The sequence below is a fragment of the Agarivorans sp. Toyoura001 genome, from assembly GCF_005405585.1.
In the GTDB taxonomy this organism is placed as follows: domain Bacteria; phylum Pseudomonadota; class Gammaproteobacteria; order Enterobacterales; family Celerinatantimonadaceae; genus Agarivorans.
This window is the reverse complement of the sequence record NZ_BJEQ01000001.1, coordinates 115,344-173,014: the sequence shown is the minus strand read 5'-3', so window position 1 is coordinate 173,014 and position 57,671 is coordinate 115,344. Positions and strand designations below refer to the sequence as shown.

Here is a 57,671-nt window from a genome sequence, read left to right as displayed (position 1 = left end):
AGAGCTGTATGTCTACCATGGTACCCGGACGAAACTTAGTCAAGGTATTTACAATGGTCGCTCTGTCATTGGTGGTTTGTCGTTTACTCAAGGTGTGTTCCCCTCAAATGAAAGTGATGTGTATTGCTTTGAGTTGGCACCGCTTCTTTGTAGAGTATTTCTTCAGCCATAAGCTCAAAATCTAAGGCGAGCACACTGGCAAAAAAAGTAATGATAAGAGCAATGCGTTTACGGTTCATACGAGCAACAGGTGATTAAGATAGGGGATCATTTTACAAGGCTCTCAAATAAAAATTGATGTTTTGCGAATGACGGTGATTGAAATTAAGTACAGAGCTTGAATCAGACATGTTCTACTTAATTACTTGAATTAGTCGCGCTGGTGTTTCGCATTAGAGATAACTCTTACTGGCAAAAAGTGCATTGTTAACAGATAACGCCTGATAAATCGGTTACTGGATAAGGCAAAAAATAGGCGAAGAATATTCGCCTATTTGTGTACTTTGTTGGGATTAAAGATTTAGGTTGTCTTGAGTCTTTAGCAAAGGAGCATCGATAGAGTCACCTGCCACTGGAATATAAGTTAAGCCGGTAGCAAGCTCTACTAAGGCTTTGCCTTCTGTGGTGAGGTGTTGGATGTACTCAATCATTACTTCATTGTCTACAAATCCACTGTTTACCGTAGCACTTTGTGCGCGTTCGGAGAATATGCTGTAACCATCGCGTCCTGCCGCAATATAAGCATTGGTGGCAATGCGATAAACGGTTTCATCTTCTATGTTGGCGCAGTTGCCTGCCTCAACACCGCCGGGACACACTTGTAATGATTCTAAGCGGTTGCCTTCAGCAGCGGTACCGTTATACGTAAACTGCAGATTGGCGAAGGTAGGAAAGGCTCCCGATGAGGTAGTTCTGGCGTAATCAATAGCCGTTTCGAGTAAATCTTTTACATCAAGGCCTTTAAGTTCAACCACCGCGAGCTGGTTGCTAAAATACAGTAAGCTACCCATTATGTATCCTGCAGTCACGCCGCTGTTGCCTTGTTCCACAATGATATGGTCACGTACTCCACCGGTATTGGTAATTGCCATATCTACCTTATAACCTGCATTGTTAAGTTTCCAAACCATTGATGTAGCAACGTGAACGCCTGCTTCGGAGCCAGTTCCAGCCAAAGAGGCTCCACCACGGTTTTTACCCGGTATACGTACGTGGTCGAGTTGCTGAGTATCTACGGGGTCGTTAGCATCGTTAATTGTGCCAATCACCTGTCCTTGGAAGGCAGCAACTTGAGGCAAGTAATCAGTATCGATGATGGTTCGCACTGTTAAATCTTCAGTTGTCACTGCAATGTTGTTTTGTTTGCCAACGAAGTTTTCGGTTGCGGTCTGGTCTTCACTGCTTAAAGCAATTCGACCGGCGTCTTCAATATATTCATGTAAGAAATCACTGCCAATAAGCAGAGTATTGCGGCCTTCACAGTTTATCACTTCGCCATTGGCGCTAAACGATACTGTGACTTGTCCAACGGCTTGTGCATATTCACCAGCTTGAACCACACAGGTTTTGCTTTGTCCGTCAGGATTGGTGATGAGCTCGGCGTAATCAGTATTGGCATCACCATTACCTAAACCAAGGTTAGAAAAATCGCCCAGTAAAGTATGAGAGTGGCCGCCAACGATGAGATCTACGCCGTTAACGTTATTAGCGACACGCAAATCACGGTCTAAGCCGATGTGACTGACCATGATAATGTTATTAACTCCGTCTGCGTGCAGGGCGTCAACTGTGGCTTGAGCAGAGCTTACTTCAGACTCAAATGTAAGGAGCTCTCCCGGCGAAGATATGGTGGGCATGTCTTCTAACACTAAGCCAAATATACCTACACGCACGCCGTTAAATTCTTTAACTACATAAGGTTGCAGATTAGTTTGGTTGGCCAAACTTGGGTCAGCACTAACATCCATGTTGGCAGCAAGCACTGGAAAATTAACATCCTCTAAAAATGCGATTAATGCGTCGTTTCCTAAGTCAAACTCATGGTTACCCACCGCCATTGCATCAAGCCCCATTTGACTCAGCAAACGGGCATTACCTTCGCCTTTTAATAGGTTGAAATACAAAGAACCTTGAAAAGCATCGCCGCCATGTAGAGCCAAGAACGGCATCCCCGATTCAGCGGCCGCCGCTCGTGCTGCCTTTAACTGAGTGGCTAAACGTGGGTAACCCCCAACGCTGGTTCTAACATCAAAATTGCTACTCTCTGTCGATAAATCCGCATTGACAAAATCGAGGGAACGGGGATCAAAATTAGAGTGAGTATCGTTGATATGAGCAATGGTGAGTTGAAATGGCTCAGCCTGGATATTGTTGTCATTATCACATGCACTAAGTGTCAAAATAGCCGCAGTGGCTAAAGATAGTTTGGTTTTAATCAGCATAAAATTCCTTTTAGATTTCCGTCGAAATGTTAATAAACGTTTATTGGGAAACCTATTTAGGCTGGTATGACCTTAGGATAGTGTGAGTAGTATCATGCCAAGTAAACTCTATGTAATAAAAATGTCACATACTTACCAAGATTGTTGTTTTCTAAATTGAGTGAAGCAAGTGACAAGCGAAGATAAAGGGTGAGTAAAGCAGCTCGGTAGTGACCTACCGAGCGCATTAAGGAGAGTTAGCAGTTATCTGCCTCTACTGCTTCGTATAAACGTTCTAAAAAGTCCGGTGCGGCGCTTTGTACTCGGTTCCAGCTTGGAATAAACGGTGTCGCCGACGGATTCTCCAAGAAGGTTTCACCGGCTACAGTAATGGCTTTGGCAAACAGTTCAACAGCGTCTTCTTCGGCGTGGCGGTCTAAGGTTAAGCCGTTAATTAAGGCGTCGCTGTGGTAGTTATCGATAAAGTCCAAGGCCATTCTATAGTAGGTGGCTTTTAGTGAACGCAACTTACCGGGGCTAAAAGTATGGCCCTGGGTGGCCAGTTTACGAATCACAGCTTTACTGATATCGGTGGCCATTTTAGCCAAACCAGCATCAAGGTTATCTAAACTTAAGTCTTGATGTTTATGGTCGTAAACATCAGCAATATCTACCTGACAAATACGGTTAGTAGAATGGTTGCGGTAAATCTCGGATAAAACGCCAATTTCTAATCCCCAATCTGACGGGATCCGCAAGTCATTAAGTACGTCTGACTGCATCGAAAATTCGCCTGCTAAGGAGTAACGGAAGCTATCTAAATACTCTAGGTAATCGTCGTAGCCTTCAATTTTCTTCAAGGCTTTAAGCAGTGGAGTCACTAACAGGCGAGCTACTCGGCCGTTTAACTTGCCATCGGCATGGCGGGCATAAAAGCCTTTACAGAATTCGTAGTTAAACAAGGGATTAGCAACGGGGTACATTAAGCGCGCTAGCATGCTGCGGTCGTAGGTTGTAATGTCGCAATCATGTAGGCCAATGGCTTTACTTTTGCCTGAGGCAAGCGCATACCCAAAACAGTACCACACGTTACGGCCTTTGCCGGCTTCTTTGGGGGCAAGGTTGTGCTCGGCTAATTGGGCGTCTAGGGCGCGTAAGCGTGGGCCGTCATTCCATAAAATACGAACATGTTGTGGCAGCCCTGAGAAGTACTCTTTGGCGTAGGCAAATTGTTCTTCGGTGGCGCAATCCAAACCAATGATGATTTCATTGAGATAAGGTACTTTAGCCAACTCTTCCACAATAGTGGCTAGCGCTGGGCGCTCCAACTCTGAGAATAAGGAGGGAAGTACCAAACTCATCGGTCTAACTTTTGAGAACGCTATAAGCTCCTGCTCTAACTCTTCGAGTGGGCGATCGGTTAAGTTATGTAAGGTTGTCACAATACCGTTTTGATAGAAATCAGCCATGGTTATGCTCCGTTTATCATGGAATGTAAAATCTGTTGCATCGATTGATGCCAGCCATAAGGGCCCGGGTAGGGCGCTAGGCTTGAATTTGGGTGATTGATCATTAACGCAGATGAGTGCTTTTTAGGGATAACCACCGGCACATCGGCTTGCTCTAACATGCTGCGGTCGTTGTCGCTGTCGCCAAGCGCAATGCTGGTAAATTTGCGTTGGTAATGTTGCTGGTAGGTGCTGGTTAGCCATAACATGGCGTCGGCTTTATCAAACTTGGCTTTTACGTGGTAAAAGCGGCCACCTTTAATCACCGCTAAGTTGTGGGCTTCGAGCTTTTTAATAAATAAGTCGAGTTGTTCGTCGCTGTCGTTCCATAACAAAGGCTCAGAGGCCATCCTTTGTTTCGCTAATTGTGCATCATACTTAGGTAGGCCAGTGTTAAGTTGCACTTCTGCAACATTCATATCGTTAAAACCTTGAAAACGAAAATGGTACTTTTGGCGCAATACACTCAAGTACTGGCAAATGTCAGGGTAACTCGGGCCAAAGGTTTTTATTTTCCAGTGTTGCTTACCTACATTGAGTGGGCTTAGCTCATCATGATGGATTGGACTGTCTGCTGGAATGCAAACCGCTGAGCCATTCTCAATGGCAAATGGCTGCTGTAAGGACATTTTCTTTTGCAGTTCCAATACTTCCATAAAGGTTTTACTGGTATTGAAAATGACGGGTACTTTAAGCAGTTTTAATTGGTTTAAGCTAGGTAGGGCGGCCTCATAGCTATAACTATCATGATCTAACAAGGTGCCGTCTAAATCGGTAAATACCAAAATGCTGCTGGCGTTAGTGTATAGCTCTGTTGACGATAGTTGCTTAGCGAAATACTGCATGCTGCCCCTAAATGTTAGCCTAATTGCGTTTGTAGTTAACAAAGCACGAGCAATGCCATAATCGTAATTTATTTTCACTAACCTGTATAAAAAACCTTATTATTCATGTTGTTAACTATTGATTTGAGCTATGCTGTCGAACCAGTGATAAGACTTGCGTTGAACTTGATTGGTGCAGCGCTAACATTTAATAGTTTCCTTGCACCAAATTGGGTCTGGCTGTATTTACTTAAGTCTTTGATTTACACTTATTGCTGTCATAAATCTGTCATTAATACGTCGCATAATTGCCACAGTTTCTTAGATTGAGATGAATGTGATGCCCAGGAAGATACTTGTTGTAGAAGATGAAGCGCCAATCCGTGAAATGCTGTGTTTTGTATTAGAGCAGCATGGATACGAGCCGATTGAAGCTGCTGACTATGATCAAGCCATAGCAAAACTTACAGAACCCTACCCAGAGTTGGCATTATTAGATTGGATGTTGCCAGGTGGCAGTGGTATTTCAATTATTAAGCACATGCGTCGCCACGACCTAACGCGTCAAATCCCGGTGATTATGCTTACCGCTAAAGGCGAAGAAGAAGACAAAGTTCAAGGCCTTGAAGCGGGTGCAGACGACTATCTAACCAAACCGTTTTCACCTAAAGAATTAATGGCGCGCGTAAAAGCGGTTATTCGCCGTATTTCGCCAACCTCTTTAGAAGAAACCATTGAAGTTCAAGGCTTGCGCCTTGATCCGGTATCGCACCGAGTGAGTGTTGAAAATGAACCCTTGGATATGGGGCCAACAGAGTTTAAGCTACTGCACTTCTTTATGACGCATCCTGAGCGTGTATATAGCCGTGAGCAACTGCTAAACAATGTTTGGGGTACTAACGTGTATGTAGAAGATCGTACAGTAGACGTGCATATTCGCCGCTTGCGCAAAGCAATTGGCCTACAGGGATATGATCGTTTAATTCAAACTGTACGTGGTTCTGGTTACCGTTTTTCAACTAGGGTGAAGTAACGACGAATGTTTGTGCCTTTCTCATGGCAACGCGTAATATGGCGAGTAGCGTTAGTTTATTCGCCTTTATTCGTTTTAGGTATGTTTACCGGCTATACCTTAGAAATGTGTTTGTTGGCGGCGGTCATTCATATTGTTTGGATGTATAACCAACAACATAAGTTGCTAGATTGGCTATATAACCAGCGTAAGTTGTCTCCACCTCATGGTTCTGGCAGCTGGGAACCAGTATTTCATGGCATATATAATATGCTTAAGCGCCGGCTTGGCCGAGAGCGTGAACTTGCCCAGTTAATGAAGTACTTCCGCTTAGGTGCCGAGGCCTTGCCCGATGCCATTGTGGTGATTAATCAAGACGGCGCAATTTTGTGGTGTAACCAATTAGCGCAAGGTATGTTGGGTCTAAAGTGGCCAGCCGATGCCGGACAACACTTAACCAACCTCGTTCGAACCCCTAGTTTTGTTAACTACTTACGAAAAGGTCGTTTCGACCAACCCTTAGAAATTATTAGCCCAGTACAAAGCAACGTATGGTTAGAATTTCGTGCCATGCCTTACAGCCAACAACAATTGTTATTGGTCATTCGCGATGTTAGCCAGCTACGTAAATTAGAAAAAATGCGCAAACGTTTTGTATCAAACGTAAGCCACGAATTACGTACACCGCTCACGGTGATGCGTGGCTATTTGGAAATGCTAGATCAAGATGAAGTTGACCCAATGATTTGGGGCAAAGCGCGCAATACCATGCTCGATCAAAGTAGTCGCATGGAAAACTTGGTTAACCAACTACTCACCTTGGCTCGAATTGAATCGGCGTCGGTTGAAGACAATCAAGAGACTATCAATTTTTCAGCGATGGTTGGTAACCTCGAAGCCGAAGTGACAGGTCTTGCCAAAGACAAGCAGCATAGTTTTAGCTTTAACATTGAATCTGATATTCATATTAAAGGCGACCGCGAGCAGCTACGCAGTGCTTGTGGGAATTTGTTGGGGAATGCAATTAAGTACTGTGGTGAGCCTGGGAAGATTGAAGTTAGTCTTACGTTGATTCCACTTGGAGCTTTGTTTGCCGTAAAAGATTCAGGCCCCGGCATAGCCCCCAAACACCTGCAAAGATTAACCGAACGTTTCTATCGTGTAGATAAAGCGCGTTCGCGCGATACTGGCGGTGCAGGCTTGGGTTTATCGATTGTTAAACACGCGCTTCAGCATCATGACAGCGAACTAAAAATCAAAAGTAGTGTGACAAAAGGCAGCACGTTTAGCTTTATTATCCCGCGAAAATTGTTCATTTCAGAGGATTAAATACTCTTCTTTCTTGGACGCAATGCGTAGCTTCACAGCTTTAAGTGATGACCATTTTTTTTAGGCAATTGAGCTTATACTAAAATATAAGTTTGATTTTTATGGTTATTATCTTGACGTTATTCTCGCTTTTTCGACCTTACTTCATGTTGCTATTGAGCCTTTTCTGCCTTGGGTTGATGCCTTTTACCGCGAATGCCGCAGATGATGAAGTGGCGTTGACTGAAAGCAGTGACCTACTGCAATTTCCTTTCTATATCCAAGAGCCTTTTGTTGGCGACTTGCCCGAAATAAAAGAGCGCAAAATTGTTCGCGCACTGGTGACCTATGGTAAATCTGATTTTCATTTAGCAAACGGCCGCCCCTTAGGTATACAAATCGAACTGCTTAATCTTTACGAGAAATTTCTAAATAAAGGCATTCGCCGAGACGTAAACAAAACCAAAGTTAAAATAGTGCCCGTTCACTTTGATCAGTTAATCCCTGCCTTGGAAGCTGGTCGAGGCGATATTGTGGCGGCATTTTTAACTGCAACGCCAGAGCGGAAAAAACAGTTGAGCTTTGCCTTGGGCAATGCAGATAATATTAGCGAAGTACTGGTCAGCCATAAAGACGCGCCCGAGGTAAACAGTTGGCAAGATTTATCTGGCAAGAAAATCTATGTAATGCATGGCAGTAGTTATGCCGAACACCTTGAAGCGCTTAATTTCACCTTGAAGCTGCGGGGTGTTAAACCGATTAAAGTGATTGAAGCTGATGGCAACCTGCTGTCTGAAGATGTGCTGGAAATGGTTAACGCAGGGGTTATGCGGTATACGGTAATTGATGATTACAAAGCACGTTTGTGGGAAAAAGTATTTAAAGATATCCGCATAGACAACCATTTAAAAACCAGTCAAGGACAAAGCTTAGGTTGGGCGGTACGGAATTCTAACCCCAAGCTACAAGCAAACTTACAAGAGTTTGTGAATACTCAAGTGAAGCAGGGCAGTTTACTGGGAAATACTTTGCTTAATCGCTATTTTGACCACACCGCTTGGATTAGCCGGCTTGCCAATTCGGAAGACCGAAATCGCTTTAATCGTTATGTGCCTTTCTTTAAAAAATACGCTAATGAATACGAATTTGATTATTTGGCAGTGGTCGCACAGGGCTATCAAGAGTCGGGATTAGACAATAGTAAAGTGAGTCACCGTGGTGCGCGCGGGATTATGCAGCTGCTACCGTCAACCGCTAAAGAAATGGGCTACAACGATTTAGCCGATCCAGAACAAAATATAGCCGCCGGTATTAAATACCTAGCGTGGCTTAGAGAGCACTATATTAATGAAGACGATATAGAAGAGAGTGAGCGAATGGCACTGATTTGGGCTGCCTATAATGCCGGCCCAACCAAAATGAACCAAATGCGCCGCTTAGCTAAGGAAATGAATTTAGACCCCAATGCTTGGTTTGGAAATGTAGAAATTGCGGCTGGGCGTATTATTGGCAAGGAAACGGTGCGGTATGTCTCTAATGTATACAAATACTACATTGCGTATACCTTAGCCTTGGAGCTAGAGAACCAACGCGAAGATGAGTAGAGAGAATTCTCCAATCTGCTTTTATAAATAACCCAATCCCACAAAAGGCCCAAAGATAGGGCGATAATAAACGAGCTTAAAGGCTCGTTTTTTTTGCTTAGCTCACAACATAGATAATTCAATAAGTGTGCTAATTGCTAAACTAAATATCTAAAGTTAGTATTGTAATACAATAGTGAGTTTTTAGGATAACCCTCAAGCATGAAGCTTTACGTAACCCCCTTAGCGATAGCCATCTGTTTACCTCTTGTCGGCTGTGGAGGCTCTTCAGAAGTGGGAGGAGGCAACACCACACCAAGTGTTCCTGATGAACCGACGGTGCCAGAAGAGCCGGGCGAGCCGGTAGATCCTAGTTGCAGTGCACCTAAAGATTTGATCTTTAAGCTTGCCAGTGACGATGGCGCCCATAAAGTGGGCTTTGGACCTGAGAATGCGATAGACGGTAGTATCGACAGTGACTCACGTTGGTCTTCAGAAGGTATCGGTAAACAGATTACTTTTAGCCTTAGCAGCCCTTCTATTCTTAATAGCCTGAGTCTTTATTGGCTAAACAATACGGAGCGTTCAACGTATTACGATGTGGCTATCTCAACCGACAATGTCACCTGGCAAGATGTGGTTACTGGTGGCAACTCTGACAACGCTACAGGCACTCCAGAGTTTATAGACATCAGTGATACCTTGCATCAAGATATTCAATACTTGCGAGTTACTGGTAATGGAAACTCAGAAAGCAATTGGAACAGTTTGATTGAAATTACCGCTTTGGGCTGTAATGACGAAGAAGTGACAGAGCCAGTTGAAGACCTTAATCCTTCGTTGCCACCATCGGCTAACTTTGATCTCCAAGATTGGTACCTAAGCATTCCTACCGATACGGATAACTCGGGTACTGCTGATTCAATTAAAGAATCAGAACTCAATAACGGCTATGAAAACAACGAGTACTTTTATACTGGCGCAGATGGAGGCATGGTATTTAAAAGCCCGATTTACGGTTATAAAACCTCGGCCAATACTACCTATGTACGTACCGAATTGCGTGAAATGTTGCGACGTGGCAATACCAGCATTAAGACCCAAGGCGTAAATAAAAACAACTGGGTGTTTTCTAGTGCGCCGTCCAGTGCGCAAACTGCCGCAGGTGGAGTCAATGGTGAACTGTTTGCCACTTTGGCGGTGAACCACGTTACCACCACAGGTGATGCTTATCAGATAGGTCGAGTGATTATTGGACAGATCCACGCCAATGATGACGAACCCATTAGACTTTATTACCGAAAATTACCTAATAACCAAAATGGTGCGATTTACTTTGCACATGAATCACGTAATGCATCGAGTGACGATTGGGTAGAGATGATAGGAAGCCGCAGTGACAATGCCAGTAACCCTGCAGACGGTATCGCACTAGATGAGAAGTTCAGTTACCGAATTAAAGTAGTTGCAAATATGCTTTATGTAACAATTTATCGAGAGGGCAAAGATCAAGTAACGGCGAGCTACAACATGAGTAGCAGCAGCTATGATGATGCCGACCAATATATGTACTTTAAAGCTGGTGTATATAATCAGAATAAATCGGGTGATGATGATGATTATGTTCAAGCTACATTTTACGTATTGAACAATAGTCACGACGGTTACAACCCTTAATAATCAAGCCCGGTAGCCTCACTACCGGGCTTGATTCGCTAAATACCAAAAAATCGCCATTATTTGCCACTTAATAGTGATTAAAAATCAAAGAGTTAAATAGAAAGCCTTTAAAGAAAGACAGTTTTTTTACGAAAAAAAGAGGCTGACATATAACTGTCACACAGTAGAAATATAATTGTCATCGAATTCACCAATACTACATGACGAAAATAACTCAACGCGTCATTTATGGAGATAAAGATGACATTTAAAAAATTGCTTAGTGCAGTAGCTATTTCTGCTTCATTGGTAACAACTACCGTACTTGCAGCTGGCCTGGATGCCACTCTACCGGAATACAAAAAGACCACCGGTATTTCTGGTAACCTTTCTTCTGTAGGTTCTGATACTTTAGCTAACATGATGACTTTGTGGGCTGAAGAATTCAAACGTGAATACCCTAACGTAAACGTTCAAATTCAAGCTGCTGGTTCTTCTACTGCTCCTCCAGCACTCACTGAAGGTACTTCTCAGTTCGGCCCAATGAGCCGTCAGATGAAGAGCAAAGAAGTTGAAGCCTTTGAAAAACGTTTTGGCTACAAGCCTACTCCAGTTCGCGTAGCAATTGACGCATTGGCAGTATTTGTACATAAAGATAACCCAATTGAAGGTTTAAACCTGGCTCAAGTTGACGCCATCTTCTCTTCTACACTTAAGTGTGGCGAGAATGGCGTTGCCGACCGCTGGGGTCAAATTGGCCTAGACGGTTCGTGGGCAGATAAAGACATTCAATTGTTCGGTCGTAACTCAGTATCTGGTACTTACGGTTACTTCAAGAAGAAAGCATTGTGTAAAGGTGACTTTAAGAACACTGTAAACGAGCAACCTGGTTCTGCTTCAGTGGTTCAATCAGTGTCTTCTTCGTTGAACGCAATCGGTTACTCAGGTATCGGTTACAAAACCTCTGGTGTTAAAGCCGTTGCTCTTGCTAAGAAAGGTAACGACTACATTGAAGCTAGCCTAGATAACGCTGCTACGGGTAAATACCCACTTTCTCGCTTCTTATACGTTTACGTTAACAAGCACCCTAACAAGCCTCTAGCACCTATGGATCGTGAGTTCCTAAAAATGATTCTGTCTAAAACAGGTCAAACTATTGTTGCTAAAGACGGCTACGTACCACTACCTTCAAAAGTGGTTATGGCTGACTTAGAAAAATTAGGCATCTCTCTATAATTTGAGACTCGCTTAATTTACAAACCCTCGCCTTGGCGGGGTTTTTTGCGTTTTAGGGAACAACAAACCAATCCATTTGCTAGTGCGTATCGTACTTAATCTTAATAACAGAGGGAGAGCGGTATGATTAGGCAATTAGTGTTCGTGAGTTTATTGATCAGCACCCAAGTGCTAGCAGCGGGTAGTGGGCGCTATGAATCCAGCAGTGATAAATCACCGTTGGCAAAAGTAGAGAAGCTTGTTACGCAGGAAGACTATCGTGCGGCAAGTACTTGGCTACAAAGTTATCTTCAAAGCTCAAAGGGCAGACGCTCAGCAGATGCCTGGAATTTACTGGGGTTTAGTCAGCGTAAGTTAGGCCAATATTCACAAGCCTTGTATGCCTACCAACAGGCCTTGTCGATCAAACCTTCACATCTAGGGGCACTGGAATACTCGGGTGAACTGTATTTGAGTATGCAGCAGCCGCAGCGCGCTCAGCAAAATCTACAACGTTTAGAGCAATATTGTGGGAATTGCGCAGAAAAGTTACAGCTAGAGTTAGTTGTCCGTAAGTTCAGAATGCAGGATTAGGCTGAGGGTTAAAAAGGTTGTGTACTGGTATAATTTGTAGTTGTTTGCCGTATCAAAGCGCTAGCAAACAACTACTTTATACAAAAATCAAAATATGTAGGTGCTTTATTTCTCTATTTTTCGCAATACTATTGTAGATTTTCTAGCATGCTCATATAGGTGGATGTCTAATTTGCTTGGATCTTCATTGAAGGAGATAGATAAAGGGCGTCTGTACTTGTGATATTTTTCTTTGAATAGCTTAGGGTCAGTTGCGTATGAATATGCTGACATTCGTAGCTCGTCGTTGTGCCACTTAAAATTGTTAAACAAGTATGTGAAGTGTGTTGACTCCGTGTTTTCTAGAATATAGTTTCCGTCAATATCTTTGAGGATTTCGATTACCCACTTGTCGTCGTTGAACCATGAATGAGACGACCATTTGCCTAAAAGATGGTCCAATTTTGAATGTGCAGGCAGGATTAGCTGAGGTGTAAATTCCGAAGCATTGAAAGGAGTAAACTTTTTGTATAAATCGCATAATGGTTTGACGTTATTAACTCGGTAGTACGCAAAGTTGTAAGATTTATTACCTAAAGGCATTTCAAGCTCCATCATCCTTTCATTCAAGCTCAATATCTCAAGTTTAAACTCGTTTTTGTCTGACTGGTGATGAATAGTTTTATCGTTATTACTTAATGAATATGTTGATACTTCAGGTTGTTCTTTGTTGTCATTAGCACAGTTAAATGGGTATAGAGTTGATGAACCATCTTTTGAGTATTCTACAACATTAGCAATTCCTCCTTTTAGCGGTAACATAGCCCAGATGCCAATCAGCGATTCCGATACGTTTTTAGGGGTATCTTGCTGTACAGATGCACAGCTAGTTAATGTCAGTCCTAATAGTGCAGCCGTTAAGGTCGATCTCACCATCTATTAAAATCCTTTTTATTTTAGTGGCTTAAAAGCCACGAACACGAATATTAGTTAATATGACTATTGTCAATTTATCATGTTATCGAGACGTCAGTCGACGTATTAGACTAAATTGTTAGGTTATACACTTGTTTAGGCCTAAGTAGCTTATGTACTTTTTCATTAACGTAAGTCAGCTAAAATCCCTCATTGAAACATATCAAAACTTGTTTGCTTAAGTCTTTGTCCCATATGAAAAGTAACCAATGAGCTTTCTAAAACTATTCAATAATTACAATCTAAAAACCTCCAAGTTGGGAGCTATACTTGATTTTACAGTCATTACCCAAAGCATAACCTAGCGCCTTTAGAGCAATATTGCGGTGACTGTGAAGAAAAATTGCAGCTTACATTAGCAATAAATCGCTATATTGCTGAAAATTAAGGTTTTTGTCGTTAGCTTGAGACAGTCGATGAATAGTTATTTATATGGCCTAGTAAAAATAACTAGCAATAAATCGCTTACCGTTTGCCATGAAACTGCTTTCAACAGCAGATCTAAGTGAGTTTTGTATTTAACTAAATTGTCACTTGAAATGTGATTCCCGTCACATTAAATTAGAGGTGTGACTTGGTTCACACTTAGTTCAAGTCATTAACAATATTAAATACTTAGGAGAACGATTATGTTTGATTACTTTGGTGCACTTTACTCGTCGTATTATTTTACGAAAGCTGATGATTACAACTTTTATTGCGAAACTCGCAAAGATATTCACCGTTAAGCCACTAACTTATAGGTGAGTATATGGTTCTTCATCCGATCATTGGTTCAGCATTGTTAGCTTATGTTCGTTTTGGATGCTTAGAGCAAGGTAAACGACAACAGAGATAAATGTAATGAATCACGATAAACCCAGTGCCTGAATGAGTTCGCTCTTTCAGGCATTTTTTATGTGGGTTCCCAGCTCTCGATGTTCTTCTCCTTTCTGTTAGGTATTTCAGTAAAAACTCTAAAATAAACTTGCAATGTGATGTGTGTCACATTATTATTCGTTTCGTGACTTGGTTCACACTTTTATTTTTATTGGGAGAAACACTATGTTTGATTACTTCGGTTCTTTATATACCACTTACTATTTTACTAAAGCTGCGGGTTACAACAAAGCTACTGATTCTAACAACCTACACCGTTAATCCTCACATTTGAACATGTGGGCTTAGCACTTAGCCTTTCGCTGTAGCGAAAGAGTGATAGTAACCTGAGCGAGAAACACTATGAGTCAAATGCATTAGAATGCCTGATAGCGAAAAGCATCAGGCATTTTTCATTTCATCGTTTTATTTACTTCTTATCAAATTACTTCGGCCAAAAATTACTTATACTGCTTAGCAATGAAAGCTAAATGAGAGTTATTTATGTCGTTGATCCAACCGCTTATTCTTAAGGCTGAACAAAGCCATGCAAGCTTCTTACGTTTCAGCTTAGTTGAGCAGCAATCATTAGCTGCGTGCTTGGCATCTTTAGTTGATACTTATAATGCTGACGACAGTGTTATTGGTTTTGGCGCACCTTTACTTGCCTTAAACAGCAGCAAAATCCCTGGTTTAAAAAGTGCGATTAGCATTGAAGGCGTAAAACGCACCAGCCCAGCCAATCAAGATGATTTATGGCTTAGGGTTAGTGGCAGTGATCCCGGTGAAGTGATGCTAAGAGTACAAGAGTGGCTAGCAGTGTTATGCCCAACATTTAGTGTGAACGAGCAAGTAGAGGGCTTTTGTCACCGTGGCGGTAAAGACTTAACTGGTTATGAAGATGGCACTGAAAACCCTGAAGATAATGCCGCAGCGGTTGTTGCGTTAACGGGTGAGCCTGGTGTTGAGGGATCGTCGATGTTAGCGGTTCAAAAGTGGCAACATCAAATGAAACACTTCAATAGCTTACCGAGTAAGCAACAAGATGACTTAATAGGCCGCAGAAAAAGCGATAACGTAGAGTTTGCAGAGTCTCCGCCGTCTGCACATACTCGTCGTACCGCGCAAGAAAGCTTTAGCCCTGAGGCCTTTATGTTACGCCGAAGCTTGCCATGGGTTAAGCAGCAAGACTGCGGATTAAACTTTGTCTGTTTTGCTAACAGCTTTTACCCTTTTGAAGCGCAGTTAAAACGCATGTTAGGCTGTGAAGATGGCATTGAAGACGGCTTGTTTGAGTTTAGCCGCCCATTAAGCACAGCCTATTACTGGTGCCCACCAGTAGCCGGAGCAAAACTCGATCTTAGTTACTTGCAGTTTTAGTCTTCCTGCTCTGTTTTATATAAGCTCATCCCTCGCGCTTTATAATTAGCCAGCGCGCTGGGGTGGTCTAAATCACAAGTATGTACCCATACTCTGTGGGTTGGCCATTGCCAGGCTGTTTCTATACAGCGGGTTAATAAGCCCCCGCCTAAGCCTTTGCCTAAAAATGCTTTACTTAAACCAAAGTAAGCAATTTCTACGCTGTTATCAGCGTGTTTTTCTAGTTCAAAGTATCCTACAAACTCAGATCCTAGATAGGCGGCATAGGTTTTTAGCTGCTCACCCGAAGTGTAATTTTGCCATTGTTGTTGGCTCCAACTCAGCTTATCTGTCCATTGCCAATGTTTACCTACTTCGGTGTAAAAGGCCAAGCTACTCTCAGCTTGATGCTTCGTCACTTCGCTCACCGTGATTTCTGAGGGAAGGGTCTTGCCCTTTATTTGCGTCGGATCAGTTTGCTCTAAGTAATAAATGGTGGTGCTCATGGTTTACTCGTATTACGTATTTTTCCTGAGTTTAACAACTTGAAAGCGTCTCCTCTAGATGATTGTTAGCCTTAATAAGCTATTGATTTGTAATTGCTTTTGTCAATGTAAAAAGATGTGTACAAACGTCAGTATATTTTACAAGTTGTTAACTTTGACTTTTGAGCAATAAGTCAACTTGTTGATAAGGAATGTGAATAAATTTTTGGCGTGGTTTATGCGTTTAGTTTTTGTTGGATATTTCTCGGTTAGTGCAGTGCTATCACTAGAGCCAGTAAATACTAATGAGGGTTTTATGAGTAAACGATTATTGCCGATTTTGGGTTTTAGCTTGGCCTCATTATTTACCACCATCACTTGGGCAGTACCTGTTTCATCTTTTGTCCCCGGAGGCGTGTGCGATCCATCTCGAGTAACCCTGACTTCCATTATGGAGTCCGGTCAGGCGAATGAGCTGCTTGGTGGCGCAAATCCATCTTATTCAGCAGGTTCTTGTTTGGTGTTTGATGGCAACGATGATAATGCTGAGAATAAACCCAATGTGAATATTGGCCAAAAGAATGATGGACTGCTAAATACTACTTACGGGCTTGGTAACTCCTTATTTTTTATTGAGCCTGATGAGTTACAGAACCTCGATAATAATCCTGTCGATGTGGCTGATGATCCTGGTTGGATCCACTTAGCCAGTGTAAATGAAAACCTAGATGTTGATTACAACCAAGTTGGTCCGGTGGTTAATAGTGGGCTTTCCTTAGACATTGGTGCTTTGCTCAGTATGAGTTTTACTTGTGTGGAAGGGGTTACCGGTGAATGTAAATCGCTAACGTGGCAGATAGAGACAGATCCAAGCATTATTGACCAAGTCTCCCAGATTCTGGGAGGCGCTACCTTTGATCATTTAGCGTTCTCGGTAAAAGCCTCTAATGGCTTCATTCTGTACGATTTCGATTTTATCGATATCTTTGCCCAAGAGTTGAGTGATTTCCCTAATTCAACGCTTAATTTTACTACCCCTTACAAACTGTCTGGTACTCTAAATACAAATGATTTTCTTAACCCTCAAGGGAATAACGCTCAAGGCATTTCGCATTTGAACGTTTGGGCTCGAGATCCTTCAGACCCTGAACCACGTGTATTGGTAACAGAACCGAGCACCTTTGGCATTATCATCTTAGCGATATTTGGTGTTGTTATTACACAATACTCACGTAAGTATTAGTCGCTGCCTTTCCACTATAAACACCTCTCACTGGGGTGTTTTGTTATTTAAAGCCGCCAATTGTTGAGGTTAAAAGCGTAACTGTTGCATATTGATTATCCTCATGTAAACGTTTTCCTTCTTTCGTGATGGTCTTCGCATTATTGCCTCGTTAGGCCTACTAGAATCATCTGTAAATTAGGGACTGCTATTTTTATAAAGCGGCTAAGCTTCAGCTTGATACTGAAATCAAGCCAGCGTTTTTAAAATAGCATTGATTATTTGGCCCTCTGGCCTGAATTGGAGAATAGAATGACGCCTGTAAGCGCCAATTTGCTAGCCCAGCGAGACTGGGAAAACCCCGCAGTAACAGAGCGAAATCGCTTACTGTCTCACGTTCCCCTTCAGTCTTTTTCAAGCGTTCAAGATGCTTTAGCCAACACTTGCCCAAAGCATAGCCTTAGCTTAAACGGTGAGTGGCGTTTTTGTTTGTTGGCACAGCCAGAGCAGCTTAGCGATGAGTTGTTATTGGGGAAGGCCGGGCAATGGCACTCAATAGATGTACCTAGCAACTGGCAATTAAAGGGCTTTGATAAGGCCATTTATACCAATGTCATTTATCCTTTTGCGGTAAACCCGCCGCAGGTACCCAGTGATAACCCAACCGGGGTTTATCGGCGTACTTTTAGTTATCAAGATGATTGGCAACATCAACAAGTACGTTTGCGCTTTGACGGCGTAAATTCGGCCTTTCATGTCTTAGTTAATGGCCAGTTAGTCGGGTATGGCCAAGATAGCCGTTTAGCCAGCGAGTTTGATATTAGCCACTACCTGCATCAAGGAGATAATGAGCTGTGTGTGGTGGTTTACCGTTGGAGCGATGGTAGCTATTTAGAAGATCAAGATATGTGGTGGCTGAGCGGTATTTTCCGCGACGTAAGCATTTACGCCAAGCCTAAATTACATATCGCCGACTTTAGCATTAACACCGATTTAGATGCATGTTACCGCGATGCCCAATTGACGCTAGAAATACACTTGGCGGGTGTGGGTTTAGCCGACATGGAGAAGTGCTATGTCGAGCTGCAGGTATTTGATGGACAGAGTGCTTTATTCGATTCACCGATTAAAGCTGAAACCCATAACAAGGCCATTGACGAAAAAGGCGGTTTTGCCGACCGCATTTTTATAGATCAAACAGTGCATTCCCCCAAACTGTGGAGTGACGAGCAGCCACATTTGTATCAAGCGGTGATTAGCTTGTTTAACGCCAAAGGCGAATTGCTAGACGTTGAACAAAGTGCTCTAGGGTTCCGTTGTATTGAAGTATCTGATGGCTTGCTTAAACTCAATGGCAAAGCCCTGCTGATTCGCGGCGTTAATCGCCATGAGCATGACCCTGAGTTGGGGCATGTAATGACAGAGCAACGGATGTTGCAAGACATTAAGCTACTCAAGCAAAACAACTTTAATGCAGTGCGTACCGCGCATTATCCTAACCACCCTCGCTGGTATGAGTTATGTGATGAATACGGCCTATTGCTGGTGGATGAAAGCAACTTAGAAACCCACGGTATGTTTCCTATGTGTCGCTTGTCAGACGATCCTGAGTGGATGCATGCATATATGCAGCGAGTAACACGCATGGTTGCTCGAGATAAAAATCACCCTTCAATTATTATTTGGTCTCTCGGTAATGAGTCGGGTTATGGCAGCAATCACGACGCTATGTATGGCTGGTTAAGACACGCGGATGCAAGTCGACCTATTCAATATGAAGGCGGCGGCGCAGATACTCCAGCTACCGATATTCTTTGCCCAATGTATGCGCGAGTTGATTGGGATACCGGTGGGGAGGGCATTCCTAAGCGCGCTATTACTGCGCATATCGGTGACCCTAACGAGCGGCGGCCACTAATTCTTTGTGAATATGCCCATGCCATGGGGAATAGCTTAGGCAGTATCGATGAGTATTGGCGAGCCTTTCGTTTACACCCTCGTTTACAAGGCGGGTTTATTTGGGATTGGGTTGATCAAGGAATAACAAAGTATACAGATGCTGGCGACGCATACTGGGCTTACGGTGGGGATTTTGGAGACAAACCCAACGACCGACAGTTTTGCATTAATGGATTAATTTTCCCCGATAGAACGGTGCACCCAAGTTTGGCTGAAATTAAGTATTTGCAGCAGTATTGGCAAATCCATGCGGAAGACTTAGGTTGTGGAGCCTTTCGGATAACCAACGAGTACTTGTTTAGCGATAGCCAAAACGTTTCTTTAGTTTGGCGCATAGAGCAGCAAGGCGAGCTGTTTGACCAAGGCACCCTAGAAATTGATATAGCGGCAGGTGAAAGCCAGCTCTTTCATCTTCCTGCTAAGGCAATGAGTGCACTGGCTAAACAGCGCCACGGAGAGTTCTGGCTGACGTTAGAAGTAAACCTAAGCAGCAAAACTCCATGGGCAGAAGTAGGGCATGTAATGGCTCAGCAACAATTTAAACTGCCAGCCGGTGGTTTATTGGCTAAACCAGCCTTAAGTAAAGCAGCGGTGACGTGCCAGCAAAAAGATCGCCTAATTAGCTTTGTTTGCCCAGAGCAAACAGTGGTTTTTGATTGTGTTTCTGCACAGTGGGTGTCGTGGGTTAAACACGGCAAAGAGCTGTTTACTGCTCCTTTGGCTAATAACTTCTATCGTGCCCCATTAGACAACGATATTGGTGTTAGTGAAGCTAGCCAAATGGATCCTCATTCTTGGATAGCGCGTTGGCAAAACGCGGGTCTGAATCATTTAGAACGTGCGGTTAGTAAGTTTGAGTTCTCACAGTTAAGTAATGGTTGTTGGCAACTTGAGTGCGATAGCGATTTTAGCTTTGAGCATCGTTTGGCTTTTTCTGTGGAACAACGCTTTTTGATTAGCGCTGATAAAGTGGAGTTGAGTACTGCGGTAGATGCAGCGCCTTATCTTCCTCCTTTACCGCGTGTGGGCTTGGAGTTGAGCTTAGACAAACAGTTTAGCCAAGTAAGTTGGTTTGGTTTAGGCCCACATGAGAACTACCGTGATCGTTTGGCCAGCGCGATAGTGAGCCGTTACCAATCGAGCATTGACGACTTACATACGCCGTATATTTTCCCTAGCGAAAATGGCGGGCGCGGCGCGATTCGCCAGCTAGAAATTGAACGTGATGATGGTTTGGCGCTAGCGATTAATTGCCAACCACATTTACAGTTTTCCGCTAGGCGTTACAGCCAGCAGCAACTTAGCCAGGCGACTCATAACTACCAGCTAACAGATAGCGGATCGGTATTTGTGCAACTCGATGTTGCCCATCAAGGCGTTGGGGGGGACGATTCTTGGAGCCCGTCTGTGCACCCTAAGTATCAAGTGAGCGATAGCCATTATCGTTATCAAATAGAGTTTTCGCTGCAAGGATTAAAATGATGAATATTTATCATTTGTACGGTCAAACTAGCAGTGTGTTGCTAAAAGAAACTGACTCTTTGCCAGAAATCGTTTATTGGGGGCGTAAGTTAAGTTTACCTATAGATAGCAACTTACTTGGCGCAATATCAAGACCTTTAGGTGAAGCCAGTTTAGATGAAGATGTAGCACTTACTGTATGCCCAGAAGCGAGTGACGGGTGGTTCTCTAGCCCTGGTTTAGAAGGCAACAGGGCTGGCAAAGACTGGTGTCCTCGCTTTAGTGCTAAGTGTGTGTTGTCGGGACATTCTTCGTTATTGATAACTGCGCAAGATAAACAGGCTCAGCTGGCCTTGGAAATTACGCTGCACTTAGATGAGAGTAGCGACGTACTCAGTATGCAATCAAGCGTGACAAATTTAGGTGAACTTGATTACAGCCTGCAGCGCTTAGCCTTAACCTTGCCGTTAACGGCGCAAAGTAATGAGTTGTTGTCTTTACATGGGCGTTGGACCAAAGAGTTTCAGCAGCATCGCCAGCCGTTAGAGCGCGGCATTATTGCACAAGAGAATCGTCGCGGCCGTACGTCACATCAGTATTTCCCTGGCGCGGTGATTGGCGAGAAAGGCTTTAATCAGCAGCAAGGCGAAGTGTACGGATTTCATTTAGCTTGGAGCGGTAATCACAAAATTCAAAGCGGGGTTAAAACCGATGGTCGGCGCTGGCTACAAGCAGAAGAGCTTCTGCTAAGTGGTGAAATATCGTTAGCGAAAGGGCAGCGCTATCAAACGCCCAGTTTGTATGCGTGTTATTCGGCCAATGGCCTTAATCAAATGAGTGCTAATTTTCACAAGTTTGTGCGTGCGCATATCTTACGCTTCCCACAAGCCAATAAACCGCGTCCGGTGCACCTTAATACTTGGGAAGGGATCTATTTTGACCACGATCCAAGCTACATCAAAAAGATGGCCAGCTTAGCCGCCGATATCGGCGTAGAACGGTTTATTATCGATGATGGCTGGTTTCCGGGGCGAGACCACGACAAAGCCGGTTTGGGCGATTGGTACTTAGATACTAAAAAATACCCCAATGGCCTAGAAGAAGTCATCGATCATGTTCAGCAACTGGGTATGGAGTTTGGATTATGGTTTGAGCCGGAAATGGTCAACCCAGACTCAGAGTTACATCGCAATCATCCTGAATGGGTGCTGGGTCAAACAGGCTACGAACAGAAAACTGGGCGCTACCAATACGTATTAGATTTACAGAATACCGAGGTATTCGACTACTTGCTGGAGCGACTCGATAGCTTACTTAGCCAGTATGCTATTTCATACATCAAATGGGACATGAACCGAGAACTGGTGCAGCCTAGCCATTTAGGAGAAGCGGCGGTACACCGCCAAACTAAGGCTTTTTACGCCTTGGTGGATGAGTTAGCTAAACGCCATCCTCAGCTAGAAATTGAAAGCTGTTCTTCGGGAGGAGGGCGCATCGACTATGAAGTGCTTAAACGCAGTCACCGTTTTTGGTTATCGGACAGTAACGATGCTTTAGAGCGACAGATTATGCAGCCGGCGATGTTGTACTTTTTCCCTCCTGAAGTGATGGGTTCCCATATTGGTCCAGCGCATAGCCATACTACATACCGACAGCACAGCATTGGTTTTAGAGGATTGACTGCGCTAGTTGGCCACATGGGAGTGGAGCTTGACCCTGTAGCTGTAGATGCTGAGCAACGTGAGCAGTTCGCTCACTATATCGCTTTACATAAGTCGCTACGGCCTTTGTTACACAGCGGGACTTTTTTACAGCTGGCTGCAAGCGATAGCTCTTGGCAAGCCTATGGGGTGCAAGATCAGCAGCAAGGAGAGGGCGTTTATTGGGTTGTGCAACTCACTATGCCGGATTACACTTTGCCGGGAGCGTTGAGGTTTACTGGGTTGGATCCGCAAGCGATGTATTCACTTGAGGTTCTAGATAAACCTGATTTTAAACACATTATGAAACAGTTTCCCACTTGGATGGAGAGCAATGCCGCTTACCGTGGCGATACCTTGATGAAGCTAGGCATTCAACTGCCGATTATGGATCCTGAAAGCGCCATGCTGCTTAAACTCAGCCAGCAAGCTTGAGTTAGTGCTTGGCTTAATGGTTCTGCAGTTGAGTGTATTCTTGCTGGCTAAGTGCAAAATTGTTTAATAAAGTGTATTGCGCTTCGCCGCTTAGTGGATGTTGTTGATTAAATGCAATATCGAGTAGCAGGGTTTTTAAAGGCTCTGCTGCAGGAATACTGCCACTGTTAATGCTGTCAAATACGGCTTCTTTCAGCATGTTTGAGTCACCCTCTAGCATGTTACTGGCAATTTCACTTCGTTGTTCACTAGCACTAAAGCGCATCAGCTGTGAGAGTAGCATCTCGGCCTCATCCCCTTCAGTGTCAAACACCTTATTTTCAAGCTCGCGGGTAAGTATGTCCCGGTCAGCCTGGCTGAGTTGATAAGGTTGAATTAAGTTAAGTGCTTCAACACTACTGTAGTTATCAGAGTGATTTATCACCGCCATATCTATCAAGCTATTAATTAACTGCTCCGATTGAATATTCGTTGAGGTGCTGGCCAGTATCGCAATGAATTTTTGTTGAGATTGCGGATCAGTTTGCATCGCATAGTGTTCAGCCAATTCAAATAAGGCGGCATCACTTTGCGGGTTCGATGCGCCTTTAATGGCTGATATCAGCAAGTTGAATTCAGGGTCTTCAATACTTAGGTTCTCAAGTTGACTAATCGTGTCATCTAAACTGTTGGGGTCGTTGCGTAGCGAGTGTTTAAGTGCATCAAAGCGCTGGGCTGACTTATTCTCTGTTTGCTCTTGATGACTCTTTTCAAGCGCTTGTTTATTGGTAGGTGTAGCAACAATAGGATTGTTGGTATGGCCTGTTTGCATATTTGAGGAGATGCCATTATCCGATGGATAAAGAGTGCTGCTTGTATCGCGTCTGGAATTTGTCGTTTCTTGTGCTAAGACACTTTGCATGGCGCTAGTTTGATGGCGACTATCGACAGCTGTTGGATGATAAACAGCTGCAACCAGGTAGCCAGCAATAAAGCATGCACCAAAAGACAGTGCCAAACGTAGGTTTTTCATTGTGCTCTCCAAGCAGGCCAAGTTGCAGTGCTTACTTAATTGCCAGCATCTTACAGTCATTCAAATGGAAGAGACTAAGCTGGAATAAGCTACTTAGTCTCTGCGCAATTAAGCTTTAGCGTAACCAAAGCGATAAATCTACCGCGCCTTTGTGATTAAGGTTAGCATCGCCAAAAACCTCAATGGCTAGGATTTGGTAGCCATTGGTGATTCCGTTGGTTTTAAAGCCTAAATCTGAGTTGTCCCAGCGGTTTGCATGTGGGCCAAAATCCAGTTCTTGGTTGCTTCCTGTGGAAGTAGGGGAGCGACGAACACTCCAATATTGTTTGAATTGTCGGCTATCACCGTTGCCACAATATTGAGCGCCGTTACGGTCAACCAAATATACGTCGTAGGTGGCTCCGTTGGCATTTACGGTGCCTTTACTTATCGCAGGTGCTCCTGCATTTTCGTCCCAAGGCACAAACTTACCAGGGCCCTTCCAGCTGTCTACTACATAGTACTCTTGGGAGTTACTGCCGCTGCAAGACCAACCATAAAGTGCGACTAAGGCTTTTTGAATATTTGAGTTGCTGGTGAGCTCGCCAACGTTGTAACCAATTTTTCTGTAACGTGCACCATTTTCCCAACCTAGGCCGCCAATGGCGTCTTCGCCCCAAGATTTGGCCATGTTCCATTCAGCTCGATAATGACGTCCCGCATCATTATAAAAACCGATTTTCACATCACAGCTTTTAATGTTGTTTTGGCTAAGTTCAAACCACGAATAAAAGTGGCCTCGATAGGTGCCTGAGCCGTAACCATTGTCTGAGTCGGCTGCGGGGTCACAAATCGTTTTACCAATACTGGCTGCTAAGGTTGTATTCGGGGTGAGTGAAAGTAATGAGCCAAATGCTAATGATAAGGCTAGAAGTGGAGTTTTCATTTGGGTGTTCCTATTCCGTTTAGGTTACCAACGAACTAGTCAGAGAATGCGTTTCATAAGACCATACAACTCGTTAAATGCTATGTTTAATTATTTGAATTTGTGTACGTTTTTTGTACGGACATAGTATTGGCTTGGTAAGATTTCTAGGTCAAACCCAAAAATTAAAAGACAAGGGCGCATCATACTAAGCGATGAAATTTTGCCGTTTACAAAAAAACGAAATTGACTAGTGATAAAAAATGAACGAAATGATCTATTGTTTTATCGTACTATTTAATCGCAGAGGGGGGGAGCCCAGCCTGTAAGCCAGCTAGCTACAGCAAGGTAGCAACAAAGCATGCCTTACCATGAGCTTTACCGACTAAGACTAAAGCAACAAGCTTGATAGGCTGGGGCAAGTTCGCCCCATTTATTCCCTTTATAGTTAGCTGCTGCTTTCATGAACATTTGAAGCGCCGCATCTTTCTATTGTTAGCGGGTTTATTGTGGTAACAGTTGCAATAAGAAATTTTGCTTCCCTATTGCCTTAGGCCTCAACTTCTTTTGTCAGAGAAAAACTCATAACGCTGCTACTCATTGTTAAGACTGAAAATGATATTCGTGAATTAGAGACTGCTGTAACCAGCATAAGAGGTTTAGAAGCTAAACCTTAAAGCGAAGGAGTGTTACACAAAACATTAAGTATTTAGTGAGTAAAAAAAGGGTGCGCCATAGCGCACCAAAAAAGAAAGTGGTATTCGGAATAAAATTAGTTAATTGAGGCTAAAATAGCATCAAGTTTGGCGTACTTCTCAAAGATTTTTTGTTCCTCCGCTTCATTATAAGTATTACTCAATAAGGCTATTTCACTATGCTGAATGTCTCGCCATAGCTTCAAGGCTTGTAACTGTTCTTCGCTGGTTAAACTTTCCAGTACATTCACTTTAACAAGGTCGGTTTTAGTCTCGTAGAACAGTTGGTCTAGGCGCTGATAAAGAACGCTGAAGCTGATTTCAGCTTTCACATTATCGTCCAGTTCGCTGCCATCTAGTTGGTACTCTAACGCTAGCATTTGCTCACGCCATTCTAGCGCTTGAGATTGTTGGTCTAGCGGTAAACGTGAGATAGAAGCGTCGTAATCAACCACTATAAAGGGGTCATTAAATGGCTCGAAGTCTTTGATGGCCTCGGCTTGCGCGCCACTGAGGTATAGCGCTAAAGCGAGCAATGGCGCGAGTAACCTCAAGTTTTGTTTAAGTCGGTATTTCATGCTAAATTCCTTAATGACTTAGTATTTCATGCTTATGTCAAACCAGCCGGTTTAGGGTGCATCCTGATCCGGTTGGTACTCTAGCAAATCACCAGGTTGGCATTCTAAAACCTGACAAATCGCATTTAGGGTTGAAAAGCGGATCGCTTTAGCGCGGCCAGTTTTCAAAATAGATAAATTCTGTATTGATATTCCTACTGCTTCAGACAATTCATTTAAGCGCATTTTTCGTTTAGCTAGCATCACATCTAAGTTGATTACTATTGTCATGAACCGCTCCCACTAAATAGTTGCATCTACATCAGCTTGAATTTGCACGCCCAAGTGCATTACGTGAGCAATTACAATCATAAACAAGCCTGCTAATAACAGTGGAAAGTCGAGAGAGATATACTCCATGTTTGTCCATTCATGTGGAGGAGGGATTAAGCCAAACATATCTCCCATAGGTGGACCATTAAACGGGCGGTTCATCTCCATTTCAAAGGGGATCATGATGTGTTCAATAATGTAATTAGCTACACCATTCACCACAAATAGCGCTACTAAGGTCCAGCCTATACAACGAAAATGGCTAGTGGTTTCTAGAGTAAATACCTCACAAAGACTATATGCCTTAAATAATCGGTCGATTTCCCAGACTAAAGATGCCATGAGTAAAGACGTAGTGAAGAAGATGGCCACCGAGCTAATTCTCATAGAAATAGGCAAGGGCTCGGGGTGTAAAAATGGTGCATCTGGCGGTAGGAGTAACAGGTCGTCAAAGGGCAATTCTGGTGGGCCAAACACCATTTCAACCAAGTTGTAAAAGCTATATACCCAAGGGCTGTGGCGCATTGGCTCAATATCTAAGCCTAACTCGCTAGGAAAGCCGATTAAACACACCAAGATTAGTGCTACTAAGCCCCATAAGAAGATCCGCATTCTTTTACCTACGGCACTAATAGCCTCAATGGACTGCATTGTCTATGTTCTCCCTACTAGACGAATCTCTACGATAAACAATGTTTATTTATCGTTTATCATTAAATAATGAATGATAAAATTCTCAAAGTAAATACTTATAAGAGAGGTTTTTTTAGGTAAACTTAAGCTTTGCTGATAGCGATTTTGCTTTTGACAGGCTGGTCTCATTTAGTTAGCGTTAGCACTTATTACATCCATCGGTAGCCCCATCTAAATGAACTCAATTGTGACTAATCAATTAGAAGCGAAATGCCTTGCCTTTTTACAGCTGCAAGCCTGTGCTGATGCTGCCCATAAACTTGATCATATTATGCGAGTTGTTGGCTTAGCGACGTTGTTTTGTCAGCAAGAAGACGCAAAGTTGGCGGTGGTTTTACCCGCGGCCTACTTGCATGACTGCGTGACGCTAGCTAAAAACCACCTGCAGCGTGCTAATGCCTCAATGCTTGCTGCAGATAAAGCAGTAGCGTTCTTGACTGATATAGATTATCCCGCCGATTATTTGGCCGACATTCATCATGCTATTGTGGCGCATAGTTATAGTGGGCAAGTTAAGCCGCAAACCTTGGAAGCGAAAATTGTTCAAGATGCCGATCGCTTAGATGCTTTAGGCGCTATTGGCATTAGTCGCTGTATTCAGGTTGGCAGTGGATTAGGAAGAGATTTGTATCACGCCAATGATCCCTTGTGTGAGCAACGCACTCCCAATGACACGCTGTATACCATCGACCATTTCTTTACTAAATTATTGTTAATTCAGGATACGGTGCACACCGACGCCGCTAAGAAAGAGGCCAAAATACGCACTCAGTTTATGCAGCGCTTCTTAACTCAGCTAAAAAGTGAGTTATCGTTTTAGTTCAGCCATTCACTTTGATGTTGGGGGGCTTAGACTGCTGTTTAAAAGCGTTGAGTACTAACCATCCTTGGTCAGCTTATTACTGTATATTTAGAAACGGAAATCGAAACCTATCGTTCCAATTGTTTCCTCAGACTTTACACTGCCTTTGTTACTAATCGGGTTGTAGTAAGCACTGTCTACTTCAAGCACGTCGTACTTCACTTCTAAGTAGATGTTTAAGATGTTATCACCTAGATGAGTACGGATACCTTGTAACCACATTAGGTTTACCACATTCATTTCTACGCCATCAAAAGACTTACCCATATTGGCATTAAGCACTGTGTAGTGGGTATTGTTCCAAGGCTGTAATACGTAGAGATTAAGTGAGCTCATATGAGAGTTGTCTGAGCCTAAAAATTTTGCAACGTTGGTTCCGTTTGCGCCGCCAAAGTCTGCAATGCCTTTGCATAAACCATTTTCTAGGTCACCATAATTGCGGCAATTAGAATCAATGCTGTTACCAATACCATCTACATCCCAGTCAACATAAGTGTAGTTGATAGATGGGAAGAACATTGTACCTTCGGCAGTTTTTAGCGGCAGCATGTAACCAGCGGTATACATGTTAGTAAGATCGGTCACGCGATATAAATCGGTATACACGCCACCAAAGCGCGCATCAAAGTGAGCAAGACGAAAGCGGAAGTTGTCACTTTCGGTGTAGTACTCACCTAATAAAGTGGTTTGGGTTGTTTCTGTTCCGCTACCACCGCCAGCAGCGAGTTTAATTTGGCCGTTGTGGTCGGCAGCGATGCCTCCACGCCAATTGCTGTTACGAGGGTCGGCATCGTGAAACTCTTCATCAGCAGTTGGTGCTGCTACTTCTTCAGCGAAGCTTAACGGAGAGAACAGTGCGGTTAAAATCGCCGATGCGATTAGCGTGTTGTTTAGGTTTGTCATAGTAACTACTGGGTTAGCTGTTTGAGTGGCGGCATCTTACAAACAAGCTGTTTTTTGTAAAATACCCAGTAGTGACTTTAACTAATTCGATTTCTGACTTGAGCTAGATATGGAGTTTATTATCGATATAATCCATTCGTTTAGTGGATTATCTTTATTTTGCTGGCGAAGGCAGACTACGATATCTGAGACTCCTTCGGCAAAATCATCCAGGCTTTGCGGCAACGACACGCTGACTAAGCTGGTTTTTTCTGGCAGCATTGAGCGACTTGCCGCTAATATCCCTTCGCTTTGCTCACACGCATTCATCGCTAATAGAAAGTTATCGGTTTTTAGGCTGATTTGCGGCTCCACTTTTAGGTTATTAACTAGCATGTCGAAGTGAGCACGTAAGTCGTTCCAGTTACTGGCATTCCAAATAATTAAAGGCCAATGGAAAATACTGTCTAAAGTCTCTGGAGGAGACGTGGCTAAAGGGTGCTGCGGATTGACGAGCAAGATAAACTCATCTTTAGCGATGACTTTTTGACTGATTGATTTAGGTAAAAAGCGGTTAAAAAAGTTCACACCTAAGCAAGCTCTACCTTGCAGCAACTTCTCTGTACTTGACTCACCCCATTCCTCTAAGCACCAAGTAACATTGGGAGCGGCGTCTGACAGCGCCTTGTATAAACGAGAACCATAAACAGACATGAGAGGACGATTTAAAATAATCACTCGCTCACCTTCTAGTTGTGAAGGGTCAATTTGTTTATCGTTCTGTAAGGCCTGCTGCGCAGCATGTAATAGCCCAGGGATATGCTCTACAATTTTTTCTAAATAGTTGGTGGGCGCTAAACGATTGCCAGAACGTATGAGCAGGCGATCATTTAAAATCTCTCGCGCTTTGGCTAAATGGCGAACCACTTTTGATTGAGAGAGTTGTAAACGTTCAGCCGTTTTATAGGTGTTTTGGGTTTGATGTAAATCAAGCAGTACTTTTAGTGTGCCTAACTCTATTTCATCGAGCCGCATTCTTAATATCTTTTATTATTTGGTGTTTATGTCTGTATTGTAATTCAATGTTGAGATTTAATATTGATTTGGTCGATATTTATGCGGGATTATAGCTAAATCTGAACACTGCTTGGAGGGCTAAGAAAGAGTATTAACATGGATGTGTCGGTAACAAAAAAGCCGACGTTAAGATGGGTCGGCTTAATGTTAGCGCTTTGCTTATTCTACATTACTCATCACTTGTTATTACTCGGCGTGGCTTAGATTCAATGGCTTTTAGGTAATCATGGGTCCAAATTTGCGAGCGAATTTTACGGCGATTACCGCGGCTCACATACAAGTTTTGTTGTTTGCCATCTAATACTCGCGCCTTGGTGGTATCAGCAAACTGCAGCTCTAGTAAGTCGATAACCCGCTGTTTTAATTCTTCATCATAAATAGGTACACCCACTTCAACTCGTTCTTCAATGTTTCGAGTCATCCAGTCGAACGAGGCAATGTAGACCTGATCTTCTCCACTGTGGTGGAAATGAAATACTCGAGGGTGTTCTAAGAAGCGGTCAACAATACTAATAATACGGATATTGTCGCTTACCCCCTCTAAACCTGGCACTAACGAACACATGCCGCGGATCACCATGCGAATTTTTACCCCAGCTTTGCTTGCTGCATACAAACGGGTCACTAAGCCTTTATCAACTAAGTTGTTTACCTTAATGGTAATGGCTGCAGGGTGGCCTAAGTTGGCTTGGTTTATCTCGTAATCAATTAAGCTGAACAAGCGGCGACGAGTATCGTTAGGCGAAACAATTAAGTGCTGGAACTTAAAGCGTCGATAAGGCTGCTGAATAAAACGAAATACGTTTTCTACTTCTTGGCCAATCTCTTGGTTTTTAGTAAATAGCGCAAAATCTGTGTAAATTTTGGCGGTTTTTTCATGGAAGTTACCAGTACCAATATGGCTATAAAATACCCTTTGGTCGCCTTCTTTACGTGTAACAAGCAACAACTTAGAGTGCACTTTTAGCGAGGGCACGCCAAATACTACTTTTACGCCGGCATCGGTGAGCATTTGTGCCCAACCAATGTTTGCGCCTTCATCGAAACGAGCGCGTAATTCAATCACTACGGTGACGCGTTTGCCATTATTGGCGGCGTCAATTAACGAGTTCATTAGGTGAGATTTTTTGGCCACCCGATAAATGTTGATTTTGATGCTGCTGACTTTAGGGTCAAACGAGGCTTGGCGAACAAACTCCGAAATATAACGGAATTTATGGTAAGGGTAATACAGCAAAATATCACGCGCGCTGATAGCGTCAAATACGGTATCAAAGCTATCAAAATCTCGGCAATTTAATGCCGGAATCTTGTTGTTTTCTAGGTACTTCCTGCCCACGTTTGGAAAGCCAATGAAGTCTTTAAAGTTATGATAACGACTGCCGCTTACACTGTGGTCTAGTTTTGAGATGTGCAGCATTTTACTCAAGCGTTTGATCATACTGTTGGGCATTTCTCTGTCGTAAACAAAACGCACCGGTTCTGCTGTTAAACGCTGTTTAATGCCTCCAGACATTTTTTCTAATAAACCTTGGTCTACCTCATCGGTGAGATCGTAGTCTGCATCGCGGGTCATTTTAATTGAGTATGCCGATATGGTGTCGTATTCGTAAAATCCACGCAGTAAATCATCCAAACAAAAACGGATAATATTATCTAAGATGATCATTGTTTTGCGGGTTTTAGAACCATCTGGCGGCAATACTACAAAGCGCGGTAGGGTATCGGTGGGGATCTCAATCAACAAGTGACTTTCTTTGTCCCCTTTTTTAACTTCAACCGCTAAGTAGGTGTACTCATCTTTTAAGAAGCGAACCAAGTCTGTACGTTTAGTAATAACAATGGGTGTGATGTGACGAAGTACTTTGTCTTTAAAGTATTTACGCACCCAGTTTTGATGATTATCACTTAGCTGGTCTTCATTAATCAGGAAGATATTACGGCGCGCTAATGTGAGAATAATTTCTCGGTAGGTCTCATCAAAGTCTTGCTGTAGCTCGGCAAGTTTTGCTTGTACGTCACTAAGTAACTTGATCGAGCCGTCGTCTTTCTGTTTTAACTCATTTAAGATGATTCTGCGTTTTAGTGCTGCCACGCGTACTTTATAAAACTCATCTTGGTTATTAGAAAAAATCCCTAAAAAGCGCACTCGCTCGATGATAGGCACGGAGTGATCTTGGGCTTCTTGCAAAACACGTTGGTTAAACGAAAGCCAACTTAACTCTTTCTCAATATAAAGACTGTCGCTCATTGGTCACCTATATAAAATACTGCTTAAGTTACTCATCTAGTCTTGGTCAAAATCTACCATCAAATCATCAGCTAGTGATTCCAAAGAATCTTGAATATTACCTAGCTGCTCTTCATTAGCGCAAGGTACTAATAGATGCGCGGTAAAGATAAGGCCGCCCCAGTTAGGCGCGCTGGCAACAAGGGTGTTTATTTCAGTGATGCTAACACCTAGTGCATTTAGCGCTTGAGTGACTTCTTTAACAATGCCTACACGATCGTTGGCTGTAACGGTAATAGCCACTTGAGCTTGCTCTGCATCGCCACTTTTATCGCCTTCTGCGATGTTAACCAATAAGCCATCTTGATCTTGTAAGGCATGGCTTAGGATAGCTAAGTGCTGTTCGTCTACCTCTATATGCAGAATGCCGGCAAACTGCCCGGCAAGCTCGGTTAAACTGCTGGCTAGCCAGTTGCCTTTATGTTGCACTACTAAAGAAGATAATTGGTCTACAATACCGGGGCGGTCTTTACCAATTACGCTGACTACGAGTTGTTTCATCTTGTTGCTCCTTAGTAGGGTAGGTTATCGCGCTAAGTGCAGAAAACTAAGCGTAATTCCCGAGGGATTAAAGTATGCATAGCTTTTATTGATTTAGGAAGATGTAAGCCCGCGCACTTGAAGAAAAATCACCCACCTACGCAATATAATTTCACTGTAATATTAGCTACATACAAATGTAGCACTGGCTTGCTAATGATAGAACAGTAAGCCCCTTAAAGCCCTCAAAATTGTGACATTTTTTTTAGTATTTCGCTCTGTAACAATACTGTCATAAAACTGCCATATACTTTCGCCAGATCTATTAAATTGTGAGGGATATATGACGCAGTCAGTGTCATTTAATAGTAGTGCTCAGCGGCAAATTAAGGACCGACTAACCCGCTACAGCGTAAGTGCTGGCGGAATTGTGGTTCTTTTGGCGTTGATCTTAATTTTCTTCTATTTATTGTACGTGGTAGCACCTATTTTTTATGGTGCTAGCTTAGAAAAGTCAAAAACCATTCCGCTAAACGATAGTCATACTACCGTGGCCATTGGTGTTGAAGAACAAAATGAAATTGCCTATCGCTTTAACAGTGATGGCCGCTTACGTTTCTTCAACCTAACCGATACGCCGCGTGAGTTTACAGACTATCAAGTTGACGCAGAAATAACTGCGGCAGACCGCACAGTGCCAAACCAAGGTTTAGTGGCCTACGGTACTCGTGAAGGTACAGCTTACGTGGTTGCGCCGAAGTTTGGCGTTAGTTACCCCAACGACAAACGCTTAATTACGCCGAGCTTAGACTACCCAATGGGTGAGCAAGCATTGAGCATTGATGCCCAAGGGCAGCCTATTGTTCAGTTGGCGTTTGAGCGCGAAGAAGAGTCTGCGGTAGTAGCCGCCATTACCGAAGATGGCCGAGGTATGTTGGTACGTTTAGAAGCCGAAGAAGACATGTTTAGCGAGTCTTTAGAATGGTTGCCTGAACTCGCTGAAATTCCGAGTCTGCCAAAAAGTGTTGATCAAATGTTGGTCACACCTGACTTGCGTCGTTTGTATATTCGCAGCGGTAACCAACTAGCAAACTACAACATTTCAAACATTGACGATGTGCGTTTAAACTCGGTTGATTTCATCAACAGTAAAGACGCTAATGTTACAGACCTTGCCTTACTCACTGGCGCTAGCTCGCTGATTGTTGCAAACGACAATGGCAGTATTACTCAGTGGTTTGATGTGGCTAAAGATGGCGTACGCAAACTCACTCAAATTCGCGAGTTTAACGCTGGCACTAAAATTAATGAGATTGGTGTTGAGTATTTCCGCAAAGGGTTTGCAGTAAGTGGCGAAGATGGGTCTATTACCCTATTTCACACTACTGGCGGTGGGCGTTTAGTGCGCGAGATGACCGACTCTAAAGCCTTTGGTTTAGCCTTCTCACCACGTGCCAGCGGCTTATTAACAGAATCTGAGAAGGGCCTAGAATTTTACCACGTAGATAATGAGCACCCAGAAGTAACTTGGCGCGCATTGTGGAGCAAAATTTGGTACGAAGGTTACCCAGAACCGCAATATGTTTGGCAATCAACCTCGGCCAGTGATGACTTTGAGCCTAAATTGAGTTTAGTGCCGATTTCCTTCGGTACCATTAAAGCTGCATTTTATGCGATGTTATTTGCTGCACCCATTGCCTTAGCTGGTGCTATTTACACCGCTTACTTTATGTCTGCGCCGCTACGTAAAGTGGTTAAGCCTACCGTTGAAATTATGGAAGCTTTACCTACGGTAATTTTGGGCTTCTTAGCCGGCTTATGGTTAGCCCCTCTTATTGAAGACAACTTACCCGGTGTTATCGCCATTATGGTGTTACTGCCGGTCGGCTTCCTAGCCACTGCTTTTGCTTGGTCAAAAATGCCGAAGAAAGTGCGTCAACTATTACCAGACGGTTGGGACGCCATCGTGCTTATCCCAGTAGTACTGTTTATTGGTTGGGGCTGTATTCAAATTAGTCCTGCGCTTGAGCAATGGATGTTTGACGGCGATGCACGTTTGTACCTGACCAACGAGTTAGGGATTAGTTTTGACCAACGTAACTCAATGGTGGTGGGTTTAGCCATGGGTTTTGCGGTTATTCCGACTATTTTCTCAATTGCCGAAGATGCGATTTTCTCGGTGCCTAAGCACTTGAGCAATGGCTCGTTAGCGTTAGGCGCTACGCCTTGGCAAACCTTGACTAAGGTAGTCATTCTTACCGCCAGCCCAGGAATTTTCTCGGCCGTAATGATGGGCCTAGGTCGCGCAGTTGGCGAGACCATGATTGTACTGATGGCCACGGGTAATACTCCGGTAATGGATTGGAGTATCTTCCAGGGTATGCGTACTTTGTCGGCTAACATCGCGGTAGAAATGCCAGAGTCTGAAGTGGGAAGCTCACATTACCGAGTGCTGTTCTTAGCGGCCTTTGTTTTGTTTGTATTTACCTTCGCATTTAACACCATTGCTGAATTTGTGCGCCAACGTCTGCGCGACAAATACAGCTCGCTGTAATAGGGATATGGGAACTAACCGATGAATAAGTGGTTTAAATCAGGTAACCCGTGGATTTGGATGACAGCCGGTGCGGTAAGCATAAGCTTAGTAGCAGTAATTGGATTACTGCTACTGATTGCCGCACGAGGCTTAGTTTACTTCTGGCCAAGCCCAGTGCTTGAAATGGAAGTTCATCAGTTTGGCAAAAACCAAACGGTTATTGGTGAACTGTACGAAACAGAGTTAGTGCCAATTGAGCGCTTACAAGCCTCTGGTGCTAACTTAGAAGGCTTAGACGGTGATTTTGTAGAACGTTTTCTAATAAAAACCGGTAACCGCGAATATGTTGATCTAGATTTTCGCTGGCTAACTGAAAACGAAATCTTGTCGAAGACACGCCCAGAAAATATTGCGGTGGTAGAGCGCAGAACCAACGGTAACTTTTATGGTTACGTTGAAGGTATTGTTAAAGGCGGCGAAACCATTGACGCTTCTTTAGATACTGACCACGCAACACTGTATGAGCTGTTAGAGCGTTCAAACGACATTATTGAACAAGCTGACTCGTTGCAACGCAGCGATATTGGTAGCATTAACTACAGCCTAGAGCGTTTACGCCTTAAACAGCGTAAATATGAAATGGCTGAAGAGTTAACCGCTGAGCGCCTAGCGGGTATTGAGGCCGAAGAAGAACAGCTTCATCAAGATTACTTGGTATTAGAGAAGCAGTTGTTCGCTTACCGAGACGATGCGCGTCGTGACCAACTTATTATTCGCGATATGCGTGGCGAGTTGGTGACCATTCCAATGGACAATGTATTGGATGTGTTCTTCCCTAACGAGATGAACTGGTTCGATAAAGTAGGCCATTGGGTACATCAAGCAACCAAGTTTATTGTATCTGAACCGCGTGAAGCGAATACCGAGGGCGGGGTATTCCCGGCCATCTTTGGTACGGTATTCATGGTAATGCTGATGGCGGTTATTGTTACGCCTTTAGGTGTGGTTGCCGCTATTTACTTGCACGAATATGCGGGTAATAACAGCTTAACTCGCTTGATTCGTATCGCGGTGATTAACTTAGCGGGTGTGCCGTCTATTGTATACGGCGTATTTGGCTTAGGTTTCTTTGTGTACATGCTAGGAGGCAGTATTGATTCCTTGTTCTATCAAGAGTCTTTACCCACACCTACCTTTGGTTCGCCAGGGGTAATTTGGGCAGCCTTAACCTTAGCTATTCTTACCTTACCGGTGGTTATTGTTTCCACTGAAGAAGGCTTGTCGCGTATTCCAAGTGCGGTTCGTCAAGGTTCGTTAGCGTTAGGTGCGACCAAAGCAGAAACCTTGTGGCGTATTGTTATTCCTATGGCTAGTCCAGCCATTATGACGGGATTGATTTTAGCGGTAGCTCGTGCAGCAGGAGAAGTAGCACCATTAATGTTAGTGGGTGTGGTGAAGCTAGCGCCAACCTTACCTTTAGATGGTAACTTCCCGTTTATTCACCTTGAGCGTAAGTTCATGCACTTAGGTTTCCACATTTATGATGTAGGTTTCCAAAGCCCGAATGTAGAAGCGGCACGCCCTCTGGTATATGCCACTGCATTTTTATTGGTAACGGTTATTATTGGCTTGAACTTGGCAGCCATTCAAATCCGTAACCGTTTACGTGAAAAGTTTAAAACGTTAGACCAATAAGCTAACGGCAAATTTGTAGGAAAAAAAATGATTTCTTTGAATACAGAAAATAGTCGAGATACTAAATTAGATTTGGCTAACTTAACGGCAGAACAAACCGCTTTGGAAGTAAAGAATCTCGATCTTTACTACGGTAGTAAACAAGCCTTGTTCGACGTATCGATGAAGATCCCTAAAGGGCAGGTTACCGCATTTATTGGCCCGTCGGGTTGTGGTAAATCTACCTTGTTGCGTTGTATTAACCGCATGAACGACTTGGTTGATATTTGTAAAATTAGCGGCGAAATTATGCTGCATGGCCAAAACATCTATGACAAAAGCGTAGATGTTGCCGCGCTGCGACGTAATGTGGGCATGGTATTCCAGCGCCCAAACCCATTCCCTAAATCAATTTACGAGAATGTAGTTTACGGTTTACGCCTGCAAGGTATAAAAGACCGCCGAGTATTAGATGAAGCAGTAGAGCGCTCATTACGTGGCGCAGCACTTTGGGAAGAAGTAAAAGATCGTTTGCACGAGAATGCCTTTGGTTTATCAGGTGGTCAGCAACAACGTTTAGTTATTGCCCGCGCCATTGCTATTGAGCCAGAAGTGCTATTATTGGATGAACCTACATCAGCTCTCGACCCAATTTCAACATTGACGATTGAAGAACTGATTAACGACCTCAAGAGTCGTTACACCGTGGTGATTGTGACTCACAATATGCAACAAGCGGCGCGTGTATCCGACCAAACAGCCTTTATGTATATGGGCGACATGGTGGAATACGCTGATACCAATACCTTGTTTACCACACCGGCGAAGAAACAAACCGAAGATTACATTACAGGCCGCTACGGTTAACCATACCGTGGCTGAGGAAGAGATATGGATAAGTTAAATATGAATAAACACATATCTGGTCAGTTTAATGCTGAACTGGATCATGTGCGTAATCAGATTATGGCGATGGGTGGATTAGTTGAACAGCAACTAAAAGACGCACTTAGCTTGTTAAGCCGGCCCGATGCTGAATTGGTGAATAAAGTTATCACCACCGATAGCAAAGTTAACTCTTTTGAAGTGGCGATAGACGAAGAGTGTACGCGCATTATTGCGAAGCGCCAGCCTGCCGCAAGTGACTTACGTATAGTCATGGCCATTATTAAAACCATTGCAGATTTAGAACGTATTGGTGATGCTGCAGAAAGCATTGCACGTATGGTTGAGCGCAATATGGACAAACCTTTTAAAGCATCGTTAACCAGTTTGGAGCATTTAGGCCAACATACGGCAAAAATGCTGCACGACGTGTTAGATGGGTTTGCACGTATGGATGTAGAAACTGCGTGGCAAGTACACCAAGAAGATAAGAAAGTAGATAAAGAATACGAACGTTTGATTCGTGAGTTAATGACTTACATGATGGAAGATCCACGTTCTATTCCCCAGGTACTAGATGCTTTAGCTGCTGCGAGAGCGATCGAGCGTGTTGGCGACCGCTGCCAAAACATTGCTGAGTACATTATCTACTTCGTAAGAGGTAAGGATATTCGCCATTTAGCTGGTGATGAAGTAGAAAAACTGCTGTAGTTAATCGGTATTACCCAGTTAAAAGCCGGCATATTGTCGGCTTTTTTATTTTTCCGAATATTTTTTTAAAAAAAATTTTGTTTTTCTGGTCTGAACAGTCAGAGATTAGAGTTTTGTTTTATAACGACTCACTTTTAGCTTCGGTCGAGTCAACGATCAACCTCTCAGTGAAAACTGCAAAATAAGATTTAAACTACTGTTTTAATTTTTCCTTAAGTTACTATTTTTAATCGATAATATCGCCTTCTCTTGTTTCTTTTCATTCACTTCTAATAATCTTTACGTTTACGTAAGGGTAAATTGGTTCTCCCGCTAGTCGTTACGATAACGTCATTAGGTTATTTAGTTACGTAATTAACTTCCTTTTTTAGACTTTTGTAGTAACAGGGATGTTGCTGAAATGTTGCCTGTTTAGAGTTATTACTTTAAATAAAGCTTTGCTTTTGTTTTTTACGATGATATAAAAAACAGGGTCTTGAGGTGGTTTTGAAACGGTTGTTTTAAATTTATCTGCTGGTGAGACTTTAGTTTTAGTGTTTAACATTGAGGCTGTTGCTTATCGTAACCTGAGTTACAACTACGTGATTATTACATTTTGGGTCGTAATTTACGGGTGATTCATTTGACATATAAGCAGTAGGTAAACACTGAACGCATTAGCCGACCATGTTAAACAGGCTGAGGCCTATTTAACCCAGCTACAGTGAGGCAGTAACCACAGCCAATAGCAATAATAATGCTGACCATGGCGTCTCACACATTGGCTCAGTACTTTTAGATAAAACCAAAAAAAAGGTAAAAGTACTGAGTTAAATTTTCCAAGCCCTGTTGGCTTGGTGTGTACTAAAACAATCCGCAGTTATAGCGGGTATAGAAAGAACTACGTGAATATGCGGTACAAATAAATTGTATCTAGGAATAGGGTCTAAGAGGGATTGAACATGACATTAACAAGAGAACAGCAAATTCAAGCATTAGAAAAAGACTGGGCAGAGAATCCTCGTTGGAAAGGGGTTAAGCGCCCTTATAGCGCGGAAGAAGTTGTTAAATTGCGCGGTTCATTCATTCCAGAAAATACAGTCGCGCGTCGCGGCGCAGAAAAATTATGGTCTCTCGTCAATGGCCAAGCCAAAAAAGGCTATGTTAACTGTTTAGGTGCGCTAACCGGTGGCCAAGCCGTTCAGCAAGCTAAAGCGGGCATTGAAGCCATTTACCTATCTGGTTGGCAGGTTGCTGCCGATAACAATTCTGCATCAAGCATGTACCCAGACCAATCCTTGTACCCAGTTGATTCTGTGCCAAAAGTGGTTGAGCGCATTAATAACTCTTTCCAGCGCGCTGACCAAATTCAGTGGGCGAACGGCCTATCGCCAGCAAACGGTGGCTTAGATTACTTCTTGCCGATTGTGGCAGACGCTGAAGCAGGTTTTGGCGGCGTACTAAACGCCTTTGAACTGATGAAAAACATGATCAAAGCAGGTGCGGCAGGTGTTCACTTTGAAGATCAATTAGCGTCAGTGAAAAAATGTGGTCACATGGGCGGTAAAGTATTGGTTCCAACCCAAGAAGCGGTTCAGAAGCTAGTCGCTGCACGATTTGCAGCTGATGTAGCAGGTGTACCAACACTGGTTATTGCCCGTACCGACGCAAATGCGGCCGACTTGTTGACTTCAGATGTTGACCCTTATGACGCTGAATTTGTGCAAGGTGAACGCACAGCAGAAGGTTTCTACAAAGTAAACGCGGGTATCGATCAAGCGATTAGTCGTGGCCTAGCTTATGCTGAATACGCAGATTTGATTTGGTGTGAAACAGCGACGCCGTGTTTAGAAGAAGCTCGCAAATTTGCCGAAGCTATTCATGCTAAACACCCTGAGCAACTGTTGGCTTACAACTGTTCACCATCGTTTAACTGGCGTAAGAATCTAGATGATGAAACCATTGCTAAGTTCCAGCAAGAGCTTAGCGACATGGGCTATAAATACCAGTTCATTACTTTAGCTGGTATTCATAACATGTGGTACAACATGTTCGACTTAGCGCATAACTACGCGCAGGGCGAGGGCATGAAGCACTACGTGAACATGGTTCAAGAGAAAGAGTTCCAAGCTGCTGACCGAGGTTACACCTTCGTAGCGCACCAACAAGAAGTGGGTACGGGCTACTTTGACCAAGTAACCAACGTGATTCAAGGTGGTCAATCTTCAGTAACCGCGTTAACGGGTTCTACCGAAGAAGAGCAATTTAGCTAAGGTTTACTACTTAGACACTAATAATAAAAACGCTATGTAACACCTATTTGAGCAGCCTAAGGGCTGCTCTTTTTCTTTTATTAATTTATCTGTCATAACTATTAATATTTATGCTTTTATTTTAGATGTTTGATATTTATTGTTTCATTCTAATATGGCTTAGGTTATAACCCGACCGTGAATTTATTTTAACGAAATTTATAGAGGGATCTATTTTGAAGTACAAGTTATTGGTATCGGGAATTTCATGTATCGCCTTATTATTGAGTGGTTGTGGTGGAGGTAGTGACGGTGGTAGTGCTGGCGGTGATTCGCCTTCTACGCCATTAATTACTCCTGAACCTTTGAAAGATATCAATATTTTACTTGAGGGAAGCGAGGTTTACCCAGGTTTACGTTTATTGGTTGGAAGCGCTGATGGGTTTTCCGATCATGAGTATACAATGAACCAACGTTACAGTGATTCTGGTATCACAGTTGAAACGGGCAGCACTGTAGAGGTTGAAGGGGATCTGATTGAGTCGTTAGCTATTTCTACAACTGCATCTGAATCAGAAGCTTACCTAAAGCTAGTTGCAAACAAATCTATGGATTTGAGTGAGTTTGAATCATCAGGTGCCTTTGTGTTACTGATGAAAGTTGGATTAGCAACTTACGTGGATAACACGGTAGATTGGAACGACATTGTTGGCCAGTTCAACCTATTTTCAATGCAAACTAATTTGGGAACAAGTGATGGCGAAGGTAATGTGATTGACTATGTTAATCGCGCCAATATGTTTTTTCACCAAACTAAAATGCAAGAGATACAAACTAACGGTGAATGGAATGCGGTACTAATTCCTGTATCTTGTTTGGTTAATAATACTGATACTCGAGGTGATTTTGATATTGCCCAGGTAGATGAGATTCTTCGATTAGATATGCGTAATGGCGCAACTGATTACGAGTTAGCTTCGGTTGCGTTAATTAAAGAAGCCGAATTGGGCTCTGACCCACAGAGTTTATGCCATTTTTCATACGCTCCCATCGACTCTTTGCTTTAATTATTTCGATTTGATTAAAGAGAGGGCTTACCCTCTTTTTAATGACTTGAACTTTCTAGATTAAATTCGTTTACAAATTTAATCACCCTCTTTAACACCAGTGGGTAAAGCTCAGAAAAGGCCTGATCTATAGTTTGGCTATGTTTATCTATGTCATCTAACATCAATTCAAGCTTAGTTGGGCGACGGAGTCGACGACTTATTGCTTTTAAAGTTCCAGTTATTTGCTGATGGTCATTGTAGTGGGTAAGCCAATCGTATTCGCGCATATGCGTGGCAGTAACCAGCGCGCGTTCTTTGAGCGGGTAATTGTGCAGCTGTTGGTAGCAATGCGTAATAAAATCATCTCTCGAGCCAGAGTGATAGTGAGGCCAATGTTGGCTCAACAAATAATCAAAATATACATCTAAGGCGATGCCTGCATAGCGGCGCATTGTTGGATGAAAGCAGAGATTAAGCTTTAGTTGAGCAACCTGTTGATCGGTAAAACTGTCTATATGCCGATGCAATAATATCCCTAGCTGTTCAGGCTCAGGATAATGTTGCCACTGATTACCTTTCACAAAGTCGCCAAGTAATGCCCCGGGTATAGAGGTATTGGTGTATTGGGCGATATGGAAATGCGCAAGGTAATTCATTCAATAAGCATATATCAGAGTAACGACCTAAGGCGGTAAAACTGCAGGTGAATTACTCTAGCATGCCCGTTTGCTTTAAGAACTGATTGTATCCATAGAGCCATAAATCACCATAGTTATAAAACACTTCATGGCCATTGATGCCGTCACCCAATTGATAGAACTGAAATTCTACTTGAGAGGAATGTTCAGCAAATGCGTTTACGTAACTTTGTATGGTGCTGTCAGAGTAATAGGCGTCGTTACGTCCGTAGATAAACAAATGTGGCAGCGGGTTATTTTGTGCTGCTTGTGCGAACAAACCAAGGTTGCTGGCACTCTCGGCGTTTATTTGGCATTGCTCACCCATCCAGCCACCTGAAAAATTAACCACACCTTTAAACAATGAGGGGTGTTTGGCGGCGTACATCACCGACAGTAATCCACCACGAGAATTACCACTGATTAAGATTTTGTCTTGGTCGACCCAAGTTTGCTGTTTTATAAAAGCGAAAATAGCGTCTAAACTTTGTTGCGCATAATGCAGGCCTGCTTCCACGCTGTTTACACTGCAATTGTAAGATTCTTTATACTCGCCTTCAGAGTTACCGCGGCCACGGCGCATAGGCACTAACAACGCGATATTGTGCTTAGTAAGGTAAGCGCCTAAACCCCAAGGTTTAATGCTCAAGTCTTTATCAATAATGCCAGGACCGGTAGACCCATGATTAAACACGACTAAGGGAAATGGGCCTTCGCCAATAGGTTTGTAAAGAGTTGCCTCAAGCCTTATCTCGCTGTCCCACAATAGCCCTGGATCGATCATTGGGATCCATAGGGTTTCGCCGTTATCCTCGGCGATGCAGCAACTGCTTAAAAGAACTAACCCCAACGTGAGTATTCGAGCGTGCATGTTTATTATCCGTAACAGTGGCTATTAACCGGGCTTAAGTGATCAGAACATATTGCTGTCGATAAGCATTGTCATACCGAGCAACGCAAACTAAGGAACGGAAAATTCTAGCATTTCTGAGGGGTATTGTTTATCTGTTAACGATTAATTGGCGTACGGGGTAGGAGAAGCAGATAAAAAAAATCCAGCGCTAGGCTGGACTAAAAAAACATAAGGAATGACTAATACGTGCTACAGCTAAAGCGCAAAATAGCAGGGGCGATTAGCGGCCCCATAAATCGACAAATTCAGTATCGGCTGAATACAGCGCCATAGGATGAAAGCGCCAAACAATTTATGGTGCAATCCTATCGTGACGCAGCTCACAAAACAACCTCAATTTGTAATTTTTTTACTAAAATTTAATTTATGTTCGTGTATTAGTTAGTGGTGCGTCACTAAAATTTGTAATATTGTTGTAATATTACCTAAGGGTCTGAGTGTAAAGGCTCTTGTTCTGCTAACATTTCTAACAAAGAAATTGCCACACCAACAAAATCAGTATCGGTAATAATACCTATCAGCTTTTTACCGTCTACCACGGGTAAGCATCCAATTCGATAACGCTCTATATGCCTTGCTGCTTCTCCTACACCAGCCTCTGGATCTACAGTATGTAACTTGGTCACCATAATATGGCAAAGCATAATTTGTTGTTCGTGAGCGGTGCGCTGTTCTTTGCTTGTGTTACTAAGTGAAGACTCTTGTGCCGCTAACAAAGTGCGCTCGCTCACTAGGCCAATGAGGTTTTGCTGATTATCGACGATGGGAATGTGGCGGATCTTATGTTCATTGCACAGGCTAATCGCTTGCTCTAGCGTAGTTTGCTCTGAGGCGGTATGGGGGTTAGTTGTCATGATGTCTGCAATTTTAATCATAACGATACCTCTTGTTGTTTATCTCTCTTAAATCTAGTGGTTTAGGGGGAAAGCGACTTGATAAAAATCAACGAATTTAACGCTTTTTGGGGCGCTGGTTAAGACTTGTCGTATCGCTAGAAAAAGCGCTAAAAATACAATTGAATACTTTGCAAAATGGGTAATGTTCTGCTGCAAAATACGTCAAAAACTTTGCTGTGTTTGAGGTTTACACCCTTAGTGAGGTAGTACGCTAAGGGTGGTTTTAATGGTGGGTTAACAAGCTGGCTCACGATTTAAAACAAGGTTTGGAACAGTCGGTTTGCGTAATCATCAGTCATGCCGGCTATGTAGTCGGCAATAACACGCGCTTGGCTATCTCCGTCTTCTCCGGCTTGCTGCCAGCGCCTACGGGTATTAAGGGGTAAGAGGCGCATTGGGTCACTAGCGAATGCTTGGAATAACTCCATTACTACTTGCTGGCCTTTAAAGCGCACCATTTCAATTTCTGGTGTTTGAATAACATAATGCAATACAAAGCGCTTGAGTACTTCTAGCGCTTGCGCCATTGGTGGGTCCATTCTGGCTTGTAAATCTAATAAGGGCTCGCCAAAGCGCTGTTGCTCTTGCAAACTAATAGAGGTGATAAAGGCGTTAACTAAACTCCCTATGGCGTCTTTTTGGTCGTAATGGTGACGACTAAACAGTTTGACCGATAGAGGGCCTATTTCATCCGCTAACCAGCATTGTTTAATATCGGCGATGGCAGAGGCCACTTGTTCTTGCCAATCATGGCGATTCACAATGCCCATTACAATGGCATCTTCTAAGTCATGCACCCCATAAGCAATGTCATCGGCTAACTCCATAATTGAACAGTCTAGAGACTTAAAGCTTGATTTACGGTGTTGTTGCTCGCCCATGTTTCTGGAGTGAACAAACTGTTCTCGGTCTTGTTCTGATACGCTGGCTAATACCCAGTCGTATAAATGTTTGTCGTCATCGTAAACACCTTTAGCTGGCGCCCAATCTGCAACCTTGAGCTGGCGAAAGCTTTTAGCTACAGGTGGCAAGGGCTGGCGTTGGAGCTGACTGAGCAAACAGGGGTACTTCATTATGCCTAGCAAAGTTCGGCGAGTGAGGTTCATCCCGTTATTTTTGGTGTAGGGTTCTAGCTTGGTAAGAATGCGAAAGGTTTGCGCGTTGCCTTCAAAGCCGCCATCGTCGCGCATCATATAGTTAAGCGCTACCTCTCCGCCATGTCCGAAAGGAGGGTGGCCAATATCATGAGCCAAGCACAAGCTTTCTATTAAGTTTAGCTCTGGAAGACAATGGTTTTGAGCATGCTTAACGGTGTGTAAGTGGCCAACAATGCCGGTGCCAATTTGAGCAACCTCGAGAGAGTGAGTGAGGCGCGTGCGGTAAAAGTCGTTATTACCAATGCTCAGCACCTGAGTTTTATTTTGCAAACGACGAAAAGCGGCTGAGTGGAGGATGCGGGCGCGATCCCGTTGCCAAGAGTTACGGTGGTCGTTACGACGTTGGCTTTGATCTTCTGCGTAGCGTGCTGTACCGGCTTGTTCACTCAGTGCATTCATTCAAGTGGCTCTTTAAAAAATGATGTTGTTTACAGTACAACACATTTTCTAAAAATAACATGACCTTATGCTAAGGCAAAAAGCAATAAAAAAGGGCGCAGTTAGCGCCCTCTAATTCACTTTACTTGGTTTAGTCCGCTTGGCGATAACCGTCAAGGAAGGTAGCGATACGGCCAATAGCTTCTCGTAGTTCTTCTTCTCGAGGAAGAAATACAATGCGGAAGTGATCGGGTTTGCTCCAGTTAAAGCCGGTGCCTTGTACCACTAAAATCTTCTCTTGTTGCAATAAATCTAATGCAAACTGCTGGTCGTCTTTAATATTGAACTTCTTAACGTCCAGTTTAGGGAACAAGTACATAGCCCCTTGTGGTTTAACGCAGCTTACCCCTGGGATATCATTTAATAATTCCCAAGCTAGGTTTCGCTGTTCGTATAATCGACCACCTGGGACAATAAGCTCGTTAATACTTTGGTAGCCACCTAGGGCGGTTTGAATGGCATGTTGTACCGGTACATTGGCACAAAGGCGCATAGACGCCAGCATATCTAATCCGTCTATATAATCTTTAGCACGATGTTTCGGCCCGCTTACTAACAACCAACCAGAGCGGAAACCACATACGCGATAAGCTTTAGATAAACCGTTAAAGGTGAGCGTTAATACATCGTCTGACAAGGTGGATAGAGGCACGTGCAGTGCTTCATCGTAAATCACTTTTGAGTAGATTTCGTCAGCAAACAAAATAAGGTTGTGTTGGCGGGCAAGCTCTACCAATTCAAGCAGTAATTCTTTGCTGTATACCGCACCGGTTGGGTTATTAGGGTTAATAACCACTAAGCCTTTAGTACGCGGTGTGATTTTACTGCGAATATCTTCGATATCTGGGAACCAGCCGGCTTCTTCATCGCATTCATAATGAACCGGGTTACCACCAGAGAGTGTTACCGCTGCTGTCCATAATGGATAGTCGGGTGAGGGCACTAGCATTTCATCGCCATTATTTAATAGCGCTTGCATGGCCATAACGATAAGTTCGCTTACCCCGTTCCCGAGATAAATGTCCTCTAAGGTGGTGGTGCGTAAACCTTGTAACTGATAATGATGCATCACCGCTTTACGGGCAGAGAACAAACCTTTGGAGTCACAGTAACCTTGGGCAGTAGGTAGGTTATGAATTACGTCTACTAGAATTTCTTCCGGGGCTTCAAAGTTAAATTCGGCAGTGTTGCCAATATTTAACTTGATTACTCGGTGGCCATCTTCTTCGAGGCGTTTAGCTTGTTTTAATACCGGACCACGAATGTCGTAGCATACGTTATCTAGCTTATGTGACTTCTCTATTTGATACATGATTATTTCTGTCCCTTTAGAATAGACGTATTAACTTACTTTTTCTGGTTGCATGCAAGTGTTTGCCGAAGGTATTTGAGCTTTTTCAGGATTTTTTATTAGTAAAGGGCTGAACCACCAATAGTTGGTGATAAACTGGCCGTGCAAAACCTCAAACCATTGCGAGACTATGTTAGAACTCAAACACTTAAAAACCTTACAAGCGCTTAGAGAAACCGGCTCGTTAGTGGTCGCTGCTCAGCGCTTATGTTTAACTCAATCGGCGCTTTCTCATCAGTTAAAAGAGTTAGAATCACGCATTGGGGCAAAGTTGTTTGTGCGTAAAACCAAGCCGATACGATTCACCATGGCGGGATTACGTGTGTTGGAACTGGCCGACAATGTACTAGAGCAAGTTCAGCATACCGAGCGAGAGCTTGCTAGGTTGGTGGGCGGACAAGCCGGGCGACTACATTTAGCCATTGAGTGCCACAGCTGTTTTAATTGGTTAATGCCAGCTATTGATAATTACCGCGGCCTTTGGCCTGATGTCGAATTAGATTTTAGCAGTGGTTTTAGTTTTGAACCCTTGCCTGAACTTGCCCAAGGCCAGCTTGATTTGGTGATAACCTCTGATCCCCAGCCTTGTGAGGGCATTGTGTTTCAGCCTTTATTTTCATACCAACCTACCTTAGCGTTAAGCCCAAATCACCCACTGGCAAAGAAAGCCGTGATTGAGCCCGAGGATTTTGCCAATCAAGTGCTTATTTCTTACCCGGTTGATACCCACCGCTTAGATTTATTTAATCTGTTTCTCGATCCCGCAGGCGTAGAACCGTTAGCTGTGCGTAAAGTTGATATGACCATAATGATGATGCAGTTAGTGGCCAGTGGTCGCGGAGTAGCGGTATTACCAAATTGGGCTTTAACCGAGTATGTAAACAAAGGTTATATCGTTACGCGCGAATTGGGTGACGGGCATTTGTGGCAGAACTTGTATGCGGCGCGCCATGAGAGTCATCAAGACAGCGCCTACATTGAAGCCTTTTTAGATATTGCGAGGGAGCATTGTTTTAGCCACTTACAGGGGATTAAAGCTTTTGGTAGCAACTAACTAAATAGGATCGACGGCAATCAGTTGGTTGTCGAACATATTCTTAATTAGTCCAACAAATTCATCAATGAACTGCTGTTGCTGCTGAGTAGGGCTAGACATCCACACTCCAGACAATACCTGCTCTAAGTCATTTACGATGGCGTCAATTTCCCGAATAACAATGAAACGGTGTTCGCTCTCAAGATGCTCATGTTGGCGACAGACCAACATAACACTTTCGGATAACTGTTCAGATACATAATCGCAAATGGTTAACGGATTTTTCTGGGCTTGAGTGTGTTCAAATAAGGCCAGGTTATCTGTTAAAAAGCCAATTAGCTGAATGTAACCTTCGCTATCAGTTACCATTGTGTCATCTTCCTCTCTTAATCACTTAGTAGGGGTAGTGTATAACGAATAAGCGCGAAAACAACATGCGCTGAGACACATTTGTTCACAGTTATAGGGTTTGAGTGAGCTCAGCTGAGTGAATATAAGCTTGGTTACAGGAGCTAGGTAGGTAGAGCCTTGGATTAGCGCGCTTCAAATCACGCAAATGATACTCCAATAATCGCTTATCGATTGGTGTGTTACTTTGGGTTTGCTGAAGCCAATTTACCAAGCTCTTGGTATTCTCTTGAAAACCGCTTTCTAACTGGGCGATTTGCTGCTTAGTTCTTTGTATTTCCTCAACATTGAGTGGCGAACGCTGTACCATGTTAATGAGGTAGGGAGTGAGTTTATGCGCTTGCTTCATATAGCTATCGCTTATTGGCACGGGTGACAGTTTTAAATTTTGTTGTCGTTCTAACTGACCACAAATGTGGTTAGCTTTAACCAAGGCAACGGTTTGCTGAATCACTTGGTTGGTATCAAATCCCTCGCCATACATCTCATGAATGCCAGTGGCTAAATCGTGTTTAGCTAAGCGTACCTTTGGAAAGGTGAGTTGTTCGCGGGTGAATAACCTGACTCGGTTTGGTGCGGCTTGCCGCGGTACAATAATGGCGATTTGGTTGCGCTTTTGTTCAACATAAAGGTTGGCTATTGCTTGGCTTTGTTGGCTAATACTGATTAATTGGCCACTGATTTGGCAATCGATGGATTTAGGGATATCGCCCACATGACTAGCACTAACGTACTGATGAGGATAATCGGGCAGGGCTTGAATTTGTCCTAATTGTCGCTGCATAAAATGAGTGGCAATAGCCGCCCGGCAAATCGCGGTCTCACTAATGGGCGGTGTGCTCATCACTTTCCAGCCGATAAGCACAACGGTAAGCAGTAATAGCGAACTGCTAATTACTATCAACGGTTGGCGTCGAATGATCATCACGGCCTCTCTGGAAAATCAGTTAAACAGACGTATCTTTGTTATCTGTCATTCGCAGAAAAACTAAAGTGCTTACTGGAAGTATAGTTCATGTACCTTTAATGTTTAAGAATTATCATGTAGGGGCTAGGTCGCCTGAAGGGGGAGAATTGATAACTTTATAGCTATTCGGAAGATATAATATGATGAAAATACATGTAGAAAGTCATTAAATTATCATTTCATCCATTTGGGTTATTGAGATTATTGTTTTTAAAGCTACCATGCTGCGTTCTTAAAAAGGATGTGAGACCGGTTTTGTGAGCGATTATGGTATTAACAACTCTGTAGTGAATTGTTGTTCTCTTCTTTGTAACTTAAATGGAAACACTACAAAGTTTATTCAAAGAGTAAAACACAGTCAGAGTCTTGGGAAGCTGCTTGAAGACATTTCAATTCAAAGTGGGGTTAAATTTGTCAGCTCAAGTCTAAGTTTCAGAAAGCTAAAGCAGACCAATCCACCTTTAGCATTTAAATCTGATGATGGGGAATACGCTTTATTAGCCAAAATTTCTTCAAAGGAAGCGCTTGTTCAGTTCAATAATTCAAAATCACCAGCAGTTATTTCCTTAAATGAACTGAGTTCACTATGGACTGGAAAAATTATATATGAAAAGAAATCAAGTAAATTTGATTTAAGCTGGTTTATACCAGAATTTATAAAATACAGAAAACTTCTTGGTGAGGTACTTTTCCTTTCTGTTTTTATTCAGGTGCTAGCTCTTTTTCTTCCTCTTTTCTTTCAAGTCGTTATGGATAAAGTGATGATTCATAACGCCTTAGCTACTCTAGATGTTCTGGTGCTAACACTAGTAATAGTTGGCGTTTTTGAAGTGGTAATAAAAGGTCTTAGAGACTATTTGTTTATACATACTACAAACAGAGTGGATATAAATCTAGGGTTAAAGCTATTTGAACACCTATTAAGATTGCCAATGTCTTTTTTTAAAAGTCGGCAAGTGGGGGTGATTGTTACTAGGGTTAAAGAATTAGATAGTATACGTAACTTGCTGACAGGAGGCGCTTTAACGCTTCTAGTTGATATTAGTTTTGTTTTTCTTTTTATTCTCATCTTGTTTTATCTATCCTCTTCTCTAGCAATGATAGTCTTATGTCTGATTCCTATATATCCTTTGTTAGCTTGGTGTACAGCGAAGCCGCTAAAACACCGAATAGAAAAGCAGTTTGAATATGGAGCTGTCAATACCGCATTTCTAACTGAAAGTATCCACGGTAGTGAAACGGCTAAAAGTTTAGCTATAGAACCTATATTTCAAAGAAAGTGGGAGTTACAAACTAAAAAACTTGTTGAAGCCAACTTTTCAATGCAAAAACTTCAATCGTGCGTGAGTCAATTTGTTAATTTTTTTCAACGACTATCTTCTGTATTAATTATATGGATAGGCTCAACTATGGTAATGAACCTTGAGATGACAATTGGGCAGCTGATTGCTTTTAACATGATTGCCACGCATGTTAATCAACCAATGGCAAAATTGGTTGAATTATGGCATCAGTTTGTACAAACAAAGGTATCAGTCGAAAAATTATCCGATGTACTCAATATACCTAGTGAGTTAGAGGGGCAGCATTTTTTTCCTGAATCTAAAGTAATTAAAAAAATTGAATTTAGAGACATCAAGTTTAGGTATACTCCAAAATCTCCTCTCGTATTAAACAATGTTAATTTATCAATCTCTCACGGTGAAAGTGTAGGTATCGTCGGACCTTCTGGTTCTGGTAAAAGTACATTTACTCGTCTAATACAAAAACTTTACCCTGCAGAGAAAGGCTTGATCCTACTTGATGGGCATTTAATAAATAACGTTTCATCTACTTATATAAGGAAGCAAATAGGCGTTGTGCTTCAAGAAAACTACCTATTCAGCTTATCTGTCCGAGAAAACATTGCAATTAAACACCCAAGCGTAGAATTTGAACAAGTTGTTAAGGTTGCCAAGCTAGCAGGGGCACACGAGTTCATTGTTAAACTATCTAATGGTTACGACACAATCATAGCGGAGGGTGGTAGTTCTCTTTCTGGTGGTCAGAAGCAACGTATTGCAATTGCTAGGGCGTTAGTTGGAGAGCCATCAATCTTGATTTTTGATGAAGCAACAAGCGCTCTTGATGATGAGACACAGCAAATAGTGCAAAAGAATATGGCTAAAATATGCGAACATAAAACTGTGATTACAGTGGCTCATCGCTTATCAACAGTTAAGTATTGTGACCGGATACTGTATATGGAAAACGGCTATATTTCAGAGCAGGGCACTCACGCAGAACTACTAGCTTTAAACGGGGCTTATTCAAACCTTTGGAAGATGCAGAGACAAGCTTTAGCAGGTGCTGCATGATCAAAAAAATAGAAATCGGCCTTCGCTCAAATATGAAGCGCTATGGAACATCCAATTTAGCAAGAGATGACTATGAGTTTTTACCTGCTCACATCGATGTAATTGATAAACCTCCATCTCCAAAAGCCAGGGTTACTGCTGGGTTGATAACGGCGTTTTTGGCTGTTGTATTGGTTTGGTCTTTTATTGGTGAGCTTGATATTCATGCCGGAGCACACGGAAAGATAATGGTTTCAAGCCATTCAAAAGTTGTTCAGCCCTTGGAACAGGGGGAGGTGGTAAGAATACATGTGAAAGATGGCCAATATGTAAGTAAAGGCGACATCCTCATCGAGTTAAATACAGTTGATGTTAAAGCAGAGATAAGTCGTTTAACTCAACAGTTGAATCAGCTTACTTTTGATTCATTCAGATTAAGGTCTTTGTTAAGCGAAGCGCCCATAGACCACTTCCATTCGCGAGTCACAAATAAGAGCCGACTTGCCGACATGATGCTTCTACAGCTTAGAAGTGAGTTAGATGAAAACTCTGCTGTTCTGGAGCAGCTAGCTGCAGAGAAAGAAGTGAACTTAGCCCAACAAAAAGCCAACCAAAACGACTTAGATTCACTTTTGTCATTAAAAAGCAACGTGGACATGAGGTTAGATGCTAGGCGTACCCTAGCAAAGAGTAAAGCGATTGCGCGTGTTGAGTTACTCGAGCAAGAAAAAGAATACTTAGACGTTGTTCGAACAATCAACAGCTTACATGCTCAAGATTTAGTTCTTAAGGCTCAACATAGCAGTATTAATGAACAGATAGATAGCTTATTGGCTAAGAATAAAAATACGTATTATCAGGAGCTGAATCAAGTTGAAGTAGAACAAGGACAAGTTAAGCAAGAATTAGTAAAAGCTCACGAACGCTTGCGCCGTAAAACTTTACGTTCACCGGTTAATGGAATCGTGCAGCAGCTGGTTATACATACCGTCGGAGGGGTTGTTGAGCCAGCTCAGGCACTTATGGTCATCGTACCTGCGCAGGCTAAACTTGAGGCAGAAGTAAGCGTACTAAACAAAGATGTTGGATTTGTATTGCCAGGCCAGAGTGTCGCTATAAAAGTTGATAGTTTCCCTTTTACTAAATATGGAACCATAAGCGGAGAGGTTTTATATATTTCGAAAGATGCGGTGCAAGATGAGCAATTGGGGCTAGTGTTTCCCGCACGTGTAAGCTTATCTAGAGAAGATATTGTAGTCGATAATTCAACCATAAACCTTTCTGCTGGCATGAGTATTATGGCGGAAATCAAAACAGGTAAACGCCGGGTTATTGAGTATTTACTTAGCCCTTTGCAGCAATATCAATCTGAAGCTCTGAGAGAGCGTTAAAATGACAAGTGCTATAAAGGACAATAACATCGACTCAGGTATAGCCTCGCTAGTATTGGCCGCAGAGTATTTTGATAAATCGGTGACTGCGAGGTCTCTTTCCCATAGACTAGGTTTAGTGCAAGGTGTCGCTAGTGAATTAGAACTATGTAAAAGCGCAAAACATATAGGTTTAAAAGCACGAGCAGTTAATATTGAACTAGCGCAGTTAGAACAGCTGCCAACGCCTGTGCTGACTATTATCAATGAGCAGTATCATGTGATAGTCAACGTGACTAAAAGCACTGTAGACATACAGAACCCTACAACAAGGGTTGTTACTTGCTTAACTTACAAACAATGGAAAAGTCAGAGTCAACAGCGAGTAATCCTGCTGGGTGTAGCTAAATCTATCGCTAACCACCCAGTATCCAAGTTTTCTTGGTTTATACCTTCTATAATTAAACACGTTAAACAAGCTAAGAAAATAATACTCATTTCTTTGTTTATTCAAGTGATTGCACTTGTTACTCCTTTTCTATTTCAAAATGTTATAGATAAGGTCTTGGTTAGCCGTAGCTTACCGAGTTTACAAGTGTTGGCTATTGCAATGTTAGCTTTAGCGTTATTTGAACCTTTATTTTCATATCTGCGAGCCTGGTTGTTTTCAAATCTTACGGGTAAGTTAACTTCAGATCTAAACAGTAGATTGTATAAACATTTACTCTCGCTTCCTATGGGATTTTTTGGTAAGCAACAAAGTGGCCAAATTATTGCGCGAGTTAGAGAGATGGACAATATTCGTCAATTCTTATCTGGTTCGGCATTAAGTCTAGTTTTAGATTTGTTTTTTGTTGGTGTTTTTCTACTGGTAATGTTTTTTTACTCACCTCAGTTGACCGCTGTTGTGTTTATATCTTTAGTTATATATTTTGTTTTTTGGTTGCTTATTGGGCCAAGCCTGAGGAAGCGTGTAAACAATAGCTTTGAGTGTTCAGCTGAAAATACAGCTTATTTAAATCAAGCGGTCACAGGCATAGAAACCATAAAAACCAATGCAGTTGAATATGGATTTATTAAAGCTTGGCGGTTAGGCTTGGCTCTTGAGTTGAAATCTAACCTTAGTGCTCGTATTACCAGTATATGGGCACAGCAGGGCGTTGGATTAATTCAAAAGTTATCTTCGGCATTACTATTATGGTTAGGTGTTAAACTGGTTCTGTCTGGTGACTTAACTGCTGGGCAGTTGGTCGCTTTTAATATGTTAGCTAGCCAAGTGACTCAACCTATTTTACGTTTATCCCAAATTTGGCAAGAGTTTCAACACTCCCTTATTTCATTAAAGCGTATTGGTGATATTTTGTCAGAGCCTCCAGAATCAGATTCTGATGGCTTAACTTCAAGCCCCGCTGTTAAAGGTGCTATTCGTTTTAATCAAGTACGATTTCGTTATCAAAGTGACGCGCCTGAAGTATTGCGAAATTTGAGCTTTTCTATACAACCTGGCGAGTTTATTGGCATTACCGGAAGCTCCGGATCAGGCAAGAGTACATTAACTAAGCTAGTGCAGCGTTTATATAGCCCAGACTCTGGAGAAATATATATAGACGGACAAGATTTAGCCATTTCTGATCCGGTCGAGCTTCGTCGCAATATGAGCATTGTACTTCAAGACAATCACCTTTTCTCAGGCTCTATTGCCGACAATATTCGTCAGTGTTGCCCTCAAGCAAATATTACTGAAATAGAGCAAGCTGCCAATCTTGCTGGAGCGCATGAGTTTATATGCGAACTTGAGCAAGGCTATAACACCCAGTTAACCGAACGTGCAGGTAATTTGTCAGGCGGGCAAAGGCAACGAATAGCCTTGGCTAGAGCACTCATTACCAACCCTAAAATTCTAATATTAGACGAAGCCACTAGCGCATTAGACTATGAGTCTGAAGCTGCAGTTATCAGTCGCCTCCCAGAGATAACCAAAGGGCGAACAGTAATAAGCATTGCCCATCGCTTAAATACTATTAGAAACTGCGATCGAATACTTGTTATTAATGAAGGTGAGTTAGTTGAAAGTGGTAGTCACTATCAATTAGCCAATAGTTCTTATTTTTATTCAAACTTGTGTGTTTCTCAAGGTTTTGATTGTTAGGGGGCAGTTATATGAATTTTGAATTTCCGCCGAAAGGTTTTAAAAGAACTTTTTTTTATTTTGGGTGTATTCTTCTTTTAACAATGATGAAGCCATCAACTAGTGGTTTATTCCGAACGGAAGAAAGCTTCGAGCAGCGAGAGACTATTTGTGGAGTGTTAGATGATTATTATCATGACCGCGAAAAGCCAAATATAGCAAGGGGGAGCTCATCTTGGCATTTAGTTTTATCTGTTGGGAAGGTAAGACATGATTTTAAGATGAACTCTTTTTATCATGAACATTATTTGGGGGGGATTAAAGAAAGTGTTGGAGTGAATGCTTGTGTCGAGTTTATTCCAGGGTTCTTTGATGCGGACGGAATGTTTATAACAAATTTGATTATTTTGGGAGAGGAATATTTTGAAAAAAATGAAGTGAAAGAAAGATATTTCTCTCCAGTTAGTTCTTTCGTAATTATAATTATGATTTTTTCTGTAATAGTTATCATGTCAACAGCTACAAATTTATTTAAGGGTAAATAATGTCTAATAGAACAGCGTCCAGCGCAGAAGCAGTGATTAATATACTAAGCGGTAAATCTACAGCTAGTATACAAATAGCCGGTGCTGCAAATAATTTTCAAAAAGGAGATCATATTAGGGCTGCTGGTGACTTAGCTGGGGCTCTAAATACTCTATCTCATTTAGTTGGTAAGTCTATACCGGGGTTGAAGCCTATAGAGATAGCTGGGATTACAAATACTTTTTATGAGGATTTAGAAAACTATGGGAAGCCATCAGATAATGTGCTTCTAGATATTGCTGGACTAGGTCTTGCCACTGCAGCTTTAGCAGCAGCTACGCCTGCTTTAGCTGTCGCTTTTACTGCTGTAGGCGTGGGCTTGGCTGTTTATTCTTTAGTTAGGCCAGAAGGTGGTACTTATTTTTCAGATTTAGTTATTGATAGCTTTGAGTCATTAGAAGGCATATTTAGCTACGACCCTAAACCGGTAGAGTTTATTGTAGACACCTTCCCTAAAGACGGTACTGAAGATAATCGAATTAGGCCTGAAGGCATTGAATTTGATGATGCAAACCAGCAGTGCCGTATTTATTCAATTAACGGTGAAGTAATGGCCATTGATACTAGCCGTTTTGAGGTACTTGTAGGCGATGTTAATGCAGAAGGCTTTGTTAGTGAGATACGAGTAAATGGCACCGGTGCAGATAGTGCAAATTCAGTTCTTATGACTTTCGACAGCGCTACCGGCTCTATGATCCATTCATATACTACTTATGGTGGTGATTCCGATAACAACATATATGGTGGTAACGGTAATGATTATTTAGTCGGTGGTGAAGGAAATGATTACCTATCCGGTGGTGATGGCGATGACCAAATATTTGGTGACCAAGCAACCCCAACGGGTGAAGGATACACTAATCAACTAGATGGTGGAGCAGGTAATGATACCTTAGTAGGGGGGAACGCCACCGACATCATTGTTGGTGGTGAAGGTGATGACTTACTCACTGGTGGTAAGGGTAACGATTCATTGTACGGTGGTCTAGGTAATGATACCTATTACTATAACTCTGGCGACGGTAACGATGTAATTTTTGATGGTTATGGTGCAAATAAATTAGTAATTAATGGGCAAGAGATTAGTGAGCTAGAACAGACTTCGGTTGGCAGTAGTATTTACAAAGATCAGCAGGGCAATGTTTATTCGTTTTCAGAAGAAGGAATACTCATTGTTTCAATGAGTGATTCCGAAGGAACACTAACCATAGAGAACACCTCTGAAATAGTGAATGACTTTGGATTTGTGTTAAATCAGTTTGAAGAGGAAGCTCCTATTGCAGATGACAGTAATACCTATGTTATATCTGATACTGCTCCACTATTTGATATATTTGACAATAAAAGGTATTTCCAATCTTATGTGGGAAGAGAGCAAACTGCGGAATACCAATTTATAAATGATAAAGAAATTATTTATGACGCTGCCGTTGCTGAGCAAATTTCTGTTGCAGGCTTTGGAATATTGTATGACACGGTGTTTGAAGGTGGGAACTTAGATGATCAGCTAACCGGCTCTGACCAGAAAAATTTGATTAATGGGATGTATGGAGATGACTACATTTGGGGTTTAGGCGGAATAGATTTGCTATCGGGCTTTTCTGGCAGTGATCATATATATGGAGGAGATGGTCACGACTTCTTATTCGCTAATTGGCGTACTCAAATATACAACGGAACGGTTACCTTAAAAGAAGAGTTGAGTTTTTATGAAAGTGACCTTTCCACCGAAAACTTTTTATACGGTGGCAGTGGCCACGACATCTTAGCCGGCGAAGACGGCATTGATACGTTAATTGGTGGAACCGGTGAGGATTTGTTGGTTGGTGGGACCGGCAATGACCTTCTAAATGGCGGTGCGGACAATGATAAAATCTACGGTGACAGTGAAATTATAGAAAACACTGTTGGTGGATTTACTCCTGGTGGCGTTTATCAATCAGGTACTAATTATATCGTTGATGAAGTTGAAAGTGATGCCG

The 57,671-nt window shown here is 42.6% G+C and carries 45 protein-coding genes (2 of these 45 cut by a window edge); 23 read left to right on the top strand and 22 right to left on the bottom strand.

Annotation, left to right across the window (positions count from 1 at the left end):
• From FFR00_RS00775 to FFR00_RS00760, 4 genes are all read right to left on the bottom strand, one after another.
• Positions 1-91, bottom strand: the start of a protein-coding gene (locus tag FFR00_RS00775) for a PilZ domain-containing protein (protein ID WP_137671463.1). 626 nt of this gene lie to the left of the window's left edge; only the first 91 of its 717 coding nucleotides appear in the window; the start codon lies at positions 89-91; its stop codon lies off the left edge, out of view.
• Positions 92-512: 421 nt separating this feature from the next.
• On the bottom strand, positions 513-2,441 hold the full coding sequence (locus FFR00_RS00770; RefSeq protein ID WP_137671462.1) for a bifunctional UDP-sugar hydrolase/5'-nucleotidase: 1,929 nt from the start codon (positions 2,439-2,441) through the stop codon (positions 513-515).
• Positions 2,442-2,677: 236 nt separating this feature from the next.
• On the bottom strand, positions 2,678-3,889 hold the full coding sequence (locus tag FFR00_RS00765) for a glycosyl transferase (protein ID WP_137671461.1): 1,212 nt from the start codon (positions 3,887-3,889) through the stop codon (positions 2,678-2,680).
• A 2-nt stretch (positions 3,890-3,891) separates the two neighbouring features.
• Positions 3,892-4,773 (bottom strand): mannosyl-3-phosphoglycerate phosphatase, encoded by an 882-nt coding sequence (locus FFR00_RS00760; protein WP_137671460.1) that lies wholly within the window; start codon positions 4,771-4,773, stop codon positions 3,892-3,894.
• 319 nt (positions 4,774-5,092) lie between these two features.
• Between FFR00_RS00760 and phoB the strand changes: the two genes are divergently transcribed.
• The 6 genes from phoB (at position 5,093) to FFR00_RS00730 (ending at position 12,123) form a co-directional block, all read left to right on the top strand.
• The gene (gene phoB, locus FFR00_RS00755; protein WP_137671459.1) at positions 5,093-5,785 is read left to right on the top strand and encodes a phosphate regulon transcriptional regulator PhoB; all 693 of its coding nucleotides are present in this window, start codon (positions 5,093-5,095) and stop codon (positions 5,783-5,785) included.
• Positions 5,786-5,791: 6 nt separating this feature from the next.
• Positions 5,792-7,093, top strand: coding sequence for a phosphate regulon sensor histidine kinase PhoR (gene phoR / locus FFR00_RS00750; protein WP_137671458.1), 1,302 nt, complete (start codon positions 5,792-5,794; stop codon positions 7,091-7,093).
• 179 nt (positions 7,094-7,272) lie between these two features.
• Positions 7,273-8,676, top strand: coding sequence for a transglycosylase SLT domain-containing protein (locus FFR00_RS00745; protein WP_161985061.1), 1,404 nt, complete (start codon positions 7,273-7,275; stop codon positions 8,674-8,676).
• A 201-nt stretch (positions 8,677-8,877) separates the two neighbouring features.
• On the top strand, positions 8,878-10,332 hold the full coding sequence (locus FFR00_RS00740) for a polysaccharide lyase family 7 protein (RefSeq protein ID WP_137671456.1): 1,455 nt from the start codon (positions 8,878-8,880) through the stop codon (positions 10,330-10,332).
• Positions 10,333-10,575: 243 nt separating this feature from the next.
• Positions 10,576-11,550: a PstS family phosphate ABC transporter substrate-binding protein gene (locus FFR00_RS00735; protein ID WP_137671455.1), complete on the top strand. Its 975-nt coding sequence runs from the start codon at positions 10,576-10,578 to the stop codon at positions 11,548-11,550.
• Positions 11,551-11,673: 123 nt separating this feature from the next.
• Positions 11,674-12,123, top strand: a complete 450-nt coding sequence (locus tag FFR00_RS00730) for a tetratricopeptide repeat protein (protein ID WP_137671454.1) — start codon at positions 11,674-11,676, stop codon at positions 12,121-12,123.
• A gap of 105 nt (positions 12,124-12,228) precedes the next feature.
• On the opposite strand, the gene FFR00_RS00725 is transcribed toward FFR00_RS00730, so the two are convergent.
• The gene (locus FFR00_RS00725) at positions 12,229-13,038 is read right to left on the bottom strand and encodes a hypothetical protein (RefSeq protein ID WP_137671453.1); all 810 of its coding nucleotides are present in this window, start codon (positions 13,036-13,038) and stop codon (positions 12,229-12,231) included.
• 1,401 nt (positions 13,039-14,439) lie between these two features.
• Here FFR00_RS00725 and FFR00_RS00720 point away from each other — a divergent pair.
• On the top strand, positions 14,440-15,315 hold the full coding sequence (locus FFR00_RS00720) for a Dyp-type peroxidase (protein ID WP_137671452.1): 876 nt from the start codon (positions 14,440-14,442) through the stop codon (positions 15,313-15,315).
• Here the strand turns inward: FFR00_RS00720 and FFR00_RS00715 are convergent.
• The gene (locus FFR00_RS00715; protein WP_137671451.1) at positions 15,312-15,800 is read right to left on the bottom strand and encodes a GNAT family N-acetyltransferase; all 489 of its coding nucleotides are present in this window, start codon (positions 15,798-15,800) and stop codon (positions 15,312-15,314) included. The genes FFR00_RS00720 and FFR00_RS00715 overlap by 4 nt on opposite strands.
• 295 nt (positions 15,801-16,095) lie before the next feature.
• Between FFR00_RS00715 and FFR00_RS00710 the strand changes: the two genes are divergently transcribed.
• The 3 genes from FFR00_RS00710 to FFR00_RS00700 all read left to right on the top strand — a co-directional run bounded on the left by FFR00_RS00710 (position 16,096) and on the right by FFR00_RS00700 (position 22,556).
• On the top strand, positions 16,096-17,022 hold the full coding sequence (locus tag FFR00_RS00710; RefSeq protein ID WP_161985060.1) for a hypothetical protein: 927 nt from the start codon (positions 16,096-16,098) through the stop codon (positions 17,020-17,022).
• Positions 17,023-17,313: 291 nt separating this feature from the next.
• A complete protein-coding gene (locus FFR00_RS00705; protein ID WP_137671449.1) occupies positions 17,314-20,442 on the top strand; it encodes a beta-galactosidase in 3,129 nt (1,042 codons plus the stop codon).
• Entirely contained in the window at positions 20,439-22,556 is a 2,118-nt protein-coding gene (locus tag FFR00_RS00700; protein ID WP_137671448.1) for an alpha-galactosidase, read from the top strand. The genes FFR00_RS00705 and FFR00_RS00700 overlap by 4 nt, the downstream gene beginning before the upstream one ends.
• Before the next feature lie 13 nt (positions 22,557-22,569).
• Here the strand turns inward: FFR00_RS00700 and FFR00_RS00695 are convergent, their stop codons facing one another.
• The 5 genes from FFR00_RS00695 to FFR00_RS00675 all read right to left on the bottom strand — a co-directional run bounded on the left by FFR00_RS00695 (position 22,570) and on the right by FFR00_RS00675 (position 26,708).
• On the bottom strand, positions 22,570-23,568 hold the full coding sequence (locus FFR00_RS00695; protein WP_137671447.1) for a hypothetical protein: 999 nt from the start codon (positions 23,566-23,568) through the stop codon (positions 22,570-22,572).
• A 115-nt stretch (positions 23,569-23,683) separates the two neighbouring features.
• Complete coding sequence (locus tag FFR00_RS00690; RefSeq protein WP_137671446.1) at positions 23,684-24,493, bottom strand: glycoside hydrolase family 11 protein; 810 nt, start codon at positions 24,491-24,493, stop codon at positions 23,684-23,686.
• 751 nt (positions 24,494-25,244) lie between these two features.
• Positions 25,245-25,745 carry a hypothetical protein gene (locus tag FFR00_RS00685; RefSeq protein ID WP_137671445.1) on the bottom strand — a complete coding sequence of 167 codons (501 nt, stop codon included), beginning with the start codon at positions 25,743-25,745 and terminating at the stop codon, positions 25,245-25,247.
• 51 nt (positions 25,746-25,796) lie between these two features.
• A complete protein-coding gene (locus tag FFR00_RS00680; protein WP_137671444.1) occupies positions 25,797-26,015 on the bottom strand; it encodes a helix-turn-helix transcriptional regulator in 219 nt (72 codons plus the stop codon).
• Between the two features lie 12 nt (positions 26,016-26,027).
• A complete protein-coding gene (locus FFR00_RS00675; protein ID WP_137671443.1) occupies positions 26,028-26,708 on the bottom strand; it encodes a DUF2975 domain-containing protein in 681 nt (226 codons plus the stop codon).
• Positions 26,709-26,937: 229 nt separating this feature from the next.
• On the opposite strand from FFR00_RS00675, the gene FFR00_RS00670 reads away from it, so the two are divergent.
• Positions 26,938-27,570, top strand: a complete 633-nt coding sequence (locus tag FFR00_RS00670; RefSeq protein WP_235836129.1) for an HD domain-containing protein — start codon at positions 26,938-26,940, stop codon at positions 27,568-27,570.
• 90 nt (positions 27,571-27,660) lie between these two features.
• Here the strand turns inward: FFR00_RS00670 and FFR00_RS00665 are convergent, their stop codons facing one another.
• From FFR00_RS00665 to FFR00_RS00650, 4 genes are all read right to left on the bottom strand, one after another.
• Positions 27,661-28,515: a hypothetical protein gene (locus tag FFR00_RS00665; RefSeq protein ID WP_137671441.1), complete on the bottom strand. Its 855-nt coding sequence runs from the start codon at positions 28,513-28,515 to the stop codon at positions 27,661-27,663.
• Positions 28,516-28,596: 81 nt separating this feature from the next.
• A complete protein-coding gene (locus FFR00_RS00660; RefSeq protein ID WP_137671440.1) occupies positions 28,597-29,529 on the bottom strand; it encodes a LysR family transcriptional regulator in 933 nt (310 codons plus the stop codon).
• Positions 29,530-29,740: 211 nt separating this feature from the next.
• Complete coding sequence (gene ppk1, locus FFR00_RS00655; RefSeq protein WP_137671439.1) at positions 29,741-31,822, bottom strand: polyphosphate kinase 1; 2,082 nt, start codon at positions 31,820-31,822, stop codon at positions 29,741-29,743.
• A gap of 36 nt (positions 31,823-31,858) precedes the next feature.
• Entirely contained in the window at positions 31,859-32,362 is a 504-nt protein-coding gene (locus FFR00_RS00650) for a glycine cleavage system protein R (protein WP_137671438.1), read from the bottom strand.
• Between the two features lie 322 nt (positions 32,363-32,684).
• On the opposite strand from FFR00_RS00650, the gene FFR00_RS00645 reads away from it, so the two are divergent.
• From FFR00_RS00645 to FFR00_RS00620, 6 genes are all read left to right on the top strand, one after another.
• Positions 32,685-34,895: an ABC transporter permease subunit gene (locus FFR00_RS00645; RefSeq protein ID WP_161985059.1), complete on the top strand. Its 2,211-nt coding sequence runs from the start codon at positions 32,685-32,687 to the stop codon at positions 34,893-34,895.
• Positions 34,896-34,916: 21 nt separating this feature from the next.
• Positions 34,917-36,572: a phosphate ABC transporter permease PstA gene (gene pstA, locus FFR00_RS00640; protein WP_137671437.1), complete on the top strand. Its 1,656-nt coding sequence runs from the start codon at positions 34,917-34,919 to the stop codon at positions 36,570-36,572.
• A 27-nt stretch (positions 36,573-36,599) separates the two neighbouring features.
• Positions 36,600-37,418, top strand: a complete 819-nt coding sequence (pstB, locus tag FFR00_RS00635; protein WP_137671436.1) for a phosphate ABC transporter ATP-binding protein PstB — start codon at positions 36,600-36,602, stop codon at positions 37,416-37,418.
• A 24-nt stretch (positions 37,419-37,442) separates the two neighbouring features.
• Positions 37,443-38,147: a phosphate signaling complex protein PhoU gene (phoU, locus tag FFR00_RS00630; protein WP_137671435.1), complete on the top strand. Its 705-nt coding sequence runs from the start codon at positions 37,443-37,445 to the stop codon at positions 38,145-38,147.
• Positions 38,148-39,088: 941 nt separating this feature from the next.
• The gene (gene aceA / locus FFR00_RS00625) at positions 39,089-40,399 is read left to right on the top strand and encodes an isocitrate lyase (protein ID WP_137671434.1); all 1,311 of its coding nucleotides are present in this window, start codon (positions 39,089-39,091) and stop codon (positions 40,397-40,399) included.
• A 215-nt stretch (positions 40,400-40,614) separates the two neighbouring features.
• Positions 40,615-41,445, top strand: a complete 831-nt coding sequence (locus FFR00_RS00620; protein ID WP_137671433.1) for a hypothetical protein — start codon at positions 40,615-40,617, stop codon at positions 41,443-41,445.
• A 38-nt stretch (positions 41,446-41,483) separates the two neighbouring features.
• On the opposite strand, the gene FFR00_RS00615 is transcribed toward FFR00_RS00620, so the two are convergent.
• From FFR00_RS00615 to FFR00_RS00595, 5 genes are all read right to left on the bottom strand, one after another.
• Entirely contained in the window at positions 41,484-42,083 is a 600-nt protein-coding gene (locus FFR00_RS00615) for an ACP phosphodiesterase (protein WP_137671432.1), read from the bottom strand.
• Positions 42,084-42,135: 52 nt separating this feature from the next.
• A complete protein-coding gene (locus tag FFR00_RS00610; RefSeq protein WP_137671431.1) occupies positions 42,136-42,975 on the bottom strand; it encodes a S9 family peptidase in 840 nt (279 codons plus the stop codon).
• 467 nt (positions 42,976-43,442) lie between these two features.
• On the bottom strand, positions 43,443-43,892 hold the full coding sequence (locus FFR00_RS00605) for a CBS domain-containing protein (protein ID WP_137671430.1): 450 nt from the start codon (positions 43,890-43,892) through the stop codon (positions 43,443-43,445).
• A 275-nt stretch (positions 43,893-44,167) separates the two neighbouring features.
• Complete coding sequence (locus FFR00_RS00600; RefSeq protein WP_137671429.1) at positions 44,168-45,469, bottom strand: anti-phage deoxyguanosine triphosphatase; 1,302 nt, start codon at positions 45,467-45,469, stop codon at positions 44,168-44,170.
• 130 nt (positions 45,470-45,599) lie between these two features.
• On the bottom strand, positions 45,600-46,820 hold the full coding sequence (locus FFR00_RS00595; RefSeq protein WP_137671428.1) for a pyridoxal phosphate-dependent aminotransferase: 1,221 nt from the start codon (positions 46,818-46,820) through the stop codon (positions 45,600-45,602).
• Between the two features lie 169 nt (positions 46,821-46,989).
• Here FFR00_RS00595 and FFR00_RS00590 point away from each other — a divergent pair, with 169 nt between their 5' ends.
• A complete protein-coding gene (locus tag FFR00_RS00590; RefSeq protein ID WP_137671427.1) occupies positions 46,990-47,913 on the top strand; it encodes a LysR substrate-binding domain-containing protein in 924 nt (307 codons plus the stop codon).
• On the opposite strand, the gene FFR00_RS00585 is transcribed toward FFR00_RS00590, so the two are convergent.
• Together FFR00_RS00585 and FFR00_RS00580 are read right to left on the bottom strand one after the other, a co-directional pair.
• Positions 47,914-48,264: a DUF3802 family protein gene (locus tag FFR00_RS00585; protein WP_137671426.1), complete on the bottom strand. Its 351-nt coding sequence runs from the start codon at positions 48,262-48,264 to the stop codon at positions 47,914-47,916.
• A 91-nt stretch (positions 48,265-48,355) separates the two neighbouring features.
• Positions 48,356-49,228 carry a hypothetical protein gene (locus tag FFR00_RS00580; protein ID WP_137671425.1) on the bottom strand — a complete coding sequence of 291 codons (873 nt, stop codon included), beginning with the start codon at positions 49,226-49,228 and terminating at the stop codon, positions 48,356-48,358.
• 299 nt (positions 49,229-49,527) lie between these two features.
• Here FFR00_RS00580 and FFR00_RS00575 point away from each other — a divergent pair, with 299 nt between their 5' ends.
• The 5 genes from FFR00_RS00575 to FFR00_RS00555 form a co-directional block, all read left to right on the top strand.
• Positions 49,528-51,627, top strand: coding sequence for a peptidase domain-containing ABC transporter (locus tag FFR00_RS00575; RefSeq protein ID WP_137671424.1), 2,100 nt, complete (start codon positions 49,528-49,530; stop codon positions 51,625-51,627).
• Positions 51,624-52,997, top strand: coding sequence for an HlyD family type I secretion periplasmic adaptor subunit (locus FFR00_RS00570; protein ID WP_137671423.1), 1,374 nt, complete (start codon positions 51,624-51,626; stop codon positions 52,995-52,997). Before FFR00_RS00575 ends, FFR00_RS00570 begins: the two co-directional genes overlap by 4 nt.
• Before the next feature lies 1 nt (position 52,998).
• Positions 52,999-55,125, top strand: coding sequence for a type I secretion system permease/ATPase (locus FFR00_RS00565; protein WP_137671422.1), 2,127 nt, complete (start codon positions 52,999-53,001; stop codon positions 55,123-55,125).
• 11 nt (positions 55,126-55,136) lie between these two features.
• Positions 55,137-55,649, top strand: a complete 513-nt coding sequence (locus FFR00_RS00560) for a hypothetical protein (protein ID WP_137671421.1) — start codon at positions 55,137-55,139, stop codon at positions 55,647-55,649.
• Between the two features lie 263 nt (positions 55,650-55,912).
• Positions 55,913-57,671 carry the 5' portion of a calcium-binding protein gene (locus FFR00_RS00555; RefSeq protein WP_161985058.1) on the top strand. The gene runs 1,808 nt beyond the window's last position, so only the first 1,759 of its 3,567 coding nucleotides appear in the window; the start codon lies at positions 55,913-55,915; its stop codon lies beyond the right edge, outside the window.

Excerpts from the sequence above, each read along its gene's own strand:
- FFR00_RS00770 (WP_137671462.1), bottom strand. The coding sequence starts at position 2,441 with ATGCTGATTAAAACCAAACTATCTTTAGCCACTGCGGCTATTTTGACA.
- FFR00_RS00765 (WP_137671461.1), bottom strand. The coding sequence starts at position 3,889 with ATGGCTGATTTCTATCAAAACGGTATTGTGACAACCTTACATAACTTA.
- FFR00_RS00760 (WP_137671460.1), bottom strand. The coding sequence starts at position 4,773 with ATGCAGTATTTCGCTAAGCAACTATCGTCAACAGAGCTATACACTAAC.
- phoB (WP_137671459.1), top strand. The coding sequence starts at position 5,093 with ATGCCCAGGAAGATACTTGTTGTAGAAGATGAAGCGCCAATCCGTGAA.
- phoR (WP_137671458.1), top strand. The coding sequence starts at position 5,792 with ATGTTTGTGCCTTTCTCATGGCAACGCGTAATATGGCGAGTAGCGTTA.
- FFR00_RS00745 (WP_161985061.1), top strand. The coding sequence starts at position 7,273 with ATGCCTTTTACCGCGAATGCCGCAGATGATGAAGTGGCGTTGACTGAA.
- FFR00_RS00740 (WP_137671456.1), top strand. The coding sequence starts at position 8,878 with ATGAAGCTTTACGTAACCCCCTTAGCGATAGCCATCTGTTTACCTCTT.
- FFR00_RS00735 (WP_137671455.1), top strand. The coding sequence starts at position 10,576 with ATGACATTTAAAAAATTGCTTAGTGCAGTAGCTATTTCTGCTTCATTG.
- FFR00_RS00730 (WP_137671454.1), top strand. The coding sequence starts at position 11,674 with ATGATTAGGCAATTAGTGTTCGTGAGTTTATTGATCAGCACCCAAGTG.
- FFR00_RS00725 (WP_137671453.1), bottom strand. The coding sequence starts at position 13,038 with ATGGTGAGATCGACCTTAACGGCTGCACTATTAGGACTGACATTAACT.
- FFR00_RS00720 (WP_137671452.1), top strand. The coding sequence starts at position 14,440 with ATGTCGTTGATCCAACCGCTTATTCTTAAGGCTGAACAAAGCCATGCA.
- FFR00_RS00715 (WP_137671451.1), bottom strand. The coding sequence starts at position 15,800 with ATGAGCACCACCATTTATTACTTAGAGCAAACTGATCCGACGCAAATA.
- FFR00_RS00710 (WP_161985060.1), top strand. The coding sequence starts at position 16,096 with ATGAGTAAACGATTATTGCCGATTTTGGGTTTTAGCTTGGCCTCATTA.
- FFR00_RS00705 (WP_137671449.1), top strand. The coding sequence starts at position 17,314 with ATGACGCCTGTAAGCGCCAATTTGCTAGCCCAGCGAGACTGGGAAAAC.
- FFR00_RS00700 (WP_137671448.1), top strand. The coding sequence starts at position 20,439 with ATGATGAATATTTATCATTTGTACGGTCAAACTAGCAGTGTGTTGCTA.
- FFR00_RS00695 (WP_137671447.1), bottom strand. The coding sequence starts at position 23,568 with ATGAAAAACCTACGTTTGGCACTGTCTTTTGGTGCATGCTTTATTGCT.
- FFR00_RS00690 (WP_137671446.1), bottom strand. The coding sequence starts at position 24,493 with ATGAAAACTCCACTTCTAGCCTTATCATTAGCATTTGGCTCATTACTT.
- FFR00_RS00685 (WP_137671445.1), bottom strand. The coding sequence starts at position 25,745 with ATGAAATACCGACTTAAACAAAACTTGAGGTTACTCGCGCCATTGCTC.
- FFR00_RS00680 (WP_137671444.1), bottom strand. The coding sequence starts at position 26,015 with ATGACAATAGTAATCAACTTAGATGTGATGCTAGCTAAACGAAAAATG.
- FFR00_RS00675 (WP_137671443.1), bottom strand. The coding sequence starts at position 26,708 with ATGCAGTCCATTGAGGCTATTAGTGCCGTAGGTAAAAGAATGCGGATC.
- FFR00_RS00665 (WP_137671441.1), bottom strand. The coding sequence starts at position 28,515 with ATGACAAACCTAAACAACACGCTAATCGCATCGGCGATTTTAACCGCA.
- FFR00_RS00660 (WP_137671440.1), bottom strand. The coding sequence starts at position 29,529 with ATGCGGCTCGATGAAATAGAGTTAGGCACACTAAAAGTACTGCTTGAT.
- ppk1 (WP_137671439.1), bottom strand. The coding sequence starts at position 31,822 with ATGAGCGACAGTCTTTATATTGAGAAAGAGTTAAGTTGGCTTTCGTTT.
- FFR00_RS00650 (WP_137671438.1), bottom strand. The coding sequence starts at position 32,362 with ATGAAACAACTCGTAGTCAGCGTAATTGGTAAAGACCGCCCCGGTATT.
- FFR00_RS00645 (WP_161985059.1), top strand. The coding sequence starts at position 32,685 with ATGACGCAGTCAGTGTCATTTAATAGTAGTGCTCAGCGGCAAATTAAG.
- pstA (WP_137671437.1), top strand. The coding sequence starts at position 34,917 with ATGAATAAGTGGTTTAAATCAGGTAACCCGTGGATTTGGATGACAGCC.
- pstB (WP_137671436.1), top strand. The coding sequence starts at position 36,600 with ATGATTTCTTTGAATACAGAAAATAGTCGAGATACTAAATTAGATTTG.
- phoU (WP_137671435.1), top strand. The coding sequence starts at position 37,443 with ATGGATAAGTTAAATATGAATAAACACATATCTGGTCAGTTTAATGCT.
- aceA (WP_137671434.1), top strand. The coding sequence starts at position 39,089 with ATGACATTAACAAGAGAACAGCAAATTCAAGCATTAGAAAAAGACTGG.
- FFR00_RS00615 (WP_137671432.1), bottom strand. The coding sequence starts at position 42,083 with ATGAATTACCTTGCGCATTTCCATATCGCCCAATACACCAATACCTCT.
- FFR00_RS00610 (WP_137671431.1), bottom strand. The coding sequence starts at position 42,975 with ATGCACGCTCGAATACTCACGTTGGGGTTAGTTCTTTTAAGCAGTTGC.
- FFR00_RS00605 (WP_137671430.1), bottom strand. The coding sequence starts at position 43,892 with ATGATTAAAATTGCAGACATCATGACAACTAACCCCCATACCGCCTCA.
- FFR00_RS00600 (WP_137671429.1), bottom strand. The coding sequence starts at position 45,469 with ATGAATGCACTGAGTGAACAAGCCGGTACAGCACGCTACGCAGAAGAT.
- FFR00_RS00595 (WP_137671428.1), bottom strand. The coding sequence starts at position 46,820 with ATGTATCAAATAGAGAAGTCACATAAGCTAGATAACGTATGCTACGAC.
- FFR00_RS00590 (WP_137671427.1), top strand. The coding sequence starts at position 46,990 with ATGTTAGAACTCAAACACTTAAAAACCTTACAAGCGCTTAGAGAAACC.
- FFR00_RS00585 (WP_137671426.1), bottom strand. The coding sequence starts at position 48,264 with ATGGTAACTGATAGCGAAGGTTACATTCAGCTAATTGGCTTTTTAACA.
- FFR00_RS00580 (WP_137671425.1), bottom strand. The coding sequence starts at position 49,228 with ATGATCATTCGACGCCAACCGTTGATAGTAATTAGCAGTTCGCTATTA.
- FFR00_RS00570 (WP_137671423.1), top strand. The coding sequence starts at position 51,624 with ATGATCAAAAAAATAGAAATCGGCCTTCGCTCAAATATGAAGCGCTAT.
- FFR00_RS00565 (WP_137671422.1), top strand. The coding sequence starts at position 52,999 with ATGACAAGTGCTATAAAGGACAATAACATCGACTCAGGTATAGCCTCG.
- FFR00_RS00560 (WP_137671421.1), top strand. The coding sequence starts at position 55,137 with ATGAATTTTGAATTTCCGCCGAAAGGTTTTAAAAGAACTTTTTTTTAT.